Below are 57,671 nucleotides of genomic sequence, written 5' to 3'. Positions count from 1 at the left end.
TGTTCCAATCGACAAGGTACAGCAGCCGATCCGGCCCCACGGTTACGTCCTGCGGCAGGTAAAAGGCTGTGGAGAGCGGGTCCTTGCCATCGCCGTCGTATCCCGCCGTACCGTTGCCAGCCACGGTGTGAATCGTAGCCGGCGGACAAGCCGCTAAGGCGATGGCCACCGAACGCAAGATTTCATCGATGGTGACCGCGCCATCGAGGTTACGGTCGAACGAAGGGCATCGATCCAGGGCACTGGCCGATGGTTCCAAAGCTGCATTGACCCCGCGCAATACCTCGTCGACCGTCACTATGCCGTTCCCGTCGCAGTCTCCGGTACACGCACGACATTCCCCAGTAACGAACAACAGTCCGAAGATCACCGCCAGAAGAAACAACAGCGGAAGTGCTCTGTTCGCCACGATTCCCTCACCTCTCTCCACCGACATCACTCCCTACACCCTACCACACCGCCGCAGGAACGAAAACAGCGCAGAACCCACAATCGCTGTCCATGCTTCATTTCTGCGATGCGTTCTCCGCGCCTCCCCCCGACAAGCGCCACGGCGGGTCCACAGGCACCAAATCGGCAATGTCGGGAATATCTTCGAACGTCAGCCGCAGCCGCAACCGAGTCTCAACCGCCTGCCCCTGAGCGTCCTCCGCACGAACGAACAGGTCTGCCTCGGCACCCTCGAATTCAAAAAATGGCCCTGGGCCTTGAACAGGGAAGCCGAGCGCGTGCCGAACCGCAACTCCATCGTCATTAGGCTGCAGCCGCACGATAACGCGGGGAGCATGAAACAATTGCCGTTCTGCAGTCCGCATACTCACCGACAGCGAGAGCGGCTCGCTCACATCCAAGCACCGCACAGCCAGATTAAGCCGCACGGTTGCGCCAATCTGACCGAAATTGATCACTCGAAATTGATCGCAATTCTGCACCCGCCCGAAGCCTTCGTTGAGGTTCCGCCCGACCCAGATCCCAAGCCCTTGAGGGCACGGGAGACGAGCCAGCGGTACACGCACCGGTTCTACACTTCCCTCACAGCAAGGCGTGCCTAATTCCTTCAACGCAGCGGAACAGCCGACTAAAGGCTCGCAGCGAACCAGCTCGCACGACGTGGCTTCCCGCACGGTAAAGACTAAGTTCGTCAGCACGGACCGAAACGGAGGGCAGCGCTCCGCAGCTCGAATTCGGACAAATTGCGGCCCGACCTCGGCCGCCTGCGGTGTCCACAGTACCCGGGGCTGCGGCCCGTTCGGTGCGACAGCGATGCCCAACGGTCCCGTGAGAACCTCGTACGAAACTGCCCAGCCTGGGGCGTCGCTCGTCCCGACAGCGACCTGGATCGGATAACCCACGAACGCCTCATAAACCTGCAACGGCCTGAGCTCCGGAGTAGGACTTGCCGGGCCGAACGTTTGCGAGGGGGTCGAAGAAGGCTGCTGTAGCGATGGCGAGGGTGTGGCCGAGGACGAGTAGGTCACCGAAGGACTCGGTGCGTTGTGAGTGACCGAGGGCACAACCGTAGCCCAGGGTAGCGGCGTACGGATGACAGTCGGAGTTTGCGTTGGTGTGACGGCAGCCGGTATCGGAGTGAGGCTGACTTTTATCGGAGATACGGTTCGGAGCCAGGGCGATGGGTGCGCCACAGATGTGGGTGTCGGCAGAGGAGGCATATCCGTCTGCCGAGAACCCGTGCAACCGGCAACGCTCAGGGCAACGAGGCGCAGCACTCCACGCACCACACAGCCGCGAGCTCGTGCCGGCAGTAACCGCACCCGGAACAGCACATCTTACAGGTGCACCATGGCGCACCCCCTTTGCAACTGAGCACCATGAGCGTGGCGAGGTCCCCAGAGTGACCTGTCCCTGGGGACCTCGTTCCCTCGTCACTGACAAGCCAAGTGCACCGTGCCCACCGCGTCCATGGTCGGGAATCCTGGCAGGACAATTTCTGCGAACGGTAGGGCGAAGCCAAGCCGGCCGGTGTTCAGCACGTTGTTCTGGATGTTCGTACAGCCGAACGGCGTGTTGGTCGCCGAAGTGCTCAAGTTCGTCTGAGTCAGCGCCGTGCCGCTCGAGTTAACGGCGTCATACACCGTCGCGCTGACCGCGCCGGTGGTCACCAAGCCCGTCAGCGACAGGTCTCCAGCATTCGGATCGAATGGATCAGAGTCGGCGGGGCATGGAGCGCTGGTATCGGTCAAAATCCTCAGCAGGAGAGATTCGGTCAGTGTCATTCCACCTGCCGGGTAAGTGCCGCTCAGTGTCACCTGGATTGGCGAGATGCACGCTGGCGGGAACTGATCCGAGGGCTTTGCCTGGGAAACAAGCCCGCCGGGATTGACGAACACATTGTCGCACTCTGGGTCTTGCGGCAAGCCGCCGTTCGGCCCGGGTGGTTGCGACGTGTCGTGATCCTGCACAGCGACGGAATCGTAGTTCGGTTCACCGCCGTCGCAATCGAGTATTCCGGTACCATCTCCGCCAGGACGGACACAGACCTTCGCCAATCCCAACAAGTTAATCGGATTGTAGTGAGACCCAGCCGCTGGGATGGTGATCAGTCGAACACCGTTGGCGGGATTAAGATCTGAGAACTGCCACGTTTGGTAACCACTCAGCAGCAAGTTCAGGTTGATACCGGAGGTCGTTTGCAGCTTCACCACGGCACCATTGGTGGCGTTCGGTCGCAACGTGCACACACGGGTGAGCGGCGTCGGCGTCGGGGTGGCGGTATTCGTTGGGGTCTGAGTCACCGTCGGTGTGTGGGTTCGCGTGGGTGTTCGGGTTCGTGTTGGCGTACGCGTGAACGTATTCGTAGGTGTCGGCGTATTCGTCGGCGTGTACGTCGGCGCACCCGGCGGGAGCGTAAAGCTCGGAGTTGGAGTAACGGTTGGAGTTTCAGTCGGGGTCGCTGTGAACGTCGGCGTCTCCGTCGGTGTATCCGTTGCCGTGCGTGTGGGGGTCCCGGTGTTCGTCGGCGTCGGTGTAGGCGTTGCTTCTAACTGGCAACCACGGTTACACCCGTCCCCGTCAGCACGATTGCCATCATCGCACGTTTCCCACGGCTCCTGGATCCCATTTCCGCATGTACTGACGCGGCATTCGAATTTCACGGTGTCTGGCTCTGCCTTGCCAAAAGGATCGCGGGCGCGTAGCCGCACCGTGTACCGGCCTGGCCGCACACTCTTCACCGTGATGCCGTCGCTCAAGTAGGTCACTTTCAAAGGCACGACAATTGGGACAGGCGCGCTGCACTGGTTCAGTGTCGTGTAGGTCGAGCCCGGCGTTGGAGTCTTCGCACGGATGACCGAGAGCCCCCATCCGCCGCTACCAAACACCGCCTCTAGTGCGTTGAGGTTTGCCACATCGAGAGGCTTGATGCTTGTGGCACGCGGCTTGAGGACCTCGATGGAACTCAGGCCAAAGGTGGCAAAGCAGGCCGGGAAACGCGGATCGGTGTTATTGATGCAAACACGCGGGCTGATGGTGCAGCTACGGTTGTTGAGGTCGGGATCCGTATCGCACCGCGGATCACCTTCATAACACACAACCTTGTTCTTCGGCCGGCCTTTACGGTCCAGTACCGGTACCGGCTCAATGCGCCACTCAAGACCGCAGTCCGTCACCGAGCTACCACCACCAGCAATGCAAGGATTGACCGGCGCTTGCAATGCACACGGCAAGGTAGGTGTCGGCGTCGGACTCGGGGACGGAGTTGCCGTTCGGGTGCGAGTGGGCGTCCGCGTCGGAGTTGGGGTCCGCGTCGAGGTCGCCGTTGGTGTCAGCGACGGAAGCGGCGTCCACGTGCCCGTGGGAGTCGCCGTTGGGGTCAGGGTATAGCTCGGGGTTGGGGTCGACGTACACGGTGCTCCCACACAGCCTGACGCCGGATTGCAAGTCTGGCAGGCATCGCACACGAGCGGATCACCGCCTTGGCAGACGCCGCCGAAGCACGCGTCCCCGGTCGTACAGGCGTTTCCGTCGCTGCACGGAGTTTCATCCGGGGCAAAATTATCCTCGGGGCAATTCGCCGCCGTACCCGTGCAGTTCTCGGCAACGTCGCAGGTTCCAGTCGCGGGGCGACAAACCACCGTTGCCGGCTGGAAGGCATCAGTTGGGCAGTGGTCGCTTATGCCATCGCAGGTTTCCGCCACATCACACGGACCGGCAGCGGCCCGGCATACACCCGTTGATTTTGCATCTGCCGGGCAAGTGGCGCTCGTACCGCTGCAAGTTTCCGCCACGTCGCAGGCACCCGCCGCCGCGCGGCAGATTGTTCCGGGCGCAGCCAGGCCGTCAGACGGGCAAACGGCGCTGCTGCCCGTGCAGGTTTCAGCCGGGTCACACGGACCCGTAGAGGTACGGCAAATCGTTCCCACCGACTTGAAGGTGCAGTTTGCCGTGCAACACGATCCCGAGGTACCATTGGCACTGCCCTGATCGCAATCCTCGCCCACTTCCGGCTGGACAGCACCGTCACCGCAAAACGACGTAAAGGTCACGGTAACGAAGTGCCCATCGCTATTGATGTCCCGGCTGCCCACACCCGGGTAAGTTCCGGCCGTCTGGCCGCTAAACGTCAGCGCCATGCCCATACGCACCGCACATTCGTCCCCGCCGCCCGCACCGTTATCGCTTCCGCAACTTTGACTCCACACGAAGCGAATCGAATGAGGTTGCGGAACACCGTTGCTCAACCCACGAATCGTCGCTGTGCTGCTGTCGTTGAACGGCAAATTGCCGCTTCCAGTGAAACTCTCCAAAAAACCCGGGTCCGGCAAACTCAACGATCCATTGACGACAACACCTCCAGTTTGTGTCCCATTGATCGACGTGGCATCTGCGTGCGCAGCGCCACCCCCTTCATCCACGACCGTAAAGGCACCGACACGGCTCGTCGTAACATTCAGGTGATACGCCCCCGGCGCGGTAACTGTGAAATTCAACGTGTAATCCGAGTTCAGCGAAACCTGTCTCTGTGCTGTAGTTTCCGTATCGGTCCCCACGACTGCGGCGTAACGCGTACTAAACCCAGTGGCGGAACTCGTTAGGGTGCTTACTTGATGGCGTCGCTGCCGCGCGGTCGGCGGGTTCTCTAAGAGATCGGCCTCGCTATTATCGGTGATGGAGAGCCCAGAAATGCCTTGCCCGTAGGCACGGGGTTGCACCCCACCCACAAGCAGCAGACTAACGAGGACACTCTGAACAACTGCAACGAGCCACCGATTCTCGTGCTGCACCGCGATTCCCTCCCTGGATGCGCGCCACACAAGGCCTGGGCGAGCCTGCAAATCTGCTCCGAGCCGCTCTACGTTCCCTCACGTTTCGGCGTGCGACCATGCCCTCTCCCGCGGCACCCCTCTCGATGGCCCCGCTTCATAGCACGTCATGGACGTGCTTTGTCAACACATTATCTGCACATCGTGCGCCCAAGGACGAACGAGACTGCCCGATGCTCGCCCCGAAGCAAACGGGCTCCATTACTTGCGCGCGTACTTTTCCGACGCCGCTTGCATCGCTTTCAGAACATGCCCTGCATCGTGCTCGTCGTAAAAGAACTTGAATTGGGCACGTCCCGCTTCGATCGCGAGATCGAGCTCGCCGCTGGGAGAGAGGAAAAACGTACGCGGAATGTATGCCCCGTCTGGTTTATACTTGTCGCTCAAATCACGCCGTTTGTCCGCGTCTACACGGATCATCACTAACTTCTTGGCTTGCTCGACGATCCGATCGTCCTGAAACACCCGAGAATAGTTCGCACAGTGCGGACACCAGGTTGTGTAGAAGATCAAGCACACCGGCTTACCTTGGTTTTTTGCCTCCGCAAGTCCGTCTTCGTAGCTCCGCCATTGAATCTTCGCGTCGTTCCAGTCCTCCGCTCCGGCACTCACCGCGCGGGGCCCAAGGGCAATCGCCCACGCCAACACGGACAGACTCAGCAACAATCCCAACGCGTTCCGCACACGTTTCTCCTTTCGCATTCGAGTTTCTTTGTTTTACTCAGAACTCGCGGCGAGCGACGCCTGGATCTCCTCCGCCCGTTCGCGCTCGGGCACGTGATCACTATGGCAAATGTGCTTCCCTTGGACCACGGGCAGCGCGTGCTTGCGCAGGCGCAACAGCTCCTGTGCTTCCGCGCCCAGCCCCGGGCTCCGAGCGGCGCGCCGTGCCGGCTGGAACGCGGGGTCTTTCCCACTGGCAAACAACTCGATCTCCTTCGAGATGCGCATACTGCACCAGTCGTGCCCGCACATGGCGCAAAATTCCGTGTCCACAGCGAGGTCTTCGTCATGGAGGGCACGCGCTGTTTCCCCGTCGAACGCCAGCTCGAACTGCTTCGGCCAATTCAAGGCCGCACGCGCCTTGGATAGGTCGTCATCCCACTGGCGCACGCCCGGAATTCCCCGCGCGATGTCACCCGCATGCGCGGCGATTTTGTAGGCGATGCAGCCGTCCTTGACGTCGCGCTCCCGGGGAAGGCCGACATGTTCTTTCGGCGTGACGTAACAAAGCATCGCCGCCCCTGCACGAGCCGCTTCTGTCGCGCCAATCGCACTCGTGATGTGGTCGTACCCTGGGAACACATCCGTCACCAGCGGTCCCAGCACATAAAAGGGCGCATCATCACAGATCCGCTGCTGCAACTGCATATTGAACGCAATTTGATCAAGGGGAACATGGCCAGGACCTTCGACCATTGCCTGCACCCCGGCATCGCGCGCCCGGTGCACCAACTCACCAAGTGTGTGCAATTCTGCAAGCTGAGCCGGGTCCGATGCGTCAGCAGTGCATCCCGGACGAAGTCCGTCACCGAGCGAATACGTTACGTCATATTCGCGCATGATCGCGCTAATCTCGTCGAACATCTCATAAAGTGGGTTTTGTCGGTTGTGATAAAGCATCCACTTCGCCAGGATCGATCCGCCGCGTGAGACAATGCCAGTAATCCGCGAGCGCACCAAGCTCAGATGCTCCCGAAGCACGCCAGCATGAATGGTGAAGTAATCGACCCCTTGCTGGGCCTGCAGTTCGATTTCCCGAAGAATGATATCGTAGGTGAGCTCCTCGATGTTGCGCCCCACAATCATGCTGTAAATGGGCACCGTGCCAATGGGGACCGTAGAATTGTCGATAATCGCCTGCCGGCAAGCCCGGAGATCACCCCCGGTCGATAAATCCATCACCGTGTCCGCCCCGTATTTCTGCGCCCAGCGCAGCTTTTCCACCTCCTGCGCCAACGTGCTTTGAACCGGCGAAGCGCCGATATTGGCGTTAATTTTCGTTGTAATCATGCGCCCGATGCCGGTGGGATCGAGCCGCTTCGGAGCGCGCTCACCGCGCATGTAGTTAGGGTCCTGAATCCAGGCCCAACGTTGCGCCACAGTCTGGTTCACCCAGTAGCGAGCACCCTCGCGTGCCCCCGGATGCCCAACGGCCTCGGTGGGGTAAGTCCAACTCTTGTCACTCGCCGGTGAGGGCGGCATCCCAGCACTACCCGCGAGATGCCGCTTATTCGCCGGGATTACGAGGCGACCGCGTGCCACCTCCTGGCGAATAAATTCCGGAGTTACGTTTTCGCGGATAGCTACCCGCTGCATCTCTGGAGTCACGATCCCTTTGCGCGCCGCTTCTAACTGAGTCATTGCTCCTGCTCCTCTCGAAGCGCTCACGTCGCCGCACCCATCGCAACAAGCGTAAGCTCAATGCACTGTACGCGCGGCTTTGTTAAGGCGCAAGCGGCGCAGTCGGAACCAAGCTCGTCCCCAAAGCCAAAACGGCGGGAAGAGCAGGAGCAAGCCATGGCTTGCGTCGGCCCCTCCTGCTGGACTCGGAATCGCGCACCCGCCGGAACTGCTCGACGATCCCGCGGGTCGACGCGTCCGTGTTGGCAGCGGCGTCGGCGGCTCGGGCGGCGGTGGAGTGCCCGGACCCACGGTGGGAGTCGCCGTCGCAGGCGGGAGCGTTGCGCGAGTGATGTTGCGGAGCACGGTTACCGTATCTGCGTCGGTGTTGAGCGACACCACTTCCGCCAATCCACCGGTCGCATCAGAGACAACGTTCAAATGTGCAACACGTACGTCAGTGGGTCCGGCCCCGACCGCAAACGTTATCGGGGAAAAGTTTCCCTGGCCGTCGCCAGACCAAACAGTCACGCGACTCGCCAGCCGGCCGGCAGTGACCAGGTCCGCCGCCCCGTTTCCGTTGAGATCCGCAGCCGCCAACCCGCCACTATCCGAAGAGATCGACTGGGTAGAAACGAGCTGCCATCGTCCCAACCCGTTACCGGCGAAGAGATCGAGCCTTTGTGCCGTCGGGCTGAGCACGGCAATGTCCGGCTTTCCGTCCCCAACAAAGTCATCGATCGCTACGTAAGCCGGATCCCCGGGCAGATCGATGTGCTCTACCAATTGAAACTCAGCGCCGCCGATGCCGGCAAACACATCGATGCCGGGCGGATCACTAGTACCAACGACAAAGTCTGGGTTCGCGTCGCCAAACACTTCCCCCACGGTCGCGGTCGTTCCGATGCCGCCGAGATCAAACATACGGGTCTCAAAGGTAAACGCGCCGTTGCTCCGAAGCACCAGTGCGCGCTGTGTCCCCGACTCCAAGACGATCAGGTCGCCGCGGCCGTCACGGTCCAAGTCGCTGCCGACCAACGTGGAGATCCCTCCCTGCACAGGGACGATGCGGGGAAGTCCGAACCCGGATACGCTGTTCGGAAGGATTGTGATTCTACTCTCGTTTCTGCGTGCAACCGCGGCATCGACAAAGCCGTCGCCATCGAAGTCACCCGCCGCGAGCACAGTCGCCCCACTGAGTGCTGCAAAGTCCTTGCGGGGGTGGAAGCTTCCTCTTCCATTACCCCGTAGGAGAGACAAGGTGCCATCACTCCCATTCAGCGCGAGTGCATCCAAAAGACCGTCTCGATCGAAGTCCGCAAGCTGCAACGCGACAGGCTGCACACCTGTGGCAAAAGACAAAGCAGCCACGAACGATCCGCCGCCTTGACCACGAATCACACTTACCGTGTCCGCCCCAGCGTTCGCGGTTGCGAGATCGACAGCACCGGCCTCGTCCTCATCGAAGTTTCCTACTACAAGTCCGACAGGGTCGGCCCCCACCACCAGCCGCGAAGATGTCTCGAACCTACCGTCGCCAAGCCCAGTAAGCACGCCAATGTCGTTCGCACCTCGGTGCAAAATGACCATGTCCGCCCGGCCGTCTCCGTTGACCACCTGCCCCGGGCTGCGGTCGTCGAGCACCAACACCGCAGCCGGGTTTTGCCCGACCCCCATGGCAAATAATCGGGAAAAGCTGCGCCGAGCGTCGTTACGGAAAACGACGATCTCACCGTTTTGCCGTGCTGCGATGAGGTCGGCCGCACCATCACCATTCACGTCGCCCCAGCCTACCGCCGACACTCCCGAACCCACGGCGACCGTGGCAAAAGGCGAAAATGCACGCCCAGCGCCTTGCCGGAGGATACTCACGTCGCCAGAGCCGTGGTTGCCCACGGCTAGGTCGGTCAATCCGTTTGTGTCAAAGTCGCCCGCAGCGACGGCTGCCGGCTCTCTGCCAACGGGAAGGGAGCCGATGACGGACAAAACTGGGCCGAGCTCTACCTCCAACAAAATCACTTGGTTGTTGGCTGCATCAGCGACGGCGAGAAAGTGGTCTACGGCGGTCAGAGCCCGGAGGTCCCCACCGATCGAGGCCGCAATTTCCGGGGCAAAGCTTCCGTCGCCGCGTCCCAATGCCACAGCCACGGTGCTTGTTGCCGGATCGATCGTGGCCACGTCGACTACGTCATCTTCATCGAAGTCCGCTAGCACCGCGTGACTTGCGTTGGCGATAACCGCGGAGAAACCACGCACCAAGAAGGCGCCCGTGCCCCGGCCTTCCAGCCACCTCACGCCGCCTGCGCTCCCATCGGCCACGACTAGGTCCAAAAATTGGTTGCCACGGCGCACATCGACACTGCCAGCCGCAATTCCCGTCAATCTCTCCCCCACGCTCCCGATCTCGACGGCACTGCGAAACAGAACGGCGGCCCCGAAGGGATTTACCGTTGGCGTGGCACTCGGCGTCGGTGAGCCAAGAATCGTCGTGGCTCCGACTGTCGGCGTCTTGTTACTCACGGTGGGGGTTGCACTTTGCGTTTCGCGCGCCGCACCCGTTGGCGACGGTCTAGCCGGTGTTGCCGTAAACGTCGCTGCCACTGTGCCCCGGGGCGTTCGCGAAGGAGTCGGCGTGCGGGTTGGGCGCGGCGTTGCCGCATCCGCCGCCTCAGCAGCGAGCGCGCACAGTACAACCACGAACGCCGCACTTCCCAAACGGATTGGCTTGCCCCTCAAGCCTCGGGCTCGCAGCAAGAAGTGGCGGATTCTCGTGCAACGCACCCGAGTTGGCCTGCTTCAAATAACCGCGAATTGCAAGCCGAAAAGGACGGACCCGACTAAGCCTTTTCAGAAGCCACGGGCAGATCAGCAAACGCTTGCTCGAGGAGTGCCCGTAACTCCCCGCTGGCGTGCAGCTCGCGGATGATGTCACACCCGCCAATAAACTGCCCACCGATATAAATCTGCGGAATCGTGGGCCAGTCGGAGTACTGCTTGATGGCTTCGCGTTTCTCGGGATCCTCGAGAACATCCACGTGTGCGAAGGGGTAACCATACTGCTTGAGACACTCCACCGCGGCGGCCGAAAAGCCACACATCGGGAACGTTGGATTGCCCTTCATGTAGATGATCACCTTATTTTCTCGAATTTCCTGCTCGATTTCGGCAAACACGTCTCGCGCCATACTCTATACCTCCCTACGCAAGTTGGTAAACTTAACCGTTCGCGGACCCTGGCCCCTGAGTCCTCCGTTGCTCCAATTCCTCTGGAGTGTACGCCCCGATCGCCAACGCGTGGATACGGTCGCGCATGGCGTCGCCCAGCGCTCGGTACACCATCTGATGCCGTTGAACGAGGTTCTTTCCGGCAAAGTCGGCACACACAACCGTCGCCCGGAAGTGATTGCCGTCCCCCACTTCATCCACCACTTCGACCTGCGCATCAGGCAACGCGGCGCGAATGAGGCGCTCAATTTCTTGCGGACTCATGGCGCTTTTCCCTAGCAGGCTCGTGGCCGCGAACAACTACGGCTTCGCTTCTGGAAGCGGCGTCACAACGCTCCTTGCACAGCCGAGGGGCCGCAGTCCCCAGCGTCAAGCTGGGCAACGATCTGGGCCCTGGTTGCGGTCATCAGTTCGTCAACGCCTGGATGGTGGTGGCTGTCCACCTCGATCGCAGAACCAAAGCGAATCTCGATCGTTCTTCCCGGATTGAGCCGCCACCACGGCACCCGCGCCAACGCGGCATAACTCCCGCAAATGGCCGTTGGCAGAATCGGCAGCCTATGGTCGAGCGCGAAATGAAAGGCCCCCTTCTTGAAGGGCAGCAACTCTCCGGAGCGGCTGCGCGTGCCCTCCACAAAGAAGATCACCTGCCCGCGGATTTTCCGCGCGGCAGCTTCTGCAATGGCCCGAATTGCTTGGGCACGGTTTTGTCGATCAATCAGGATTTGCCCCGACGGCCGCAATGCCCAACCAATGATCGGCCACTTCTCCAACTCGCGTTTGGCGACGAAGCGAAACGGGATCGGAACCACCCGAACCAACGCCAGAATGTCGAAAATGCTGGCATGGTTGGCGCAAATCACGTGGGTTCGCTGCCAATCCACGGGCACTGCCTCGCGCACCCGCAGGCGGATTCCGGCAATGGCGAGCAAGACGCCCGTCCACAACCGTTGCGCCACCCAGCACGCAAGGTATGCGTTTTGCGCAACCACGCGATCGAACCGCTCGGGAAAGCCGAGGCTTGCCTGCAACCATCCCCATATGTAGCGGGCCCAAACAATGAGCAGCACAGGAGTGCCCAAAAGGGCCGTCCAAGCACTCGCCAAGGCCACACGAACCAAGTTCAGGAATACGTTCACCCCGTTTCCTCCGATCTCTCGTAACGCCATCCGGAATCCAGCATCCACAGCCGGTGTCGCGGTCCCGCGCGCTCCAAGTCGCCGTTCCCGTAAGCAACGTCCCCTTGATAAACGGTACAGGCACCGCCAGCAACAAAGTACAGCTCCGGCTCAAAACATTCGACTGCTCGTCCTGCGACTGAGGCCAGGAGCTCTGCCACGCTCGTGGGACGGCCCAACTGCGTAATCGTCACGAACGTGGGGGCCGGAAGCTCGATTTCGCCACGATGGTGGGCTTCGAGGGCCGCCGTTGGCGCAAGCCAGCGATGGTCAGAAATTTCTCCGCCATCCGTGCTCACGGCCTCGGGTGAAGCGGGCGCGAGGAAAAACCACGTGTCGAAACGTTTTGGCACGTTGACCGGCGTCACCCATCGGGAAAAGGTTCGAAGATCCGTCGGCCGGATCCGCACACCTGCCTCTTCCCAGGCTTCCCGTACCGCGGCGTGCTTTGCTGCTTCCAAGGGGTCCTCGCTCCGCGCTCGCTGGTAATCCACGGTATCCACTCGCCCGCCAGGGAACACCCACGCCCCGCCGTGGAAGTCCAGCCGAGCACTTCTCCGCACTAGGAGAATTTCGCATCCTTGAGGAGCGTCGCGAACGAGAATCACCGTGGCCGCTGGGCGCGCCGGAGCTACTTCCATGCTTGTTCCTTATGCCGATGCCGCCGCTGCAGCAAGCCGCCTCCAGACCTGGAGCCGCCGCTGCTTGGGCTAACTCCTTCGGGAGAGCAGAATATGAACATGGAGCCACACAAGATGGCTTCAACTTTTCGGCAAGCCGAGCATCCGGTGCGCCACAATGTTGAGCTGGATCTCCGAGGTTCCCCCGGAGATCGTTACCGACCGGCTGTAGAGATACGAACTTTGCCAGCGGCCTCCATCCACTGCTCTGGGCTCGTCCCCGTAAAGCTGAGCCCACGGCCCTTGGATCGCCATGGCAGTCTCGTACAACTGTTGAGACAACCGATTCCAAAATTCCTTCTTCAAGCTGGTTTCTGGCCCGGGAACTTCGCCCCGCTCTAAGCGAGCCATGGTGTCGTAATTGTGGAAGCGCAGGATTTCGACGCGAATGAAGGCGTCGGCTACCGCTTGCCGAAGCACCGGATGCACAGGCTGGCCACGCCGCTGCCGCTCGCGCAGGATCGCCAACAGCCGATTCACCGCAATGCGATGCTTTACCTGCTCTTTGAACAAGTACCCCGTGCCACGTTCGTGAGCCAAGGTGTGCATAGCGATGTGCCAACCGCCATTCTCAGGCCCGATCAAATTCTCTCGCGGCACATAGACGGCATCGAGAAACACTTCGTTGAACTCAGAACTACCCGTGATTTGCCGCAGGGGCCGAACCGTAATCCCGGGTGCTTGCATGTCCACGATGAAGTACGAGATCCCTTGATACTTTGGTGCCGAGGGATCCGTGCGTGCAAGGCAAATCGCCCAACGCGACACCTGAGCGTAACTAGTCCAGACCTTCTGCCCGCTGAGGCGATACCCGTCCCCGTCGCGTTCCGCCCGCGTGCGCAGGCTCGCAAGATCGGAGCCGGCTGCAGGTTCGCTGAAGAGCTGACACCAAATCTCGTCCGCAGAGAGAATTTTCGGCAGGTAACGGCGCTTTTGCTCCTCGGTGCCGTACCGTATGAGTGTTGGACCAACGTTGTGCACACCCACCTTGTTGATGAGCTCCGGGGCTTGAGCCCGTGCCATCTCCTCGTTGAAGATGATCTGCTCTACTGCCCCCAGCCCGGCCCCTCCGTACTCCTTGGGCCATAGAATGCCCGCATAGCCCGCAGCATGCAGCTTGGCTTGCCACTCACGCAGGAACGCCACTTCGTCCTCGAAACGTTCAAAGCTGGGTATGGCGCCGGAACTCCAGCCCGGTGGCAGGTTCTCCTGCAACCAAACACGCAAGCGGCGGCGAAATTCCTCGTGTTCAGGTTTGAAGCGGAGATCCATGGAGAAAACTCCCGCGCGCTCGTCTACCGTCGGGAGTGAAAGGCGGCAAGGGTGGTAGTGTCTTGCAGCGTCGCGGCCATGGGAGCAGAATCCGGCGGGTGGCAAAGCGAGGGAGGCGCGCATGAACTACGATCGAATTTACGTCAACGGACGCTGGCAAAGTGCGAGCAACGGGGTGTTCCCGGTGCTCAACCCCGCCACGGAAGAGGTCGTCGCCCACGCTCCGAATGCGAATGTCGCGGACATCGATGCGGCCATCCTCGCAGCGCGGGAGGCTTTTGACTCGGGGCCCTGGCGGCGCACCACCCCGCGCGAGCGGGCCAAGGTGCTGCGAGCGTTGGTCGACCGTCTAACAAAGCGCAAGGAGGAGATCCGCTCCTTGCTGGTCACCACCGGTGGGGCTGCCTGGATTACCCACCCGATTCAAGTCGACACACCGCTCGCACTGCTCGCCCAGTATGCTGATTGGGCGGAGAAGTTTTCTTTTGAGGAAATGCTGCCCCCGGTCGCGAGTGTTGGGCCAGCCGGGAACCAGCTAAACCACGCGATGGCGGTCTACCAACCAGTGGGCGTCTGCGGCCTCATTCCAACGTGGAACTTCCCCTTGTACGTTACGGTGCAAAAAATTGGGCCAGCAATTGCCGCCGGCTGCACCATGGTCGTCAAGCCCTCTCCTTACGCACCGCTGATTGACCTCGTCGTCGCCGAGGAGTTCGAACAGTGCGACATCCCGCCCGGCGTGTTCAACGTCGTCACCGGTGAGAGTCCAGCACTTGGTGCTCGCCTGGTGGAGAGCCCGTTGGTCGATAAGGTGAGCTATACGGGAAGCGCCGCTACCGGGAAGCGCATCATGGCCGCTGCGGCGACGACGCTCAAACGTGTCCACTTGGAGTTGGGTGGAAAATCTGCCGCAATTTTTCTTCCCGACGCCGACTTCGATGCGTACGCCATGTATGCCCTGACCCCAGCCTTCTTTCACGCTGGCCAGGGCTGCGCGATGTGCACGCGCGTGCTGGTACCCCGCAACCGGCAAGAGTCGCTGCTGGAGCGACTCCAAAATTTCCTGCAGGCCATGGTGCACATGGGAAATCCAGCAGACCCGAACGTGACCATGGGCCCGGTCATTCGCGCTGAGCGCCGCGCGCAGATTGAGGAATACATCGACTCGGCGCATCGAGAGGGGGCCAAACTAGTAACCGGAGGAAAACGTCCGGCCCATATCAACCGCGGTTACTTTGTCGAGCCCACGATCTTCGCGGATGTTCGCAACGACATGCGGATCGCGCGAGAGGAGATTTTTGGTCCGGTGCTATCCGTGATTCCCTATGACGAGGTGGACGATGCCATCCGTATCGCCAACGACTCTGAGTACGGACTTGGTGGCGCAATTTACTCGGCCGACGTGCCTGCAGCCGTCGAGCTGGCCAAGAAAATCCGCACTGGATCCTTGAACATCAATGGCGCGGTCAATTTGCTTCACACTCCGTTCGGTGGGTTTAAACAAAGCGGCATCGGGCGCGAAGGCAGCAGGTGGGGTTTGCTCGAATACTGCGAGGTGCAAGCCATTGCCTGGCGGTAGGAGCTGGAAGAACTGCCTCGCTGCTTCGCAACCGCCTTCGCGTCGGAACCCAGCCCCTGGCCGCGGTGGTGGGGCCGGTTCGAGAGGAGGAATCTGATGAGCTCTCAAAATGATTGCGTTTTCACAAGCTCGGAGAGAGCTGCTCTCGCACCGTACTTCACAAATCTCGACGCGCCGGTGTTCGCATTGCGAAATCTGCCCGAAGTCGTCAAAGGTGCGTTGTTCGCTCGCTACTCGCGGTCACCCAAATCCGTGCGAAGACTCTTTCTGGATGAGTTCCTCGACGAAGTAGAGGCCGGTGAGATCGGGGAGGTGGGTGTCGAGCGGGCGGAGCGACTCTACGAACGGGTCTTCGACGAGTACGGAGACGACTCGGTCGCACAACTTGGGGGAGTCCATCTGGCTTGTGAAGGGGTGTCCAATATCGTCACCAAGGTTTTGGAGTGGGGCCGCTTAATGGCCTACCTCGAGCAGTCGACGCGCTACATTGCGTACGACACGCAAGTCAACGGGCGTTGGCGCTACGTCATCCCCCCAGAACTCGAAGCTCATCCTTTGCGCAGCGAGTACGAACGCACCTTGGACATGCTGTTTGCCACGTATGGAGAGTGGCTCCCGAAAATCGAGGACCACTTTCGGCAGGTCATTCCGCCGGAGCCGGGCGAGGCAGAGCCGGTATACCGCCGCAGCATTCGAGCCAAGGCCCTCGATACGCTGCGGGGTCTACTGCCTGCCGCAACACAAGCGAACGTCGGTCTCTTCGGCAGCGGCCAAGCCTTCGAGGCGTTGCTGTTACGGATGCGCTCGCATCCTTTGGGGGAGGCACGGAAGGTCGCAGAGCTGATTCTCCAAGAACTCCGAAAGGTCATTCCCGCCTTTCTCCGCCGCGTGGACCGGAAAGATCGCGGAGAGATCTGGAGCGCCTATTTGCGAGCGACTCGGGAGGCGACGCGCGAGGTCACCCGTCGGCTTACCAGTTCCATTGCTCCTGAGCCCCGACCAGAGGTGACGCTAACAGAATTCGATCCGGACGGGGAAGTGAAAGTGGTGGCTGCAGCGATGTACCCCCACACAAACCTGCCGGACGACCAACTGCTCGCAATGGTCCGGCGCATGACCGCGGCTGACCGAGAGGCCGTCCTTCGCGCTTACGTGGGCGAGCGGCGCAATCGCCGTCATAAGCCAGGACGGGCCTTCGAGCGAACCTCCTACCGCTTCGATGTGCTTACCGATTACGGTGCATTCCGCGACCTGCAACGGCACCGGATGCTGACGATCGAGTGGCAACCCTTCAGCCCCGAACACGGTTACGGCACTCCGACCGCCATCATTGAGGCCGGGGCCCAGGACGCGTGGGAGAGAGCACTCGAACAGTCCCGTGCGCTTTATCACAAGCTGCAGCGCGCCGATCTTGAAGAGGTGGCTCCCTACGCTCTGTGCTTTGCCTATCGGATCCGCTTTTACCTCCATATGAACGCGCGGGAAGCCATGCACATCCTCGAGCTCCGCACGTCACCGCAGGGACATCCAGTTTACCGCCGCGTTTGCCAGGAAATGCACCGCCTGATTGCCGACCAGGCCGGCCACCGGGCTCTTGCGGCAACCATGCAGTTCGTAAGCCATGAAGACGTCAAGCTTGAGCGGCTGCAGGCCGAACGACGACGCGAAGAGCGAAGAAGGCAACACGATTCCTTCGCCCCATAAGCGGCCCCGGTTTGCTATAAGGCTCCGGCAATGACCTACCTCTCCGTGAACGTCAACAAGGTTGCTACGCTCCGCAATACACGAAACATCGGGATTCCCAGCGTGACGCGTCTGGCGCGCATCGCACTGGATGCCGGAGCGCATGGCATCACCATCCATCCCCGGCCTGACGAGCGTCACATCCGGCGGGGCGACGTCGTCGAACTGGCGGAACTCCTTGCAACTTATACCGATCGCGAGCTCAACATCGAAGGGAATCCCTTTCACGGGCTGGTTGAACACTGCAGAGCCGCGAAACCCCAACAAGCTACGCTAGTACCCGACGAGGTCTCCGCGGCAACCAGCGATCACGGCTGGCCGTTGGGGTCGATGACGCGGGCGCAAAAGATTGAGCTTGGTCGAGTCATCGAGTCGCTGCAGCAGGTTGATTGTCGCGTCAGCCTCTTCGTCGACCCCGACCCCGCAGTGATGCCGGAGGCCAAGGCTCTAGGGGCACAGCGAGTCGAACTGTACACAGAGCCCTACGCACGAGCCTTCGCGGCCGGCGAGGCAGACCAGGAGCTCGCGCGCTACCGCCGGGCGGCGGACGCCGCCTTGCGCGAGGGCTTGGAACTGAACGCCGGCCATGATTTGAATCTGCTCAATCTGGGGCCTTTTCTCGCCGTCATTCCTGAGGTCGTCGAAGTGTCCATCGGCCATGCGCTCGTCGCCGACGCTCTCGAATTCGGCATGGCGGAAACCGTTCGACGTTACCTCGCCATTTGCGCCGGAGTTCGTGCGGATTCGGGCGGCAAGGGCTCATCCACTGCTTGAAAGAGCAGGCCGCTCAACAGCTTGGGGTAAAAGTACGTCGACTTTTGCGGCATCACCTGGCCCGCCCGACACACAGCCAAAATGTCGGCCATCCGTGGTGGGCGCATGAAAAACACGGCCGCAGCCCCTTGGGATAACGCCGCCACGGCCTCACGATCGCTATGGGTGTACCAAAGCCTTCCGGCGCGTGCCTCCTCGTCGGGCACAATGCCCGCGAACCCCTGCAACACCACCCGATCGAGCAAGGTCACATCGAGCTCGCGGACGGCAGGAGCCAAGTCGCCCGCGTAGCGGCGCAGCACTTCTTCGTCGCGAAGAAACGCTAGCTCTAGGTTGCGGGAACCACCCCAGCCCAATCCCAAACAGTGTCGTCCGGCCCCTTGGTCCAACGCTTGGAAGAACTCCTCAGCGCGCTCAAGCGGATATTGGCGAACTTCAAAATGCTGCTCGATCCGTTGGTGTAGAGAAGCGGGATTGGCCACCGTCTGAAGCACACGGTGCGTGGGCAAAACCGCCAACCCAGGGTCCTCCATGCTCGTCAGGTACATGAGAACGAAGCGATGACCAGCGTCAGGCGAATCTTGTCCTTGGCGCACGACCTCTTCGCAGTAAGCAAGGGCGGTTTCGTACCGATGATGGCCGTCGGCAATGATGATTTCCTCCTCGGCAAGCTCCTTCCGAATGGCAGCATGCCACCGGGCCTCACGGATGAACCACAGTCGGTGCTCGGTTCCTAGAGTGTCGAGGACGCGCATCTCTGGCTTGCGCCTTTCACACCAAGCCCGCAACCTTTCGAGCAGGCCAGCGTGGTCTGGGTAAACCCCGAAAATCGGGCTCAGGTTTGCCCGGCACGCCCGCAGTAACCGCAACCGATCCTCCTTCGGCGCCGAAAACGTCCGCTCATGAGGCCGAATCTTTCCGCTACCGAAAGCCTCCAAACCCACCGCCGCATACACACCAGTTCGTTCCCGGACCTCCTTCCCCAACGAAAACCGCTCCACGGAAAACACGATGCAGGGCTCTGGCTCCTGCACGATGTAATGCTCCTGGCGCCACTGCTGCCACAACTTGGCGGCAGACTCGTAAGGGTCGTCTGCAGCGCTCAGGATCAGGCGTACGACATTAAGCGGATGCCGTTGGTGCAGGAGCTTTTGCTCCTCTGGACCAATGACGTCGTACGGGGGCGCGACCAAGGCCGCCAATTCAGGGAACAGCGCGGGATTGTATCGATAGGGGCAAAAGGGGCGTACAGTTGCCATTGAACGGAATCTCCTGCTGAAATCAGTTCAGTACGACTCAAGCAACCACTGGGACTCCAGCGACCGGCTCAATTGCCTCCGGTGCAATCGCACCGCGGCGGACAAGCACAACTTGATCAGCCTCCACCACCACAACTGTCGACACAGGTTCCCCCGGACAAGGCCCCCAATCGAGGTAGTAAGTAACCCCCTCCCCAAAATACTCGCGTGCTGCCGAAGCAGTCGTTGGTGGCCGCTCCCCGGCGGGATTGGCACTCGGAGTGGTGATTGGCTCGCCGAGGCGAGCCACAAGTTCGTGAGCCAGTGGATGCGGAGAGATACGGATGCCGATTGTTCCGCTGCCGCCCGTCAAAACCTCTGGAACGTGTTCCCGTGCCGGCAGCGCCAAAGTCAACGGACCAGGCCAAAAATGTTGCATCAGCCGCTCCGCTGCACGGGGGACATCGCGAACAAGCGCATCCAACATACCGCGATCGGCCACGAGAACACTAATCGGCTTGTTCGCTGCGCGCACCTTAAGCGCCACCAGGTATTGCAAAGCCTCTGGGTCCAACGCGCGCACACCCAAGGCGTAAACTGTTTCCGTTGGGTAAACGATCGCTCCTCCCCCTCGCAGCGCTTGCACGGCGAGTTCCAGGGCCCTGCGAAACCCCTCGCGACGCGACGCATCGGGCGCTTCATCACCTGCCATGTTCGAAGCGTCCCTCACCCCCGGTTCGTTTGATCGCCTGTCGGCCAATATCCCGACGAAATTGCATGCCGTCGAAGTGGATCCTGCTGACCGCGGCATAGGCGCGATCTACAGCATCAGCGACATCGCGACCCAATGCGGTCACCCCTAGGACCCGTCCACCGTTGGTCACGTAGTGATCTTGCCGCCGCGCTGTGCCCGCGTGGAAAACCATCACATCGGCGAGCTCACGTGCCTCGTCTAACCCGTAAATGACGCGTCCTTTCTCCACAGCCCCGGGATAACCAGCCGCCGCCAAAACCACACAAGCCGCAGCACGCTCGTCCCATAGCGGAGCAACGTCATGCAACCTACCCTCCACGCAGGCAGACAGCAAGTCGACGAGGTCGCTCTGTAACCGCATCATTAAGGGCTGGCATTCCGGGTCACCGAATCGGGCGTTGAACTCGAGCACTTTCGGGCCCCCCTCGGTGAGCATCAGACCTGCGTATAAAACACCGCAATACTCGATCTTGCTCGATCTCAGCCCGTGGATGGTGGGCAACACAATGTCCGCCATTACCCGTGCTTGCATTTCCGGGGTCAATGCTGGGGTGGGCGAGTACGCGCCCATTCCGCCAGTGTTGGGGCCCTGGTCCCCATCAAGCAGCCGTTTATGGTCTTGCGAGGATGGGAAAGGCAACACGGAAACTCCATCCGTGAGCAAAATAAACGAAACCTCTTCTCCTTCGAGGTATTCTTCAACCACCACCCGCGAGCCGGCGTCACCAAACAAGCGAGCCACCAAAATCTCATCGATTGCCTGCTCCGCTTCTTTCATCGTGTGGCAGACAATCACGCCCTTGCCAGCAGCAAGTCCATCTGCCTTCACCACAATGGGCACACCCACTTCGGCAACAAATCGCTTCGCTTCGTCCGGAGAGTCAAACACGCTGAAGTATCCGGTCGGCACATTCCACCGCCGCATGAATTCCTTCGCGAACGCCTTGCTGCTCTCCAGCCGCGCAGCGTCACGGGTCGGGCCAAACACTCGTAGCCCAGCCGCTGCGAATTCATCCGCAATCCCTAGGGTCAGAGGCAGCTCCGGGCCGACCACCGTGAGATCAATCCCGCGCTCCCGCGCAAAACGGAGCAATCCGGCCACATCATCTGCCGCAATGGGAACGAGCTCGGCCACCTGAGCAATGCCCGCATTTCCCGGGGCACAGTACACTTGCTCGACCAACGGCGACTGGCGGATCTTCCACGCCAACGCATGTTCACGCCCCCCGCCTCCTACCACTAACACCCGCATGGTCGCTTGCTTCACTCTCCAGCTCGAACGAATCTAATCTCGACTGCCATCAATGACGGAAGTGCCGAACCCCGGTAAACACCATCGCTAGACCTAAGCGGTCCGCCGCAGCAATGACCTCTTCATCTCGAACGCTGCCACCGGGCTGCACGACGGCGGTGATCCCAGCCCCCGCAGCGACCTCGACCCCGTCTGGAAACGGAAAGAAGGCATCGCTCGCGAGAACAGAGCCACGCAAATCCACGCCGACTCGCTCAGCCTTGGCACGGGCTGCGTAAACCGGGTCCACACGAGAGGTGGCTCCCCCGCCGATCGCCAAGGTCGCCTCTGGACTGCAGAAGACGATCGCGTTCGACTTCACGTGTTTGACCACCTTGAGGCCGAACGCCATCGCAGCGTATTCTGAGTCGGTAGGGGCTCGACACGTGACAACTCTCCCCCTGCGAGGATCCTCAATGGCGGTGTCACGGTCTTGCACCAACACCCCTCCAAAAACTCCTCGAACGTCGCGGCCCTCGCGAGGCATGGCAGCAACCCGCCAGCGCATGAGACGTCGGTTTTTCTTTTGCCGAAGGAACTCCAGAGCCTCGGCGGTAAAGTCGGGCGCGATGAGCACCTCGGTAAAAATTTCGTCTACCTCGCGAGCCAAAGCGAGGGACCACGGGCGATTACTGATCAGGATGCCACCAAACGGGGAGTCGGGATCTGTGGCAAAGGCACGCCGGTAAGCCTCTACATCGCTGTCTCCTAAACCAACCCCACACGGGGTATTGTGCTTGAGAATCGCCACACAGGCACGCGAATCGCCCACAAATTCGAGCATCAGCGCCAACGCGGAATCGATATCCACGATGTTGTTGTACGACAGCTCCTTGCCGTGCAACTGTTCCACATAGTCGAGAAACTGTCCATACAATGCCGCGTGTTGGTGGGGATTCTCCCCGTAACGCAGGTCTTGAGCCTTCGTTAAGGTCAGGTGAAAGGTCGACGAGAAGGGCTGCCGCTCGCCATCTTGCCAACTTCCTAAGAACGTCGCGATTGCTCCATCGTAGCGAGCGGTGAGCGCAAAGGCTTTGTGCGCCAGGCGGCGATTGGTCGCTTTGGACACCACTCCCGTAGTGCGCAGCTCTTCGAGCACCACCGCATAATCACTGGGATCAACGACCACGGTCACCGCGTCGTGGTTTTTCGCCGCCGAGCGGATCATCGATGGACCACCAATGTCGATGTTCTCGATGGCCTCTTCCCAAGTGCAGCTCGGTTCCGCCACCACCCGCTCGAATGGGTACAAGTTCACGACCACAAGGTCGATCCGTTCGATTCCCAGGGAGCGAAGTTCCTCCAAGTGTCGGGGGAGGTCGCGACGTGCCAAAATTCCACCGTGGATTTTAGGGTGCAGTGTTTTTACCCGGCCATCGAGGATCTCCGGTGAGCCCGTGTACGCACTCACTTCCCTCACGGGAATTCCAGCATTTTTAAGCTCCCGCGCAGTGCCGCCGGTCGAGAGAATCTCGATCCCCAGGGAAACGAGTCCCCGCGCAAATTCCACAACCCCAGTCTTATCGGTTACACTAATCAGCGCACGCTCAATCCTTGGCATGGTTCCCCTCGCCGAATTCGTTCAATGCTCCGAAGGCAATCCTGGGCCGAGCTCCCGTGTCGCACGCTCCGCAAGAAAACGCGGCACCCGATGCCCCAAGCGGGTAAGCACCTCGTAGCTAATTGTGCCAGCCCGTGCAGCCACCTCCTCCACCGCGAGGCGCAACCCGTCGCACTCGCCCCACAGCAGTGCGCGATCACCAAGTTGCACGCCAGGGACGTCGCTGATGTCGACCACCAGCGTATCCATGCAGATCCGCCCGATCACAGGCGCCACCTTACCATGCAAGCCCACAAGACCATTGTTCGAGAGCCTGCGGTCGTAACCGTCGGCATAACCGACACCGAGAACCGCCACCCGTGTCCGCCGCCGCGTGATGTACGTTTGGCCGTAGCTCACGGCCCGACCCGGCTCGAATTCCCTCACCTGCAATACCGGTGCGGTTACGGACATCACCGGACGAAAGTCGCCGACCGCAAGACCTTGGCCAGGGGGCACGCCGTACAGTAAGAGCCCCGGGCGCACCATATCGAAGTGGCTCTCCGGGAGGAACCACGTCGCCACACTGTTTGACAGGTGCGCACAACACTCAGGCCACCGCTCTTTAACCATCGCTACGGCCCGTCGAAATTGGGCCAACTGGGCGCGACAGAAGTCGTTGTCCACACGCTCAGCGTTCGCGAAATGAGAAAAAACACCGTCGACGATGACATTGCGCGCATGCCACAATTCCTCGAGCAACGGGCGCCCAGTTGTTCCACGTCCGTACCAAGCCGCCCCGTCCCGTTGTCGACCTTCACGTGAACCCGCAGGCGCCGTCGAACGGACATATGCTCGATCTCTCGTAAGTGATCGCGATCGAGCAGTGCGATGGCGAGATTTTCTTCCGCCGCCACTTTGAGGTCGCTCTCGTGCGCACCGGCGAGCACCAGCACCGGCTGCTGAATTCCCAAAGCACGTAGCTCGACGCCTTCCCAGACCGTGGCCACTCCGAATGCATCGACTCCCGCTTGAGCGAGCACAGGAGCGACGATCCTCGCTCCATGGCCGTAGCCATCCGCCTTCACCACCGCGAGCACGCGTGTTCGCAGCCGCAACCGGGACCGCAAACGCTGCACATTGTGGCAAAGAGCGGCAGCATCGATCACCGCAGAAGCGAGGCGCACTTCATGAGAACTCATCATCAAGCCTTCGGCGCCGGGTGCTACCAACGTCGTCCCAAGTTGTAAAGGTTGAACATGAGATCTATCGTGAGCAGCGTGCGTGTTCGGCTCAATGGCGAGTGGCACTCTCTGCGTGATGGTCTAACCGTGGCGGAGTTGGTCGCCGAACTTGACCTCCACAATCAACGAATTGCCATCGAGGTCAATCGCGCCATTGTTCCCCGGCATGAATACGCCAATGTGCGCCTGCGAGAAAACGACGAAATTGAAGTCGTGCATTTCGTAGGCGGAGGGTAATCTGCATGGAAGACCTGTTGCGCATCGCCGATAAGGAATTTCGCTCCCGCTTGATCGTGGGCACAGGCAAGTACCGCGACTTTGAGGAGACCCGCCGCGCCGTCGAGGCTTCTGGGGCTGAGATTGTCACTGTAGCCGTGCGGCGGGTTAACGTAACAGCGCGTGACCGCGAAAACCTGCTCGACTACCTGAACCCCCACCGACTCCTGATCCTACCGAACACCGCGGGCTGCTACACGGCCGAGGAGGCTGTGCGCACGGCTCGCCTGGCTCGAGAGGCGGGTGTTGGCAACTGGGTAAAACTAGAAGTCATCGGCGACGACAAGACCCTATTTCCAGATGTACCGGCAACCATCGAAGCAGCCCGCATTCTGGTACGCGAAGGCTTCGTCGTACTGCCCTATGTTAACGACGACCCGGTTGCGGCCAAAAAACTTGAGGAAATCGGCTGCGCGGCGGTCATGCCTCTTGCGGCTCCGATCGGTTCAGGGTTGGGGATCCGCAACCCGTACAATTTGATGATTATTCTCGAGCAAAGCCGCGTGCCGGTGATTGTCGATGCTGGGGTGGGAACCGCGTCCGACGCGGCCGTGGCCATGGAGCTCGGGTGCGACGCCGTACTGATGAACACCGCAATTGCGGGTGCTCAAAACCCCATCCTCATGGCTGAAGCCATGCGCCAGGCGGTAGAGGCCGGGCGCAAGGCATTTCTCGCTGGTCGCATTCCGCGCAAGTTGTACGCTACGGCCTCGAGCCCACTCGAAGGAGTCGTCGGGCGTTAACAACTGCGGACACGGCAAGCTCACGGCCTCGCCGATTCGGCAAAACGATGCCCGCTGTTCCTCAGCTCTACCTCGTCACCGATCGGCATCGAACAAACGGGCGAGCGCTACCCGAGGTTGTGGAGCAAGCACTGCGTGGCGGAGTGGATGCAGTGCAGCTGCGGGAGAAGGATCTGCCCGGGCGTTCATTCTGGGATCTCGCACGGGAGCTTCGGGCCCTCTGCGAGCGGTACGGCGCACTGCTCCTCGTGAATGATCGGCTGGACGTTGCCAAGGCCGTGGGCGCCGACGGCGTGCACCTTCCCGTGCAGTCGTTCACACCACGGGAGGCGCGAGCAATTCTTGGGCGCTCCGCGATCGTTGGCTGCTCGTGTCATAGCCTGGAGGAAGCTCTGCGGGCGACAGACCAGGGAGCAGATTTTCTTGTGTGCGGGCCGGTCTTTGACACTCCCTCGAAACGCGCCTTTGGGCCACCGCTTGGACTGGAGCAGCTCCGCGACATTTGCGCCCGGGTTTCCATTCCCGTGCTTGCCATCGGCGGAGTGACTGCGGAAACGATCCCGGTCGTTCGTAGTTCCGGCGCTTACGGTATCGCTGTCATTCGAGCGGTGTTGGAGGCGCCGTCACCTTTCGAGGCAGCGCGTCAACTGAAACACGCCTTAACCTCCTCCGGAACCCACAGCGAACATTGACGGCCAGTGGGCGCCACACACGCCGCGGTCGTTCGCTACCATACCCGGCCTTTCTTGACTCAACCTCGCCGCCTTCCGTACAACTGCTCGCAACCACTTTTGGGAGGTGCACGGTGCCGGGAATGCTGGATGGCCGAGTGGCTGTGGTCACAGGAGCGGGAAGAGGAATCGGGCGTGCCGTTGCGCTCGCTCTAGCCGAGGCTGGGGCCAAGGTGGTTGTTAACGACTACGGAGTCGACGTGCATGGGCAAGCGCCCACCACCGGGCCAGCCTTCGATGTAACGAAGGAAATCCAGGATCGAGGCGGAAGCGCGGTCGCGAATACCGACTCGGTGGCGACCTGGGAAGGGAGTGCGCGCATCATTCGCACGGCCGTAGACACCTTCGGACGAATCGACATCTTGGTGACGTGCGCTGGGATTTTGCGCGACCGCATGATCTTCAACATGACAGAAGAGGAGTTCGATGCGGTCATCGCTGTGCACTTGAAAGGGACGTTTTGCTGCATCCGCCACGCAGCGCCTCTCATGCGGGAACAGCGCTACGGACGAATTGTCACATTCACTTCGGGCGCCGGTCTGTTTGGCAACCCTGGGCAGTCCAATTATGGCGCAGCCAAATCGGGGATCGCCGGGCTCACCAAAGTCGTGGCGCGGGACTTAGGAAAGTATGGCGTCACTTGCAACGGAATTGCTCCGGTTGCCGCAACCCGCATGACGTTAACTGAGGAGTTTCTCCGCGCCCGGGAAATTCGCCGGCAGCAGGGCATCATTCGTGAGGAGCGTGCCTTGGCCAAGCTAGAAGAGTTGAAGCCGGAGGACGTGGCCCCCATGGTTGTCTTTCTCGCGAGCGATTACGCCGCCAATGTGAATGGGCAGTTTTTCCTGTGTGCCGGAGGATCGGTTTCGCTGCTTTCGCAGCCGCGGCCAATCAAAACGATCTTCAAGCCCGAAGGCAGGTGGACGCTGGATGAGTTAGACCGGATCGTTCCGTCCACGCTCGCCGAAGGGTTGGTAAACCCCGCTCCGCCGCGAGAACAAGCTACCACGAGCAGCAATTAAGCAACGCCAACGGCAAGTTTTAGGAGGCAGCCATGGGTCAGCGGTTACGAAACAAAGTGGCCATCGTCACTGGTGCTGGGCGCGGCATTGGTCGCGGGATCGCGCTGTTGTTGGCCGAGGAGGGGGCAGCGGTTGTCGTCAACGACGCTGGTGTGAATGTGGACGGTAGCGGCGGCGAAACCACGCCAGCCGAGCGGGTGGTGGAAGAAATTCGTGCACGTGGCGGCCAAGCCGTGGCGAACTACGATAATGTTGCCGATTTCCGTGCGGCAGAAAACATCATCGAAACGGCGGTACGTGAGTTCGGTCGAATCGACATCCTTGTGAACAACGCGGGCATCCTACGCGATCGCATGGTGTTCAATCTCAGCGAGGAAGACTGGGACGCTGTCATTGCCGTCCATCTGAAGGGAACATTCAACTGCACTCGGCACGCGGCGGTGCGCATGCGCCAGCAGAAGTCCGGGAGGATCATCAGCATGTCCTCGACCTCCGGTCTGTATGGCAATTCCGGTCAAGCAAACTATGGAGCGGCGAAGGACGGGATTGCGGGTTTGACGCGCGTTGTTGCACGCGAACTGGGGAAGTACGGGGTGACGGTGAACGCCATCGCTCCGGCAGCGCAAACCCGAATGATTGCCACGATTCCGCAAAAAGCCCGTGAAGCACGAGCCAAACGTGGCGTGGCCTTGCCTGGCCAGCAAACCAGCGAGCTTCCACCTCTGCCTGCCGATCCCGACGACGTCGCTCCGTTTGTCGTGTACCTGGCCACGGACGCAGCGGCGAATATCAACGGCCAGATTTTCTTCGTCCGTGGCGGCTTCGTGGCTTTGCTCAACGATCCGGCTCCGGTTCGAACCATCATCAAGGACGGCCGCTGGACGCCACTCGAAATTGCTCAAATTTTTCCGCATACGCTCGGTCTGGACTTGGTGAATCCCGCGCCCGCACAGCCACCTGCGGAGACAGCATCGAAGCCAGGTTGACGCATGTGACGGCTTCGCGGGTCAACCCATGCGGGCCCCGGCTTTGGATGGCCCGAAGCCCTCTTACGACCGGTTACCGTCTCACGCGGTGCGTGTATTTCATCCTCCCCGCCATTCGTCTGCACCGTGAGGACAAAATAGCCCCGTGCTCCTTCGGACAGGAAGAGGGAATCTCACAGCGGACAGCATGCACTCACGCTCAGCCTTTCTTCCCGGCCGCGGTAGTAGGAGTGGTAGGAACCGTGTTCTCTCGGGTCAGTACCCACCCGTGGTCTCGGCAATTGAAACTCGGCATCCAGGACCCAGCAAACAAACTCCTCCCGCGCACCCGGATGATGTGAAACCAACCACACGAGGGATCTCACGCGTTGCCTAGCGCTGAGAAGGCACCTGACGACCTGAAAATTGTTGTTGCGGACTCGGCGCAGCGCCGGGCACAGGCGGCGGCGATTCGTGTGGCCGTGTTCGTCGAGGAACAAGGGATTCCCTTGTCTGCTGAGTTCGATTTGGAGGATTTTGTTGCGGTCCACGTGCTGGCGTTGCGAAAGGACGAGCCCGTCGGGACGGCTCGGGCGCTGCTCCGTGGTGAGACGGCCCGCCTCGGACGGATCGCGGTTCTCCCGGTACATAGAGGTCGCGGAGTTGGTGCTGCGCTCGTAGACTTCCTCTGCAACCACTGCGTGGCACACTCTGTGCGCCGCGTGATTGTTCATGCCCAGCTCCGAGCACTACCGTTCTACCAACGACTGGGTTTCATGATCACAAGCAGCGTTTTCGCCGAAGATGGCATCGCTCATTGCCGGATGGAGCGCACCCTGTAGCGCTGCTGAGAAACTGTAGCTTCCGATCGTCCCTCAGTCGCAGAGGCAAAGTTCCAAGCCGCCTCTTACCGCACGCTCCCCCTCCCTTCCCGCGGGCGATGTCCCCAATCGGGCCAGGCATGCTTGACGAACGGACCAGCCTTGAGTACAAGGCCGCAACGTGTTGAAAATGAGTTTCAAAATCTGGGCAGAAGCAGATTGTTAGCCAAAGGTACGAGGAGAAAGGAGGGAACCGTGAAGAGACTGGCTGCGGGGATCGCGGCGCTGCTTTTCCTCAGTTTGCCCGCCCTGTCCAACGCGGAGCAGGGCCGCACCACACAGGACCGCTTGGAGGAACTGCAAAGGCAGCAACAAAAACTGCGAGACGAGGTCGAGCGCCTGAGGCGGCAACTTGAAGCGCCGCAAGCGGATCGCAAGCGCATCGATGAAGTTGAGCGCCGGCAAACGATTATGACGGATGAGCTGAGGCGTTTACGAGAGGCATTTGTTTTGCCGGAAACACGAGAATTAAAGAGCTTTTACGGGCTCGGCCCGGCAGCGTCGAAGGTCTACGGGCTGGAGCGCGGTCTTTCCATTGGAGGTTACGGGGAAGCGAACTTGCGGACCGTTGTCGGCAATAAAGGAAACGACAGCGACGTGTTCGATTTCCTGCGTCTCGTGCTTTACGTGGGCTACAAGTTCAACGACTGGATTGTGTTCAACTCCGAGACTGAGTTCGAGCACGCGAGCACCGGAAAGAGTGGCGAAGTCTCTGTGGAATTCGCCAACCTCGACTTTCTTCTACATCAGCACGCAAACGCCCGCTTCGGCCTGTTGCTTGTGCCCGTCGGCTTTATCAACGAGATCCACGAACCGCCGTTCTTCTTTGGCAACGTTCGTCCCCCAGTGGAAACTGTGATTCTTCCCACCACGTGGCGTGCGAATGGTTTCGGATTCTACGGCGAACTCCTTCCGGGCCTTACTTACCGCACGTATGGCATCACCAGCCTCGATGCCAGCGGTTTTCGCTCCAGTGGCATCCGGGGGGGCAGGCAAAGTGGCAGTCTGGAGCGGGCTGAGGACTTCTCGTGGGTCGGGCGCTTGGACTATGCATTCTTACCCAATTCCTTCATTGGGGCCGCGGCGTACGTTGGAGACCAAGGGCAAGGCCGAGCGTATGGCGGAGGGGCTCTCGGCCAGCGGCAAGTGGGTGCTTTCATGCAGCTTTACGAGGGCCACGTACAGCTCCGCTGGCAGCGACTCGAGTTTCGCGCCCTTGGCGCAGTGACGTTGTTGGACAATGCGACGCGGCTCAGCGTTGATCCCACGATCAATCAAACCATCGGTAACCGTATGCTCGGGTACTATGCCGAGATCGGCTACGATGTTTTGCCGTGGATCATGCCCGGTACAACTCAGTATCTCGCACCCTGGTTCCGCTATTCGCACACCGATACTCAGCAGGGCGTTCCTGCGGGACTCGCTTCCGATAACCGCCAGAACCGCGACTACTTCGAGGCGGGGCTCCAATACAAACCGATCCCGCAAGTGGTGCTCAAATTGGATTATCGCAATCTCGATGCAGAAACCGGCACGCTGCCCGACGAGGTCCGCATTGGTGCGGGGTTCGTGTTCTAAATCCGCTCTGGGGCACATCGTCGCCCTGATTTTCCTCGGGCTAAACGCATTTTTGCTCGTCGCGAGCGTGCATGCCGTGGTGCTGCACTCTCGCGACGAAGCTCTGTCCATGGCGTTTCCGAACGCAGACGAGGTTCGCCCCCTCGACTTCTACCTCACTCCGGAGCAACGGTCCGAAATCGAGCAGCATGCACGTGCCAAGCTCGAGTCGAACCTCCTAACGGTTTATGCCGGCTTTCAAAAAAGCGTGCCCGTGGGTTACGCGCTTTTGGACACGCACGTCGTACGCACACTGCCGGAAACGCTGCTGATTGTCCTGAGTGCCGAGGGTACGGTGAGTGCGGTCCACTTACTGGCCTTTTACGAACCGCCCGAATACGCGCCCCCCGAGGATTGGCTTAAGAAGTTCGTGGGGGCGAATGCCGAGCAGCTCGCTGGGCCCGGCGTAAAGGCCATTGATGCGATTGCGGGAAGCACATTGACTTCTCGCGCTGTCATGCAGGCGGTGGCGCGCGCAGTGGCCATTCACTCGGTGCTTCTGAAAGGAAGGCAGTAACCTGTGCGCTTTGTGATCACCGGAGAATGGACACGAAATCGGCTCCTCAAAGTGATCATCTGGTGCTTTCTTGTATACACACTGGTGCTTTGGCTTACCAACGCCGGGCTTTACTTCTATCGCATGAACCTCACGCCGAGCTCAGTCGTGGAGTACTACCGGGGAAGCGAGGAAAAGTTCTTGCAGCCCCGCTCGCTCCTAGGGTTACTGGAACAGCTGCATTTCCATACGTTTGCCATGGGGATCTTACTCCTCACGCTGACGCACCTTCTCTTGTTCGTACCAGTCTCCATGCGCGTCAAAGCGGCGGGCATCGCGGGAACGTTCTCTTCCGCGCTGGTTGGTGAGCTCTCTGGTTGGGGTGTTCGCTTCGTACACCCGGCCTTTGCCTACCTCAAAATCGCCGCCTTCGTCACGTTACAGGGCGCGGTTCTCTGGATCATGGTGTTGGTCGCTTGGGCCCTAGTCAGGGGCGCCCCAAGCGCCTACGGTCGCCCACCCACGCAACCTCGGTACCCGTTAGAATGATTCGGCACGCGCTCTGCACCTTGACCTTCCTCCTCTTCGTTCTCGGGCCCTCACAGGGCGCGGCGCACCCGGCCGTCGCCATCGAAGGACAGGTGGTCATGGGCACCGTGATCGAGGTCACGGTCGCAGCGGCGAGTCCGCAGGACGCCCAAGCCATAGCGCGCGAGGCCGTCACAATCGCTCGATATTGGGATGAGGTGTTGAGTCCCTTCTTGCCTTACTCCGAGCTGTCCCGCCTCCACCAGCACGCTACGCACCCGATTTACCCGAGTGAAGCGTTGCGTTGGGCTTTACGGAGGGCCGTGGATCTCTCGCTGGCCACCCGTGGTGCGTTCGATCCTGCATATCGTTCGACCTTTTCCGCTACCCATCCGTCGGAACCCGCGATGCCTCGTATCCTGGAGGTGATAGAGTGGCGCGAAGCTGGCGTGCGCCTCAGTCCCGGAGGGAGCATCGATCCCGGCGCGTTCGGCAAAGGCATCGCCTTGGATGCCATCGCCAGTTGGGCACGCGCACGCGGCGCGCAAGAGATCTTTGTGAACTTTGGTGGTTCGAGTTTCCTTCGCGAGGCGGAGCCGCGGTTCCGGGGTCAGCCCCGACGCGTCCTCCTACCCGATGCAACCAGCCAGCCCTTAGGCATCGCCGAACTCGACTCCGGATCCCTATCAGTCTCGACGAGCGGCCAACACGACGATGCCACACCCATTGTCGATCCCACCACAGGTAAAGCTGTCGGTCCGCGGCGGATGGCGGCGGCGTGGGCCACGGATGCCACCTCTGCGGATGCTTGGTCAACCGCCTTGATCGTATTGGGCTCGTCCGGGATTCCACTGGCCCAAGAACAAGGGGTTGAAGCGCTGGTCTGGGACGAAGGGGGTGTTGCCACAACAAAACATTTTCCGTGGAGGCGAGCGTCGCCTCATGATGCAACGAATCTTTCACGTCTGGAGGCTGGAAACCAATGATCGTGTGTCTTTGCACGGGGCTTACCGACCGGTGCGTGGCCCAGCGAGTCGCTGGTGGGCTGACCGACCCCGCCCGGCTCTTACGGGAAACGCGCGCAGGCCGCTGCAATGCCGCTTGCCGCGCGGAGTTAATTCGGCTTGTGCGCGAGTTCAACGGTGCACGTCCGGAAGCGCAAAGGCTTGCCTCGCCGCCCCATAACGGGCATGAGTCTGCAGGCGGGAGACGTGAGCCATGAAGGGAAATGCAAAGTTAATCGAAATGCTCAACGAAATTCTCACCGGGGAGCTAACGGGCATCAACCAGTACTTCGTCCATGCCAAGATGTGCGAGAACTGGGGATACAAGCACCTCTACGAGAAGATCCGCAACGAGTCGCTTGAGGAAATGAAACACGCGGACGAGATCATCGAGCGCATCCTCTTTCTGGAAGGCGTGCCCAACATGCAGCGCCTTGGAAAGGTGCGCGTGGGGGAAACCGTACCCGAGCAACTCAAGCTGGACCTTGCATTAGAAAAAGAGGCAGTCGAACGCCTCAACCGTGCGATTGCCCTCGCAGTGGAAGTTGGCGACAATGGGACGCGTGAACTTCTCGAGTCCATCCTCACCAGTGAAGAAGATCACATCGAATGGCTGGAAGCTCAGCTCACCCTGCTACGCCAGGTTGGGGAACAGAACTACCTCGCACAACAAATCCGCGATTGATGCTCTCGACCCCTCGGAATTGAGGGTAGCCCACGCGGGAGTTTCACAAAGGCACCACGGCGCTCACGCTGGGTCGCGCCCCAAGGCCAGTGGGGCGCGGGACTTCGCACCGTAACCAGCCAGCACCAGTAAGGTGAGAACGTAAGGCAGCACAAGCGCCGCCTGGTAGGGAATGGCAATACCCAGCGCCTGCACATGAAACTGGAGCGCGATGGCAAAGCCAAACAGGGTGGCAGCCGCCAACACTCCCCAAGGCGACCATCCTCCAAAAATGACAATCGCCAGGGCAATGAATCCCCGTCCTGCAGACATCCCCTCAACGAACGTTTTCGCATACGCGAGCACAAGGTACGCACCGGCAAGACCTGCCAAAGCGCCACAGGTCACCAACGCCACCACACGCGTTCGACCGACGCGGACACCCTGTGCTGCCGCTGCGTAGGGATCTTCTCCAGTCATCCGCCAGCGTAATCCGGGGAGCGTGCAATACAAAGCCCACCACAAAAGGGGCACGAACAACAGCGCGATATATCCGACGACCGGTTGGTTCCCCAACGCCGCTCCCACCCAGGGAACGGACGACAGCCCGGGGATCAGCAGATGATCGAATCCCTTTACCATGAGCGCCGAACCTGTCACGCCAAACGCCCCACGGTAGCCAACTCCCGTTGCTCCTAAGGCAAGCAGGTTCAGGGCGGTCCCACACACAACCTGGTTGCCTCCGAGAAGAACAACAGCCACGGCCAATAGCAACCCGAGAGCCGCGCCTGCAGCGGCCGCAGCCAGCAGCCCGAGCCATGGCCCCCCGGTGAAATAGGCGATGGACATCGCCGCAAACGCCCCCGCAAGGATCATCCCCTCCAAGCCAATATTTACGATTCCCGCCCGCTCGACGAGCAGCTCTCCAAGCGCCGCGAGCAACAGTGGCACCATCATGGCCACCGTGGCTTGCAACAGACTCGCGACGAGCGGTTGCTCCATGAATCCGATCGATATCGCTCCGTTGGCACTGGCTCCAGGGCCGTAAGCAGGACTCTTGCTTGGCACAGCCGATTGTTTCGAGTAGCAAGCCACGCGGGACCCTAAAATGACGACGATGCACTACCGGGCTAACGAAGAAAGCTCCGTTTGGAGTGCCGATCAAATTGCGGGCTGCACCATCTACATTCCTGCTCAGCCCGACTCGGTTCTCGATTTTGCTGCCCATGAGCTCAGCATGTACCTTCACCGCTTGACTGGCGCTTGTCTTGCCGTGCGTCGGTTGACTGACTTGCCAACCCACTGGTTGCTCCTAGCCGCACACCCACTCAACTTCCCAAGCCCCGCACGGCTTCCAGATCCTGGCAGCTTTGCACTCGACGCCAGTCGTGACGCAATTGTCGTGCGCGGGGGAAGCTCGACAGCAACGTTGCATGGCGTTTACAGCCTGTTGGAGCAGCTTGGTTGCGCCTGGTCCGTAAGCGGACGTCTGCATGAAATCGTCCCCACCCACCGGGTGGAGCACTTCCCCTTTCTACCCACGGACTTTTCACCCTGTTTCCAGTCGGTCGCTTACTGCAGCGACATCGTCACCTGGCATTACACGCAACCCGAATTACTGCGCGAGCGCGTCCACGAGGACCTGGAACTGGCCGATTGGATGGCAAAAACTGGTGCGACGCGCTTCTTCTTTATCCGCCACCCGTTCGACTCAGCCTCGACAATCCGCGAACTGCAAGAAGCGTTCGCCACCCGCGGCATTTCTGTCGAAGTTGGCGGACACATCCTCCCCCTCCTTCTCCGCCGGGATTGGTTCGTGCAGCACCCGGAATATTTTCCCGCGACGGGTCAGGGCGAGCGCACGAACTTAGGAAACATGTGCGCCAGCCAGCCCCGTGCGCGGGAATTGATCGCAAATGAAGCCTTAGAGTTCGTTGCGGAAACTGGCCCGGTCGCGGCTTTGCACCTGTGGGGCGCTGACGTTCTAGGCGCCGCTTGGTGCCGGTGCAAAGCATGCGAGCAGCTCACTCCACAGGAGCAAAGCTTGTTGGTCTGCAATGCAGTCGCGGAGCGGTTCGAGCGAGAAGGGCTACGCACACCCGTTTACTACCTGGCCTACCATGACACGATGGAGCCGCGCTTGCGATTCCAACCCCATCCTCAGGTTTGGTGCGAGTTCGCACCACGGGAGCGCTGCTATGGCCACTCCCTCGGCGATCCGCGGTGCGGGACCAACCGCTACTACTACGATGCCCTCTATGGGTATCGCGAGCGTTTCGCCGGACGCGTGCGCGCCTTCGAGTACTACGGGGATGCCATCTTATTCTTTGGCTGCCTCGTGGCTATCCCTCGCGTGATTGCACGCGATCTGGCTACGTACCACGCGGCGGGAGTGAAGGAGATATCGTTCCTCCAGTTTGGCCAATACAGCCGCTGGGCTTATGCTTGCAACTTCGCCGCGTTTGCAGCCGCCGCGCGCGGACGAAAGCCCGAGCGAGCGCTCCACGATTTGTGTAAGCAATGGCATGACAACCCGGAGGTGTTGGAGCAAGCGTTTCGTAGCCTCGAGGAGTTGAGCGAACTGCTCGTGCGCTACGGGGACGTGCGGCTCAAGCCAAAACGACGCGTGCAGCAACAAGAGCTGCGCGCTGCCTTGACCACAAGTCTACCCCGCTTCGCCACTGTTGCTGCTGAGATGGAATCGGTGCGTTCGCCTCGGTTGCTCGCACTCTCTCTTTTGATCCGATACACGCAAACGATTTTCGAAGGCGTAGCCCACGAGCTCGAAACTGGGAGTAACGCCGCAGCCATTTTCGCCCGTGCCCTAAAGATCCTCGAGCCCGTAGACCGCACCTTCAAAGGCGTCTGGGGAAACGCCGATCTGGCAGTGATTCATGACCTTTATGCTGCGGCGGCCCACCTCCCGGGCTGGGGCTAAGCTGATGGCGGAATGATCGATGGCGCGAATATTACGTCGACGTAAAATTCTCATGCTCTTGTTTTTGGCCCTCATGGCTGTAGGGCTATGGACCTACATTCGCCGCGGGCCCCACGTCAGCCCGGGCTCCGTCTTGCTCGTCACCCTGTCAGGATCCTATCCCGAGTCTCCTCCTGAGGGACTATGGGCCAAAGTCTTCGCTCCCCGCGAAACCACTCTACCGGAATTGGTGCTCACGCTCCGAAGAGCCACGGTAGATCCGCGAATCCGGGCGATTGTTGCCCGCTTCACTGAGCTCGATGTGGGCTGGGCGAAAGCGAACGAGATTCGTGACCTGTTGGCGGCGGCCCGCCGCAAGGGGAAAACCACAATCGCGCTGTTGGAAGCGGACCTGGGCAATGCCAACTTGCCTTACTACATCGCCACCGCATGTGAGCGTGTCTACGTTGCCCCTGGCGCCCACGTCGCACTGCGTGGACTTGTTGCCCGCTACTTCTTCCTAGGCGGCCTTTGGGAAAAACTTCACATCGAAATGGATGTGGAAAAGATCGCCGAATACAAAACCGCTGGCGACACGCTTGCGGGTAAGGAGATGTCCGCGGCGCACCGCGAGATGGCAAACTCGCTGCTCGATAGCGTGGAGGAATTGTACCTGGGCACCGTTGCCATGGCCCGTGGAGTTGGCGCCGAGGAGATCCGCGCTGTGATTCACGACGTTGGCCCTTCGGGTGCCGCGCAACTGTTGCAAGCAGGGCTGGTGGATGGTGCCAAGTACCTCGAGGACTTGTGGTCAGAGCTCGGGGTAGAACGGGATCTAATTGTCACCTCCGAAACGTACGCGCGGGTAGCGGCCCGGGCACTCGGATTAGAAACTGGGCCGAGAGTGGCAGTGATTCTTGTCTCCGGCACGATTGCTTCTGGCGAGAGCCAAGGCAGCGGGGCAGGAAGCATTGCTGGGGCGGATACAATTCGGGCTGCGCTGGACGAGGCGAGTCGCAACCGAGAGATTCGTGCCATTATCCTGCGTGTGGACAGCCCAGGGGGCTCCGCACTCGCCGCCGACATGATTTGGCGTGCCGTCCGCGAGGCACGACGCCGCAAGCCTGTCATTGCCGCTTTCTCAGACGTTGCCGCATCGGGCGGCTACTACATTGCCAGCGGCAGCACAAAAATTGTCGCTCAGCCTGGCACCCTGACCGGCTCGATTGGTGTCGTGTTCGCAAGGCCGATGATCCGCGGGCTGCTCGCCAACTGGGGGATCACCATTGAGACGCTTGCCCGAGGTCGGCTCGCCACCCTAGACGATGTTACCTCTCCCCTCGATGACGAGACCCGCGACCGCCTGCGAAAAGAGGTGCAAGCTACCTACGAGCTGTTCCTCCAACGGGTCAGCGAAGGCCGTGGGCTCGCAAAGGAGCAAGTTCACGACGTTGGAAGAGGCCGGGTGTGGACCGGGTCGCAAGCGAAAGAGCGAGGGCTGGTCGACACACTCGGCGGCTTTTACACCGCCGTAGAACTGGCCAAGCAAGAAGCAGGCATCCCTGCTGAAGAAGATCCGGAGCTCATCTTTTTGCCTCCTCCTCGGCCCTGGTGGGAGGCGTTGGCGGAGAGCGCAATGCCGATTCGGGTTAGGTCCGTGCCAGCCGTGCTGTATCGGCTCTTCGCTGCTGTGCCCGGGGCATTCGAGCCTGGCCCAGAAGCCATTATGGCCGAGCAAGTTTGGGTACGGTGAAGCCAGGAGAGCAACCAACTGCTGGGGGTCGCGAACACCCCGGGCGCTGCACGGGAGCTGGCCGCGCCACAGCCCCACGAGTGCGAGGCGATGCGGCAGCGGCCGACACTGACGCTGCCGCCCTCCTACGCCTGCCTCCCACCCGAGCGGTTTTACGGTTGGCGCTCCCGACGATGTCCGTGATGCTCACAGCAGCCCTCTCTAACGCGTTGTACGCATATTATGTGAGCCGCCTCGGAGCGGAGGCCCTGGCTGCTGTGTCACTCGTGTTTCCCATTACGCTGATTGGCATCACTGCTGTTGGTGGCGGCCTCGGGGCTGGCACGGCCTCGGCAATTGCGCGTGCCTTAGGGAAGAACGACTCCGCGTTGGCCAACCTTGTCGCGGGCGAGGGTCTGAAGCTTTCGATTGCATTCGGGATCGCTTTCGGGGTCACCGTGTATCTCGTGGCACCCGGATTGTTCGCGCTCATGGGCGGGCAGGGGCGGGTTTTGAACCAGGCTGTGACCTTCGCGCGCGCGTTGTTTGCGGGTTCGTTCGTCTCGTTTTCAGCGGCGATCCTCGACAACATTATGCGTGCGGCCGGCGACAGCCGCACCCCGGCACTGTGGGCAACTGCCTCTTTGGCTCTTCAAGTTCTGTTGACCCCGATCCTCATGTTTGTTCTCGGATGGGGCCTGATTGGCGCGGCGGTGGCCACGATCTTGGCACAACTCGCTACCGTGGTCCCACGGCTCCGGTTGCTGCGCACCGGACTCGGTGCGAGCCGGTTGCGCCTTCGCTTTGGCCCGGTGGCAGGCAACACAGCCTACGCGATTTTGCAAGTCGCAACGCCCTCAGCCTTGTCCACATTCTCCAATTACCTCGGGCTGCTCGTGCTCACCGGTGTCGTTGCCCGCTTTGGGAACGCCCACCTGGCAGCTTATGGGCTTGGAACCCGCTTGGACTTCGTGCTGCTCTCTTTAACTTACGGCTTTGCGGCCGCTGTCCTTACCTTGGTTGGCATGGCCGTGGGCGCCGGTCAGATCGACCGCGCATGGCGCTACGTTGTTCACGCGGCCGCCTGGGCTGGGGCGGCACTCGGTATGGCCGGCGCACTCCTTTGCGCTTTCCCCAACTTGTGGCTTGCCTCGTTTACCCACGAGCCTGAGGTGCTCCAGGTGGGCGCTGATTACTTGCGCTGGGTTGCTCCCTCATACCCCTTTGTCGGCCTCACCATGGTCTGCGCCTTTGCCTTCCAGGGCACAGGGAACGCACTGCGACCGTTGGTTTGGACCTTGCTGCGGGTCACAGCAGTTGTATCCGCCGCCATCCTGGCGGTACGATTTTTCCAACTACCACCCCGGGCAGTTTTTGCCTGTGTCGGCTGCGGGAACGTCGCTTCGGGGCTCGTGCTCGTATGGCTCTTGCGGCGACACCTACGAACACTCGAAAGAACGGGCGCGGCGTTTCCTCTCGCACACGGATGACGAGGCCCTCGTCAGCGCACACACCGAATATGGTCCCTCCACAGCGAGTGCAATGGGTGGCGTGCCCACTCCAGGTTCGTCAAGGAGTACATGAGATGAGTCCTGGCATAAGCGGACTCCCTGCCGACCGTGGCCACCTCAGGCACCCTGCGCATGCCAAGCTTCTCCAGCGTGCGAAATGAACGGCGGTTCTGCGGCGCACACCGTGCGTCCACTCGCCGCAGGAGCTCGACCCTAAACGCGTAGTAGAGTAACGCCACTCCAGCCTCTAGGTTGAACCCTTGTCCCCAATACGGCCGAGCCAAAACGTAACCAATTTCTCCGACACCATCAATTTGACTACGGATGCGCAGCTCGAACGTGCCGATCACGCGCCGGCCGTCAACCAGCTCGACTGCAAAGGTCGCCCCGCGCCGGCGCACTGCCTGCGTTTGCCTGATAAAGGCCACACTATCCTCCACCGAGCTGTGCGGCGACCACTCCACAAACCGCGTCACACACGGATCGCTCGCGTATGCGAAGACGTCCGGGGCGTCCGCGTCCACAAGAGCGCGCAAGCGCAAGCGTGGTGTGTGCAGCTCCCATTCTGGGCGCACAGGACGACCTAGAGGTATTTTTCGACCGCGAGGTACTCCGCCACCAACACTGCCCCTTTTGCAGCACCCATTTTTGTGTTGTGCGACAGGAGGATGTATTTCACCCCCCGGGGCAGCGCCGCATCGGGTCGCAAACGACCGACGTGCGTGGTCATGCCACCATCCGCATCCCGATCTAATCGCGGCTGCGGGCGAAACGGATCCTCGTGAACCGTAATCATCCGCCGCGGCGAGGATGGGAGCCCCAGCCGAACAAAGCTTCTCCCAAACTCGCGGAAGCACTCCGCAACATCGCCGATCGATGCCTCTCGCTCGAGGGAGACAAAGACAGCTTCGGTATGGCCCTCGAGCACGGCGGCGCGTGTACACGTGGCACTTACAGGAAATTGCGCCGGCGCGATCCCACCTTCAACGAGATTGCCGAGAATCTTCCCGGTTTCGCGAGCCACCTTTTCTTCCTCACCGACGATGTAGGGAATCACGTTGTCAACAATGTCCAACGCCAAAACTCCCGGGGATCGCCCAGCACCCGAAATTCCTTGCATGGAGGTGACCAAGGCGCGCTCGATGCCAAAGTGATCGAACAAGGGCTTCAACGTGATCACCAGGCCCGTTGTCGTGCAGTTGGGTAAGGGGGTAATGAACCCGCCCCACCCCCGGCGTTTCCGTTGGATTTCCAGCAGCCGCGCGTGTTCCAAATTGACGCCTGGGACGAGGATCGGCACGTCTTCCTCGTAACGAAATGCCGACGCGTTGCTGATGACAGGCGTCGTGCGAGCCCACTCGGGCTCAAGCTCCCGAGCCACATCGGACTCCACGCAACTAAACACGACGTCGACGCCACGGAGGTTCAGCGTTGCCGCATCGTAAACCGGCATGCGCAACACATGCTCCTGCGGTTCTTCCGAACACCACCAGCGGCGCGCACCTGTCTTCTCATCGCGGATGGCTTCGCCGTAAGTTTTGCCCGCGGAACGTTCCGAAGCCGCCAGCAGTGCGATTTCAAACCAGGGATGATCCTGCAGGGCCACCACTGCTTGCTGCCCGGCAATTCCCGTTGCTCCCACAATGGCCACGCGTTTTTTCATCAGACGATCCTCAGCCAGTCGTAATAAGCGAGCTCGCCAACAACGGTCAATTGCGACGCCGTCATGTTGTCGCCCCGCCTGCGCTTCACTAGCATCACACGCTCATGATTGAAGTCCACCAGCTCACCAAGCGTTTCGGCTACTTCACCGCCATTTCCGATGTGTCCTTCCGCGTGGACGCTGGCGAGATTGTAGGATTCCTCGGGCCGAACGGGGCGGGCAAAAGTACAACCATGCGCATTCTCGGCGGCGTGTTCCCGCCCACGAGTGGCTCCGCGCGCGTTGCCGGCCACGATGTCGTTCAAGACTCTCTGCGTGCTCGCCAAGCGATTGGCTACTTTCCCGAGCGAGTGGCGTTGTACACCGACATGACGGTTCGAGAATATCTTGGTTACGTGGCGGACATGAAACACGTCCCTGCCAAGGAACAACACATGGAGATCAACCGGGCGATGGATCGCTGCGGCGTTGCGCATATGGCGCATCGGCTCATCGGCACACTTTCTAAGGGTTACCGACAGCGAGTAGGCATTGCTCAGGCCCTGCTAGGTAAGCCCAAAGTACTCATTCTTGATGAGCCCACCGCGGGGCTCGACCCGGAGCAAGTCACCGAAGTTCGCAAGCTCATCCGCGAGCTGCGCGGACAAAGCACGGTGATTTTGTCTACGCACATTCTGTCGGAGGTTGAAGCCACGTGTGACCGCGTTCTCATTATCAACCGGGGCCGGCTGCTCGCGGTGGACACTCCGGGAAACTTAAATCGGCGATTACGTCAACTTTCGCAAATTCATCTAGAGGTCAAAGCGCCGCTGCATGCACTTCTCGAAACCATCCGCCAGATTCCCGGGGTTGTTCGGGTCGAGGCCACCCATCATGATGGCGAAACGGTCTCCGTCACTGTCGGCAGTGATCCAGCAAGGGATATCCGGTCAACCATTGCAGAGCGCGTCGTCCGAGAGGGATGGGCCTTGTTGGAGCTCCGCCCACTCCAACTCAGCCTAGAGGATATCTTCCTCGAACTTGTGCACGGCACGGACCAGAATTCCTCCGCGGCAAGGACCTAGCTGTGAAAGCGTTACGCACAATTTGCAAGCGCGAGCTTCGCTCTTACTTCGGCTCCTACGTTGCCTACGTCCTGACCGCGCTTTTCCTCCTGCTCACAGGCGGGTTTTTTTATAGCTGGTTGCGCTACTTTATTTTATTCGGTGGCTATGTGCTGCCGAGCGGTTTGTGGCAGCAGGTGTTCCTAGACATGCGGTACTGCGCAATGATTGTGCTGCCGCTCGTCACCATGCGCCTGTTTGCCGAGGAAAAGAAACTTGGCACCATTGAACTCCTGTGGACCTACCCGGTGCGCGACGTCGAGGTCGTGCTCGGGAAGTTTCTCGCGGCGTGGTTGTTTTACCTATTCATGCTCGTGCCCACCGTCGTGGGGCCGTTGATTTTCTATTCGTTCTACCGCTTCGATTTCGGCCCGTTTCTCACTGGCTATATTGGTGTCCTCCTCCTCGGCACTGCGTTTATCGCTTGCGGGATGTTCGTCTCGTCACTGACGGAAAACCAAGTCGTCAGTGCCATGGGCACCTACGGAATTCTCATTACCTTTTGGTACATCACCTGGAACGAGTCGGTCGCCAGCGTTGCTGTGATTGAGGCCCTCCTGAAAATTTCGCTTTTTGACCGGTTCTTAAACTTTGCCCGTGGTGTAATCGACACACAGGATATCGTCTTCTTCGTACTCTTCGTCCTGTTCTTCCTATTTCTCACGTTGGCCTCGTTGGACGCCCGAAAGTGGCGTGGGGTGGGAGCGCCCTCGTGACCTGGCGAGGCAACCAAAGTCTACTTCACGTGATCCACTTAATGGCCCAAATCGTGATCGTGGCCACCCTCTTCACCTTTGTTCTCCTCCTAGCCGAGCGCCATAATCACCGCTTCGACTTCAGTCCAACGCAGCAGTTTGTCCTGTCGGACGCGGCCAAAAAAGTCGCGCAAAGTCTGGACTCGGACGTGGAGATCATCGCTTTCTACACGCCCGACGAGCCTGGCCAGAGGCGGGCGCTGTTCGACACACTGGAGCTCTTTGCGAAGGCAAGCCCGCGAATTCGCTACCGGCTGGTCGACCTGAACCGCTCGCCCGCGACGGCGCAAAAATTCGGTGTGAACAACGCCGGGTCTGGGGTGGTGGTGCACGGGGACCGAGTGGAGCAAATTCAGTTCGTCGACGAAGAGGGGATCACCGCTGCGCTAATTCGCTTGACCCGGCAGGGGGAGCGCATTTGCTGCTTCGTTACGGGTCATGGGGAGCATTCGCCGTTCGATAACGACGAGCGTCAGGGCTACAGCGAGGTGGCAAAAGCCATGGAAAGGGAAGGCTTTACGCTCCGGGAGCTGAACCTCATCCCTCCTGGAGGCGTGCCCCAAGAGTGTCGTGTGGTGATCCTGGCTGGGCCCACGAAGGATTTTCTCCCTGGTGAGTCCGCAGCTCTTCTCGCGTACTTACGGCAAGGCGGGCAGGTGTTGCTGCTGATCGATCCTGGAGCACCGCCGAGTGTGGTTGCCTTCTTGGAAAGCTTAGGCGCGCGGGCTGGCAACGACGTTGTCCTCGACGAGCGCAATCGACTAATGGGCACCGACGCATCCATGCTCCACGTGCCGGCATTCAACAAGTCGCTGTTCCGCACCGAGCTCGAAACCGCGGTCTTCCCTGTGGCGCGTACGATCCTTCCCACAGAAGAGGCTGATCGGTCAGGGCGCGTCAAGGTGCTCGCGCTCAGTAGCCCGGATAGTTGGGCGTATGTCGAGGGAGGTAAGTTACCCGACAGGAACGTGCGTTTTCGCCGGGAGAAGGATCAACCCGGCCCGCTGCCGGTTGGCGTTTACATCGAGGTGCCCCGTGCGGAGGGCGGATCTACGGTAACCACCCCGGGCAGACTCATAGCCTTTGGGGATTCCGACTTCGCCACGAACCTTGCCCTCAACTGGCGGGGGAACAAAGACGTGTTCCTGAACAGCATTGCCTTGCTCGCTGAAGATCCAACGCTCATTGCGGTGCGCCGCAAAGGCCTGCCGCGCGGCTCAATTTCCCCAATTTACCTTACCGAGTCACAAGATTCCGTGGTGTTCTGGATTACTGTGGTCGTGGTCCCCGGAACGGTTGCCACCATCGGTATCGTTATTGCCACAATGCGCAGGCGCCGAGGGAGCCGATAGGATGGGCCCACGTTTTACCCTAGTCAGCGCCACTCTGCTGGCCCTCGTGATCTTGGTCTACTACCTCGATCGCACGCCGCCACCGCCTCCGAGGCGGGTGGGCTTACCCATCGCCTCCACGCCTCAGCCTCCGGCGCCCTCCGGAACCCCCTTGGTCATTCACCCAGCGGACGCGGTGCATCGCTTGGTGCTTTCACTGGACGGCAGCACACGCGCCACGGAGCGCACAGACCTTGGGTGGGCGGGAACCGACCGCTCCGAGCTCATCGAAGAGTTTGTCCGCGATCTGACACGGCTAGGTCCCCTGGAAACCATTCAGGTTACACCAGAGCGGCTTGCGGAGTTTGGCCTCGCACCCCCAAGAGGGCGGGTTGAGCTTTACATCGAAGGCCGCTCCACCCCTGTGGTGTTCGAAGTCGGTAACCTGAATCCTCCCGGCACCGCTGTCTACCTTCGCGTCCCAGGTGAGGACAGGGTGCTCCTCGTTGGGTCTTTGATCCATTGGGAATTGCAGCGGAATATCCGCATCCTTTCATCACTCGCCTCCCCGTCCCCTTCGCCCACCCCGACAACAGCACCTAGTGCCTAATTTCCTGCGGTCGTTGCTCGGCCGAAGGTTTGTTGCTCACTTGTCAGCAAGCCCTTGAATCGAGGACCTTGAACATCCATAATCTGCGCCTCGGAGTTGATGATGGCAGCGAGACGCAAGTTCGATCTTACCGCACTAAGAAAGGTTCACATTGAAGTCGGGGGTAAGCGAGTCGTCGCTTGGGAGCCTAAGGATCCTAGCTTTCGTAACCTCGGCAGGTGGACGGATCCGCAAGCCCTTTTACGGAGAATGTACGAACAAGAGCACCCGAGGGAATCTTTGGACGAGCTGGGGCCCGGGCGTCACTGGCAGGCGACGTGGAAGGGTCGCTTCAATCCGGCGGCCAAACAAAAGAAAAAGTCTGCCGCCTGAAACCTTCCAACCGTCAAGGGCTTGTGAGCTGCAGGGAGTGGTGCCGGGTCACCTCCCCTACCTGGGCCTTTCCATGCGGTTTCCACTAGAGTCCGCCTAAGCCCTTTGCGCCAACTGCTTGACCAATTCGCTCGCGACCTTCCCATCGAAGCGGCCCGCAAAGCGCTCCCGCAGCTTGGCCATGATGGGCCCAATCTGATAGCCACCGACTTCCTCCGCGATGGAGCGGATCGCCGCTTCCAGCTCGGCTGCAGAAAGCTGCGCAGGCAGATACGACTCGAGAATTTCTTTCTCCCGCAAGTTTTTCTCCACGAGGTCGGCTCGATTGGCTTGGCGCGCAAACTCCAAGGCCTCGGCACGTTTGTTCGCCTCTTTACGCAGCACCTGTACGATATCGGCTTCAGCGAGGGAGGAGGTCATCTTTTCCACCTTCAGGTTCTTGATCGCAGTCATGACATCGCGAAGGACCAAAAGCTTCACCTTATCCCCCGACTTCATCGCGGCTTGCATGTCAGTCTGGAGTTGCTCTTCCGTCACCATCGATTCATCCCCGCACTTGCTCACCGGAATACCCAGGCAACCTCGGCTGGCAAGTCTAGAGGGGTTATGACTCCGTCGCCGTCGGCGTCCGCACCGCGGCCTAACGGCTCGCCGCCCCCTCGGATGGCCACATCCTCGACCCGTATAAGTTCAAACCCTCCCACCTTACGCGTTAGCGCCACCAGGTCCGCAGCACTTACGCGCCCATCTTGGTTTGCCTCGCCACGACGAAATCCAGCTCCTGCCACGTTGCGCAACATCGTCGTCGTTGGCGCCGGCGAACTCGCGGCAGCAGCCGCGTCGTAACGACCATCGCCGTCGAAGTCACCCACGACCATGCTCACCGGACGCCGATTTGTCGGAAACGACCCAGCACTTTGGAAGGATCGCGCCGAGGTTGGGCTGCGTGTAAACACCCGCACTACGCTAGCGACCTCCCCAGAGGCCACAATATCTGGCAAACCGTCTCCGTTCACGTCGCGCGCCCAAACCGACGAAGGCACCTCGCCTCCGGTACCAAAGCTCAGCGGAGCGGTGCTCGTGGGGAAGCGCCCCGTCCCGTCTCCGAATAGCACTTGAACCGTGCCGGCCACTGGAAAAGCAACCGCAACGTCGTCGAAACCGTCGCGGTCAAAGTCTGCAACAGCAATCGCGCGAGGGGCTTGCCCCAGGCCCACCGAAGTGGCTGGACGGAACGTCCCATCGCCATTTCCGAGGGCCACACTAATATTGATGGAGCCGTTGTTGGCCGTCACGATGTCAGCCGCGCCGTCGCGATTAAAGTCGCCGGACGCCACACTAAGTGGCGAGTCGCCCACAGCGACAGTGGCACCTGCCTGAAGTAACGCCTGTCGGCTGCCCACGAACACCGAGACAGTTCCGCCGCCAGTTCCTTGCGCACTGACAACCACGTCGCCACGCCCGTCACGATTGAAATCGCCGACCGCCAAAGCCCGCGCGGTTCCCACTGCGCCCAGGTTAAGTTCCCCCGCGAATTCCAAGCTGCTTGAGCGTGGCCGATATACTTGCAACGTGCCCCGAGCGGGGCTGAGTACGATAATCTCTGGGCGCGTGTCACCGTCGGTGTCGCTCACCGCCACGGCGGTCGCGTCTCCGCTGAACACCACCGAAGGCCACGGAACAAACCCGGGCCCACCTGAGCTTGCAGCCACTCCGACACCAGCCTGTCCCGGCAGCGCTCCCGCAAGAGCCACAACCAGATCGAGCAAACCGTCGCCATCCAGGTCCCCTGCCGCAACGCCATTCGGGACCGTTTCCAACGGAATGTTCTCTGCACCAGCGAGTCGGTTTCCAGAAGAACTGAGAAGCACTGCAGCGGTCGGGGTCGCGCCCCCGCCGCGAGTCAGCGCAACAATGTCAGCCCGGTTATCCCGGTTCAAGTCGCCGACAACCACACCAACTGGCTCGGCATCTGCCACAAACAACCGCACGGGAGCCAACCCACCGGTGCCGTCCCCGAACAACACCCCGACATCGAAGGAGAAGTTGTTCGCCACAACAACGTCCACTCGGCCGTCGCCGTTTACGTCACCGAGCGCTAAGCCGCGTGGGGAGCTGGCTGGAGCACCAGTGCGGTATGCGCGGGGCGAGCTCCATTGCCCATTTGCTTGCGTGACCGCGACCGCAACCACGTCACTCGCACCGTTCAGCACCACGATGTCCGGTCTACCGTCGCGGTTCAGGTCGGCGGAGGACACCGCCGTGGGACCCTCGCCGCCACTGCTCAGCCGCTGCCCGGGGGAAAAACCACCTTGTCCGTCGCCCCGGTACTGTATCACTTCATTCGTCAGCTCGCTGGTGACGGCCAAGTCGAGGAGTTCGTCACTGTTGAAGTCAGCCGTGGCGACTGCTGACACGCCCGGCCCAAGGTCGATTGTCTCCGCGGCACGCACGAGGGTCGCGTCGCCGTTGCCGAAAAGAATCCGGCCGATTCCCGCTTGTTCTAGCGTCTCCCCTACAACGACTACGTCCAAGTGTCCGTCTCGATCGAAATCTCCAACGGCAATGCCACGCGGAAAGAATTCCAGGTCCACCGACTGCCCAACGCGCACGAAGGTCCCACCCGCCGCGCGGAAGACCGACAACTGGTTGGAGCTGTCGCCCACCACAAGCTCTGCGGTTGTGTCGCCATCAAGATCACCAGCAGCAATTACGGTGGGGATGCCGGTAAAGTCTGTGCTCGACGGCGGAGTTGCAAACGTCCCATCGCTGCGGCCAAACAGCACCGCAATCTGCTGGGACTGCAGGGCGGTAACTAAGTCGGGGACTCCGTCCGGAGAACCGCCGCCGACTGAGCCCACATCCAGCAACACCCCCAATCCGGTGGCATCGCTGGTCGTGCCGACCAACCCAAACAGCCTTGCCGACTCGAACACCGGAGACCCGCTCTGGGCGAGTAACGGCCTTTGCAGCAGCGTAGCTGCGACTCCCACAACAGCCAACCAACCGAACCGCTTGAAATTCTCCCTTGTCATCAGCCGGCTCCCACTCTCCACGCCGTCCGATCACCTCGTGACCAAACTAGCCTCGCCGCGCGACGATATTTGGGTGAGAGTTCCACAAGCCGCCGCGCAAGTAAACATACCAAAACGTCGTCCGCGCCCCCGACAAATGTATAACCCCTGCCTAAACAAAGCTGGCCACCTTCGATCCGAGCAATACCCCTTGTGCGCAAGCGCGCCGGAGCGACGACTCGCTGCAAGGGTGTTAGCCTCTCACCCGGTTTCCACCTTGAGCACAGCTAAAAATGCCTCCTGCGGGATTTCGACTCGCCCGAGCTGTTTCATACGCTTTTTTCCTTCCTTTTGTTTCTCGAGCAGCTTCCGCTTGCGCGTAATGTCGCCCCCGTAGCATTTCGCGGTAACGTTTTTCCGCAGCGGCTTGACCGTTTCCCTAGCAATCACGCGGCTGCCAATTGCTGCTTGGATTGCCACTTCGAACATCTGCCGCGGAATGAGCTCTCGCATCTTTTCCGTCAGTTCGCGGCCGCGCTGGTAGGCTCGGTCGCGATGGACAATCAGCGACAGCGCGTCGACAGGCTCGCCGTTGATGCGAATATCGAGCTTGACCAAGTCTGCTGGACGCATCTCCAGAAATTCATAGTCCAAGGATGCATAGCCCTTACTCACCGACTTCAAGCGGTCGTAAAAGTCAAGAACGATCTCATTGAGCGGCAGCTCGTAAACCACGAGGAAGCGCCCGCGCCCCAGGAATTTCAGTTCACGCTGTCGGCCGCGTTTCTCCTCACAGAGCGCGAGCACGGCCCCGAGGTAGGTCTCGGGGACGTGAATCGAAGCTAAAATCACCGGCTCCTCGATAGAGGCAATTTCCTGCTCCGGCGGCAGCTTGGACGGACTATCCACCGTGAGCACCTCGCCCTTTGTCGTCGTCACCCGATAGGCAACGGTTGGGGCGGTGGTAATGAGATCTAAGCCAAACTCACGCTCCAAACGCTCCCGAACGATATCCATGTGCAGGAGGCCCAGAAAGCCGCACCGAAAACCAAAACCGAGGGCCAAAGAATTTTCCGGTTCGAACGAGAACGATGAATCGTTTAACCGCAACTTCTCTACCGCATCGCGTAGGAGCTCGTACTGAGCGGAATCCGAAGGGTAGAGCCCGCTAAATACCATAGGCTTCACTGCCTTGAAGCCTGGCAAAGGGCTCGTTGCAGGGCGTGCCGCGTCGGTCACGGTATCGCCGATTTGTGTCTCGTGCACTTCTTTGATGCCCGCCATGACAATACCCACCTCCCCCACGCCCAAGCTTTCCACCTGTTGAGCCCGTGGAGTGAGCACCCCTACGCGCTGCACTTCGTACGTTCGACCGGTGGCCATCAGTTGAATCTTCTGCCCCCTGCGAATCGACCCATCGAATATTCGGACCATCATCACAACGCCGTGATACGGGTCGAACCAGCTATCAAAGATCAGCGCGCGCAGGGGAGCCTCCAACTCCCCTTTTGGTGGCGGGATCCGCTGCACTACAGCCTCCAAAACTTCTTTGGTCCCGGTCCCCAGCTTCGCGCTCGTCAGAATCGCCTCGGAGGCGTCCAACCCGATAATATCCTCGATTTCGGAGCGTACTCGGTCCGGATCAGCTCCGGGCAGGTCGATTTTGTTAATCACCGGGATGATCTCGAGGTTGTTGTCCAAAGCGAGGTAGGCGTTCGCTAGCGTTTGGGCTTCCACTCCTTGCACCGCGTCGACAACCAGCAAGGCTCCTTCGCAAGCCGCCAGGCTGCGCGATACCTCGTAACTAAAATCCACATGGCCCGGAGTATCGATCAGGTTCAGCGTGTACTCCGCCCCGTCGTCCGCCACGTACCGGAGTCGCACAGCGCTAGCCTTAATCGTGATCCCCCGTTCCCGTTCCAGGTCCATGCTGTCGAGAACCTGGTCGGTGCGCTCGCGCTCACTAATGGCACCAGTGTATTCGAGCAAACGGTCCGCGAGCGTGGACTTGCCGTGATCTATGTGCGCAACAATCGAGAAATTGCGAATGCGACGCGGATCCATCAGGCGAATAAGCTTCCGTATTGTCGAACTGACTTGAGTAGCCGCCCCAGACATCCACGTGCAAGCCAGTAGACCCTGCGCGGATGTGTCCCCTCGCGCTTCGACCCCGGCCGGCGCACAGTCAGCGCGAGTTTCCGCCCGAAGAACGTTCGAGCGCGGCGGCTATGCACCCGGATGCTGCAATCGACTGCGGAAGTACTCTACAGTCCGGCGAAGCCCGTCTTCGAGTGCGACTTCGGGACGCCAGCCCAACACTTGCGCGGCCAAAGTGCTATCGATGGAGCTCCGGCGCTGCTCGCCTGGCTTTGCCGGACCGTGCACTTCCGGGCGCTCCACACCACAGGCGCGGCAAAGGAGATGAAACAAGGTATTCACATCCGTTTCCCGCCCGGTACCCAAATTCAACGGGCCACAATAATCGCTTTGCAATGCCAGGATGTTTGCGCGGACCAGGTCACCAACGTAAACGTAATCGCGGGTTTGCTTCCCATCGCCATTGATGACCGGTTGCTCCCCGCGCAACAACTTTTCAGTGAAAATTGCCACCACCCCAGCTTCGCCGTGTGGATTTTGCCTCGGCCCGTATACATTGGCATACCGCAACGCGGTCCAGCGAATACCGTACGCTTCCGCATAGAAATGCAGGTACTTCTCGCTGGCCAACTTGGCCACACCGTAAGGACTTACCGGATTGGTCGGATGCGTCTCCGGACAGGGAAAAACCTGCTGTTCTCCATAAATTGCCCCCCCGGTCGAGGCGAACAGGACCCGCTTCAGTCCGTTTCGGCGACCCGCCTCCAACAAGTTGAGAAGCCCGAGAATATTCACGGAAGCGTCGAACTGCGGATCCGCCACTGACCGGCGCACGTCCATTTGCGCAGCATGGTGACACAGCACCTCGGGTTGTTCCCGGGCGATCAAGTCCGCCACTTGCTCGGAACGAATATCCATGACCTCGAGCCGTACCCCCTGTGGGAGATTGTCCGCTCGCCCGGAGGACAAATCGTCCACGACAATGACGCGGTGGCCTTCGCGCATAAACGCCTCGGCCACATGTGAGCCAATAAAGCCTGCTCCGCCGGTTACGAGGATTTTCATCTGGCCTCCAGACCCAAGAGCGCGCGGAAGTAATCAATCGTGTGCTGCAACCCTTCCTCCAAAGGCACGCGCGGCTCCCAGCCAAGCAACGACCGGGCACGGGAGATATCCGGCTGTCGGATGTGCGGATCGTCCTTTGTGCGCTCGTCCTTCGGTGTCACGAACACAATATCGGACCGACCACCGGTCAATCTTTGGACCACCTTCGCGAACTCCAACACCGTCATTTCCTGCGGGTTGCCCAGGTTGACCGGCTCCACCACGGGTGACTCCAATAGACGTACCATACCCTCGACCAGGTCGCTCACGTAGCAGAAGCTGCGCGTGCGCGAGCCGTCATCGTACACCGTCAGTGGCTCGCCGCGGAGACCTTGTGCGATGAAGTTCGTGACCACACGCCCGTCGTCCGCGCGCATTCGGGGACCATAGGTGTTGAAGATGCGCACGATGCGTGTGTCGATCCCGTGGTACCGGTGGTACGCCATGGTCATCGCTTCGGCGAATCGTTTCGACTCGTCGTACACGCCGCGCGGGCCGATTGGATTCACATTCCCCCAATATGTCTCCGGCTGCGGGTGCACTTGCGGGTCGCCGTAGACCTCCGAGGTCGAAGCGAGCAGAAACTTGGCCTTATGCTTGCGTGCCAATCCAAGCGCCTTGTGGGTACCGAGCGCGCCGACCTTGAGCGTTTTGATCGGCTCCCGCAAGTAATCTACCGGGCTCGGTAACGAAGCCAAGTGGAGGATGGCATCTAGGTGCCCATCAATGTAGATGTATTCGGTAACGTCGTGCTTGACAAAGCGAAATCGCTCGTGACCCAGAAGGTGCGCAATGTTGCGCGGGTGCGACGTGAAGAAATTGTCCATCGCGATCACTTCGTGCCCCTCGGCCAGCAAGCGATCGCACAAGTGCGAGCCAATGAAACCAGCGCCTCCAGTAATGAGGATCCTTGCCATTAGGGTTTCACGGGTCGTCGCCCGACCGAGTAATAAACGAAGCCCCGTTCCCGCATGTCGTCCGGATCATAAATATTGCGCCCATCGAAAATGACCGGGTGTTTCATCAAGGACTTCATGCGGTCAAAATCCGGCCGACGGAATTCATTCCATTCCGTTACGATCAGGAGCGCATCCGCTCCGCGCAAGGCTTCGTAGTTCACGCGGTGATAATGGATTCGGTCCCCAAAAATCTTCCGCGCCTCTGCGAGAGCTTCCGGGTCGTGAGCGTGCACCTCCGCATGCGATTTGAGCAGCGCCTCGATAATCGTGATCGAGGGAGCCTCCCGCATGTCATCCGTACGCGGCTTAAAGGCTAGCCCCCAAACCGCGAACCGCATCCCTCGCAAGTAGTCCCCAAAGTGCTCTTTCACCTTCTCCACGAGCAACCGCTTTTGCCGCTCGTTCACCTCTTCGGCTGCACGCAACATCCGAAAATCGAGACCGTGCTGCTCCGCCGTGCGGATGACAGCCTTCACATCCTTCGGAAAGCAGGATCCCCCGTACCCGACGCCCGGAAAGAGGAAATGCTGTCCAATGCGGCGGTCAAAGCCAACGCCTCGACGGACGTCGTCGATATTCGCCCCAACTTTTTCACACAAATTAGCGAACTCGTTCATCAAGGAGATTCTGGCTGCCAACATCGAGTTCGCGCAGTACTTGGTCATTTCGGCACTTGCCGCACTCATGAATAAGATCGGTTGTTCTGTACGGACGAAAGGCTCATACAGTTCCTGCAAAAGCTCGCGGGCGCGGGGGCTGTCCGTCCCAATGACCACCCGGTCGGGTTTCATAAAGTCCTCGATGGCGGCACCTTCCTTGAGAAACTCGGGATTGGAGACGACGTCGAAGGGATGCTTCGTGCGGGAGGCAATCACCTGCCGGACGCGCTCGGATGTCCCCACTGGCACGGTGCTTTTCGTCACGATCACACGATACCCGTCCATCGCTTCGCCAATTTCCGCGGCGACACGGATGACGGCACCGAGGTCGGCACTGCCATCATCGCTCTGCGGAGTTCCGACTGCGATGAAGCACAGCAGGGACTTGCGCACGGCGTCTGCCAACTCGGTCGTAAACGAAAGGCGACCTTCCGCGACGTTGCGGCGAATCAACTCTTCCAGGCCGGGTTCGTAAATCGGCACCTCGCCGCGCTTCAGCCGCTCGATTTTTGCGGCATCGACATCGACACAAATGACGTCGTTGCCACTTTCCGCAAAACACGTCCCCGCCACCAAACCCACATAGCCCGTGCCAATGACGCAGAGTTTCATGAAACCTCCTACGGAAGCTTTTGGAATGCTGAGCACGACGGGCGAATGGCAGTCAGCACAAGCACTGGGGCGCCACCGAAATTTAAAGTGGCGCTCCTGTAGCCCGCTTGCCTTAACAGGTCAACGCAAGTGTTGGCTCTGAGACGCGCGACGCGAACGGTAAATTGGTTTTCCTTGCGACTCATGGTATGTGCGCACCAACAACTCGCCTAACAAACCCATGCTGACGAATTGTATGCCCACCACCGTCAGCAAGATTCCCAACAGGACAAGCGGCCGGTTTGCCAAGGGCACCCCCAGAACCAGGCGCTGGAATCCAAGCGCACCAATAATCGCGATGCCAACCAATCCACATATGAGCCCGAGGGAGCCGAACACTTGGATGGGGCGCGTTGAATAACCGGTTAAAAACTTCACCGCCACTAAGTCGAGCAGCACTTTCCAAGTGCGCGAAAGACCATACTTCGATTTCCCAGCCTGCCGCGGGCGGTGCCGCACACGAATTTCCGCAATTCGAGCACCAACCTCGGCCGCCAAGGCTGGGATGAAGCGGTGCATTTCCCCATATAGCCGCAGCTCGGACACCACTTCTCTCCGCATCGCCTTTAACGTGCATCCATAGTCATGCAGCCGTACGCCCGTGATTCGGCCGATTAACCAATTGGCAAACATGGACGGAAGGCGCCGCGTCCAAAACGGATCCTGACGCGGCCAACGCCAACCCACCACCAGGTCAAAGCCACGGTCAATCTCTGCCAACAGCTTTCCGATCTCTCTCGGGTCGTTTTGACCATCCGCGTCCAGGGTGACCACCACATCGCCAGTTGCTTGGTCGAAGCCCGCTGCAAGGGCAGCGGTTTGTCCGTAATTCCGCGCAAGGTGAATCACTCGCACACGGTCATCAGAACTGAACTGATCGAGCAGCTCTGCGCTGCCATCCGTGCTGCCATCGTCGACGTAAACGATTTCAAAGGGCCTGCCCAAGCGTTCTAAAACCGCGATCAGCTCTCGGTGCAGCGGCTCGAGGTTCAGCGCTTCGTTGTAGACGGGCAGGACAGCAGAAATCTCCGCTTTCATGCCCCGTCAATGTTTGTCAAACTGACAAACTGCCGATAGCGGCGTTCGATTTGCTCCCAAGTCAATGTTTTCAATCGTGCCAGGCCGAAGTCCTCGACGACAAAGGAGGCAACCACACTCCCGTAAACAATCGCTTCGCGCAGGGCGCGCTCCGATCGACTCCTAGATCGTGCCAATGCGCCCATGAAGGCGCCGGCAAATGTATCCCCGGCACCGGTCGGATCGAACACCTGCTCTAACGGGAAAGCAGGCACAGCAAACACAGAGTCGGGGGAAAACTGAATCACTCCGTACTCGCCGCGTTTGATCAGTACGCGCTTCGGGCCCATTTGCAGCAAGCGGCGAGCCGCCTTGACCACATTCGCTTCCCCACTCAACTGTCTCGCCTCTTCGTCGTTGATGATCAACACGTCCACTCGGTCGAGGAGGCGTTCCAGTGCCGGACGGGCGTTAGCGATCCAGTGGTTCATCGTGTCGCAGCCGACCAAGCCGGGAGCGGTGAGTTGATCCAGAACCTCTCCTTGCAATTCGGGGTCGATGTTGGCCAAGAAGACATACTGCGCGTCGCGATAACTGTCGGGTAATTGGGGGCGAAAGTCCCCGAAGACGTTGAGCTGCAACTCCAAAGTGTCGCGCTTGTTCATATCCTCGTGGTAACGCCCACGCCAAAATCCGGTTTTCCCCGGCCGCGTTTCAAGCCCGCGCAGATCAATCCCCCGCCGATGCAGAAAGGCCCGTTCTTCCTCGGGAAAATCCTCTCCGACAGCAGCAACCATTTGAACCGGCGTAAAAAAGCTCGCGGCTATGGAAAAATATGTCGCCGATCCACCCACTGTGCGGTCCACCGAACCGTAGGGCGTCTCCAGGCTGTCCATGAACACGGAACCAACAACCAAAATGCTCACTCGTCTCCCCTCTGCCACTGCTTCGAGTACTTCGCCAACAACGGCCGCAAATCGTGCCACAGGTGCTCCGGAATGCGACTGCGATCGGTGATGACAGCATGCTCTAACGCGTTTGCACATACGCACCGGCGCGGTAACGGCAAACAGCTCGCTACGGCTGTAATCACCGCGCGAGCTAAGGAAACATTTTGTTGCAGGATTCGCAGCACATCCCCAATGGCCACATCGGCTTCCGACTCGTGCCAACAATCATAATCGGTCGCCAACGCCAGGGTGGCGAAACAAATTTCTGCTTCCCGAGCAAGCTTCGCTTCCTGTACATTGGTCATCCCGATTACGTGTGCACCCCACTGCCGGTAAAGGTGCGACTCCGCACGGGTGGAGAACTGCGGGCCTTCCATGCAGAGATACGTGCCACTGTCGTGGACAGTCCCTCCCGCACTGCGAGCGGCCTCCACCACCAACGCCGCCAGTTCCGGGCAGACCGGGTCTGCGAAACTCACGTGGGCAACGATCCCACTGCCAAAAAACGTGCTTGGGCGTCGCGAAGTACGATCAATAAACTGATTGGGCACAACCAAGTGCCCTGGCCGGATCTCCTCGCGCAAGCTACCCACAGCGCTCACCGCAACCAGCCATTCCACTCCAAGATGTTTCATCCCCCAGAGATTGGCGCGGTAGTTGATCTCTGAAGGCAGCAGCCGATGCCCGCGGCCGTGGCGCGGCAAGAAGACCAAACGAACGCCGCCCATAGTGCCTATGACAAAATCATCCGACGGGTGGCCAAACGGTGTCGAAAGTTGCACGTGTTGCACCGACTCGAGTCCGGCCATCTCGTAAAGGCCGCTTCCGCCAATAACCCCAAGGGTGGGCAACGTATCCGCCAACGGTGTTACTCCTGCACAATCGTTAATCGAGGGCCTGCTCGCAGGCGCAATTGCGATGCTGCTTCGAGAATGTCACCGTCGATCGTGTAATGGGTTGGCCACTCAAACTCAACCCGGACATCCTGCGCGATGTTGTCGTAAAGCTCCGGAATGTTCATTGGGCACCCAGCGCGCAGTCGGTGCAGGCGGGAGATAACATGGCTCGCACGCACTTGACCGGCGAGCAAGTGAAAATAGCCAGCTTTCCGGGTGGCCAAGTAGGTCGCGACAAAACCAAGGCCGATATCCGTGATCGTGCTCGCGTACAAAACGTTGTAGTTACGGTGTGGCACCCGCTCTCCATCGCATACGACGTCGGCGCGAAACCCTTGCAAAATGCGTCTTGCCAACTCGCCCCCCACCAGCCCCGAGCCAATTACCCGCGCTAGCCAAAGGGCTGCCGCTTGCGGTCCCCTCCTCTTTCCCCCGTAGTAGACCTGCAAGAAATTTACGATCACACCGCATCCAACCATGAACCCGTAATGGTCCTCGTGAATGCGAAGGAGCTGCCGTTCCGTTGTGCGCAGCGGCCGGCCGGAAGCGTAAGCCTCCACCACGTGGGCAAGCACCTTAGGCGGAGTTCCACGGCGCACCCCCACAGACCTCGCGATGGTATTCATGGATCCGCCGCGCAACGGCAAGAACAAGGGCAACTGTTGCGCACCGTAAACGCGGGCCAAAGCAGACAGGCCTCGGAAGAAACTTCCATCTCCCCCACAGATGGCCACGATGTCGACTTTTTCCTGGGCACAACGTATGGCTGCGTCCTGCAATGCTTCTAAAGTGTGGGGCACCAACACGAAGCCCTTGCCTTGCACGGCCTCATCCAAGCGCTCCGCCACTTCTCTCCACGCCTGGTTGCGACCGGCATGGGGATTGACAATCACACCGATTCCGGCCACGCGGCCCCCGATCCGACCGTGCTTACGAGCGCTGTGCGCCGTAGTCCATGTTGATCACGCTGGTCTGCTGGCCCTGGCTGCTCAAAGCCAATTGCCCGCAGGCTGCTTGCACTTCCAATCCCCGACTGCGCCGTACCGTGGTGTGGACACCTCGCGCCAGCAACACCTCTTGAAACTCGCGGACGACATCATCCGTGGGTCTAGCGTAAGGCGCCCCCGGAAAGGGGTTAAAAGGAATCAAATTGACCTTTGCACGAACACCGCGGAGAAGTTGCGCCAGCAGCTGCGCGTCCTGCGGGCGATCGTTGATGCCGGCCAAAAGGACATATTCAAAAGTGACTCGCCGACGCTGTGG

53 protein-coding genes (2 of these 53 cut by a window edge) are annotated in these 57,671 nt (G+C 60.3%); 22 read left to right on the top strand and 31 right to left on the bottom strand.

The window, feature by feature from the left end:
* The 11 genes from N3C12_09480 to N3C12_09430 all read right to left on the bottom strand — a co-directional run.
* Window positions 1–409: the 5' end (the start) of a hypothetical protein gene (locus tag N3C12_09480; GenBank protein MCX8072669.1), read on the bottom strand. The gene continues 2,048 nt to the left of window position 1, outside the view; only the first 409 of its 2,457 coding nucleotides appear in the window; its start codon is at window positions 407–409; its stop codon lies off the left edge, out of view.
* A gap of 97 nt (window positions 410–506) precedes the next feature.
* On the bottom strand, window positions 507–1,352 hold the full coding sequence (locus N3C12_09475) for a hypothetical protein (protein MCX8072668.1): 846 nt from the start codon (window positions 1,350–1,352) through the stop codon (window positions 507–509).
* Window positions 1,353–1,883: 531 nt separating this feature from the next.
* Window positions 1,884–5,240 carry a DUF4215 domain-containing protein gene (locus N3C12_09470; protein MCX8072667.1) on the bottom strand — a complete coding sequence of 1,119 codons (3,357 nt, stop codon included), beginning with the start codon at window positions 5,238–5,240 and terminating at the stop codon, window positions 1,884–1,886.
* A 240-nt stretch (window positions 5,241–5,480) separates the two neighbouring features.
* Window positions 5,481–5,963, bottom strand: a complete 483-nt coding sequence (locus N3C12_09465; protein MCX8072666.1) for a thioredoxin family protein — start codon at window positions 5,961–5,963, stop codon at window positions 5,481–5,483.
* Window positions 5,964–5,996: 33 nt separating this feature from the next.
* Window positions 5,997–7,643 (bottom strand): phosphomethylpyrimidine synthase ThiC, encoded by a 1,647-nt coding sequence (gene thiC / locus N3C12_09460; protein ID MCX8072665.1) that lies wholly within the window; start codon window positions 7,641–7,643, stop codon window positions 5,997–5,999.
* A gap of 57 nt (window positions 7,644–7,700) precedes the next feature.
* Window positions 7,701–10,358 (bottom strand): VCBS repeat-containing protein, encoded by a 2,658-nt coding sequence (locus N3C12_09455; protein MCX8072664.1) that lies wholly within the window; start codon window positions 10,356–10,358, stop codon window positions 7,701–7,703.
* Window positions 10,359–10,459: 101 nt separating this feature from the next.
* On the bottom strand, window positions 10,460–10,807 hold the full coding sequence (grxD, locus tag N3C12_09450; protein MCX8072663.1) for a Grx4 family monothiol glutaredoxin: 348 nt from the start codon (window positions 10,805–10,807) through the stop codon (window positions 10,460–10,462).
* A gap of 31 nt (window positions 10,808–10,838) precedes the next feature.
* Complete coding sequence (locus tag N3C12_09445) at window positions 10,839–11,111, bottom strand: BolA family transcriptional regulator (protein ID MCX8072662.1); 273 nt, start codon at window positions 11,109–11,111, stop codon at window positions 10,839–10,841.
* Window positions 11,112–11,173: 62 nt separating this feature from the next.
* Window positions 11,174–12,016 (bottom strand): 1-acyl-sn-glycerol-3-phosphate acyltransferase, encoded by an 843-nt coding sequence (locus tag N3C12_09440; protein ID MCX8072661.1) that lies wholly within the window; start codon window positions 12,014–12,016, stop codon window positions 11,174–11,176.
* Window positions 11,983–12,666 (bottom strand): NUDIX hydrolase, encoded by a 684-nt coding sequence (locus N3C12_09435; GenBank protein ID MCX8072660.1) that lies wholly within the window; start codon window positions 12,664–12,666, stop codon window positions 11,983–11,985. Before N3C12_09435 ends, N3C12_09440 begins: the two co-directional genes overlap by 34 nt.
* Window positions 12,667–12,786: 120 nt before the next feature.
* Complete coding sequence (locus N3C12_09430) at window positions 12,787–13,977, bottom strand: acyl-CoA dehydrogenase family protein (protein ID MCX8072659.1); 1,191 nt, start codon at window positions 13,975–13,977, stop codon at window positions 12,787–12,789.
* A gap of 121 nt (window positions 13,978–14,098) precedes the next feature.
* Between N3C12_09430 and N3C12_09425 the strand changes: the two genes are divergently transcribed.
* The 3 genes from N3C12_09425 to N3C12_09415 all read left to right on the top strand — a co-directional run bounded on the left by N3C12_09425 (window position 14,099) and on the right by N3C12_09415 (window position 18,073).
* The gene (locus N3C12_09425) at window positions 14,099–15,556 is read left to right on the top strand and encodes an aldehyde dehydrogenase family protein (GenBank protein MCX8072658.1); all 1,458 of its coding nucleotides are present in this window, start codon (window positions 14,099–14,101) and stop codon (window positions 15,554–15,556) included.
* 96 nt (window positions 15,557–15,652) lie between these two features.
* Window positions 15,653–17,260, top strand: coding sequence for an FAD-dependent thymidylate synthase (locus N3C12_09420; GenBank protein MCX8072657.1), 1,608 nt, complete (start codon window positions 15,653–15,655; stop codon window positions 17,258–17,260).
* A 30-nt stretch (window positions 17,261–17,290) separates the two neighbouring features.
* A complete protein-coding gene (locus tag N3C12_09415) occupies window positions 17,291–18,073 on the top strand; it encodes a pyridoxine 5'-phosphate synthase (GenBank protein MCX8072656.1) in 783 nt (260 codons plus the stop codon).
* Here the strand turns inward: N3C12_09415 and N3C12_09410 are convergent.
* The 6 genes from N3C12_09410 to N3C12_09385 are packed head-to-tail and all read right to left on the bottom strand — an operon-like array spanning window position 18,010 to window position 24,101.
* Window positions 18,010–19,332: a DUF1015 domain-containing protein gene (locus N3C12_09410; protein ID MCX8072655.1), complete on the bottom strand. Its 1,323-nt coding sequence runs from the start codon at window positions 19,330–19,332 to the stop codon at window positions 18,010–18,012. The two genes, N3C12_09415 and N3C12_09410, sit on opposite strands and share 64 nt — an antisense overlap.
* Before the next feature lie 37 nt (window positions 19,333–19,369).
* Window positions 19,370–20,023: an L-threonylcarbamoyladenylate synthase gene (locus N3C12_09405; GenBank protein ID MCX8072654.1), complete on the bottom strand. Its 654-nt coding sequence runs from the start codon at window positions 20,021–20,023 to the stop codon at window positions 19,370–19,372.
* Complete coding sequence (gene purD / locus N3C12_09400; GenBank protein ID MCX8072653.1) at window positions 20,013–21,317, bottom strand: phosphoribosylamine--glycine ligase; 1,305 nt, start codon at window positions 21,315–21,317, stop codon at window positions 20,013–20,015. The genes N3C12_09405 and purD overlap by 11 nt, the downstream gene beginning before the upstream one ends.
* Before the next feature lie 49 nt (window positions 21,318–21,366).
* Complete coding sequence (gene purH / locus N3C12_09395) at window positions 21,367–22,917, bottom strand: bifunctional phosphoribosylaminoimidazolecarboxamide formyltransferase/IMP cyclohydrolase (protein MCX8072652.1); 1,551 nt, start codon at window positions 22,915–22,917, stop codon at window positions 21,367–21,369.
* A 21-nt stretch (window positions 22,918–22,938) separates the two neighbouring features.
* Window positions 22,939–23,646, bottom strand: a complete 708-nt coding sequence (gene alr / locus N3C12_09390; GenBank protein MCX8072651.1) for an alanine racemase — start codon at window positions 23,644–23,646, stop codon at window positions 22,939–22,941.
* Entirely contained in the window at window positions 23,532–24,101 is a 570-nt protein-coding gene (locus tag N3C12_09385) for an alanine racemase (GenBank protein ID MCX8072650.1), read from the bottom strand. The genes alr and N3C12_09385 overlap by 115 nt, the downstream gene beginning before the upstream one ends.
* A gap of 54 nt (window positions 24,102–24,155) precedes the next feature.
* Here N3C12_09385 and thiS point away from each other — a divergent pair, with 54 nt between their 5' ends.
* The 11 genes from thiS (at window position 24,156) to bfr (ending at window position 33,088) form a co-directional block, all read left to right on the top strand.
* Entirely contained in the window at window positions 24,156–24,377 is a 222-nt protein-coding gene (gene thiS / locus N3C12_09380) for a sulfur carrier protein ThiS (GenBank protein ID MCX8072649.1), read from the top strand.
* Window positions 24,378–24,382: 5 nt separating this feature from the next.
* Entirely contained in the window at window positions 24,383–25,159 is a 777-nt protein-coding gene (locus N3C12_09375) for a thiazole synthase (protein MCX8072648.1), read from the top strand.
* A gap of 47 nt (window positions 25,160–25,206) precedes the next feature.
* Window positions 25,207–25,851 carry a thiamine phosphate synthase gene (thiE, locus tag N3C12_09370; GenBank protein ID MCX8072647.1) on the top strand — a complete coding sequence of 215 codons (645 nt, stop codon included), beginning with the start codon at window positions 25,207–25,209 and terminating at the stop codon, window positions 25,849–25,851.
* Window positions 25,852–25,973: 122 nt separating this feature from the next.
* A complete protein-coding gene (locus N3C12_09365; protein ID MCX8072646.1) occupies window positions 25,974–26,912 on the top strand; it encodes an SDR family oxidoreductase in 939 nt (312 codons plus the stop codon).
* A gap of 32 nt (window positions 26,913–26,944) precedes the next feature.
* Window positions 26,945–27,898, top strand: a complete 954-nt coding sequence (locus N3C12_09360) for an SDR family oxidoreductase (protein ID MCX8072645.1) — start codon at window positions 26,945–26,947, stop codon at window positions 27,896–27,898.
* 368 nt (window positions 27,899–28,266) lie between these two features.
* Window positions 28,267–28,719 carry a GNAT family N-acetyltransferase gene (locus N3C12_09355; GenBank protein ID MCX8072644.1) on the top strand — a complete coding sequence of 151 codons (453 nt, stop codon included), beginning with the start codon at window positions 28,267–28,269 and terminating at the stop codon, window positions 28,717–28,719.
* Window positions 28,720–28,953: 234 nt separating this feature from the next.
* Window positions 28,954–30,336 carry a hypothetical protein gene (locus tag N3C12_09350; GenBank protein ID MCX8072643.1) on the top strand — a complete coding sequence of 461 codons (1,383 nt, stop codon included), beginning with the start codon at window positions 28,954–28,956 and terminating at the stop codon, window positions 30,334–30,336.
* Window positions 30,317–30,892 (top strand): FMN-binding protein, encoded by a 576-nt coding sequence (locus N3C12_09345; GenBank protein MCX8072642.1) that lies wholly within the window; start codon window positions 30,317–30,319, stop codon window positions 30,890–30,892. Before N3C12_09350 ends, N3C12_09345 begins: the two co-directional genes overlap by 20 nt.
* Window positions 30,893–30,895: 3 nt before the next feature.
* On the top strand, window positions 30,896–31,420 hold the full coding sequence (locus tag N3C12_09340) for a hypothetical protein (protein MCX8072641.1): 525 nt from the start codon (window positions 30,896–30,898) through the stop codon (window positions 31,418–31,420).
* Window positions 31,417–32,385, top strand: a complete 969-nt coding sequence (locus N3C12_09335; protein ID MCX8072640.1) for an FAD:protein FMN transferase — start codon at window positions 31,417–31,419, stop codon at window positions 32,383–32,385. Before N3C12_09340 ends, N3C12_09335 begins: the two co-directional genes overlap by 4 nt.
* A gap of 232 nt (window positions 32,386–32,617) precedes the next feature.
* Window positions 32,618–33,088 (top strand): bacterioferritin, encoded by a 471-nt coding sequence (gene bfr / locus N3C12_09330; GenBank protein MCX8072639.1) that lies wholly within the window; start codon window positions 32,618–32,620, stop codon window positions 33,086–33,088.
* A 63-nt stretch (window positions 33,089–33,151) separates the two neighbouring features.
* Here the strand turns inward: bfr and N3C12_09325 are convergent, their stop codons facing one another.
* Window positions 33,152–34,069 (bottom strand): ABC transporter permease, encoded by a 918-nt coding sequence (locus tag N3C12_09325; protein MCX8072638.1) that lies wholly within the window; start codon window positions 34,067–34,069, stop codon window positions 33,152–33,154.
* Between the two features lie 106 nt (window positions 34,070–34,175).
* On the opposite strand from N3C12_09325, the gene N3C12_09320 reads away from it, so the two are divergent.
* The 3 genes from N3C12_09320 (at window position 34,176) to N3C12_09310 (ending at window position 39,206) form a co-directional block, all read left to right on the top strand.
* Window positions 34,176–36,005: a DUF4838 domain-containing protein gene (locus N3C12_09320; GenBank protein MCX8072637.1), complete on the top strand. Its 1,830-nt coding sequence runs from the start codon at window positions 34,176–34,178 to the stop codon at window positions 36,003–36,005.
* 19 nt (window positions 36,006–36,024) lie between these two features.
* Window positions 36,025–37,737 carry a signal peptide peptidase SppA gene (gene sppA, locus N3C12_09315; GenBank protein MCX8072636.1) on the top strand — a complete coding sequence of 571 codons (1,713 nt, stop codon included), beginning with the start codon at window positions 36,025–36,027 and terminating at the stop codon, window positions 37,735–37,737.
* A gap of 173 nt (window positions 37,738–37,910) precedes the next feature.
* Window positions 37,911–39,206: an MATE family efflux transporter gene (locus N3C12_09310; protein MCX8072635.1), complete on the top strand. Its 1,296-nt coding sequence runs from the start codon at window positions 37,911–37,913 to the stop codon at window positions 39,204–39,206.
* Window positions 39,207–39,217: 11 nt separating this feature from the next.
* Here N3C12_09310 and N3C12_09305 read toward each other — a convergent pair whose 3' ends face one another.
* Both N3C12_09305 and asd read right to left on the bottom strand, forming a co-directional pair.
* A complete protein-coding gene (locus tag N3C12_09305; protein ID MCX8072634.1) occupies window positions 39,218–39,802 on the bottom strand; it encodes a GNAT family N-acetyltransferase in 585 nt (194 codons plus the stop codon).
* Window positions 39,803–39,810: 8 nt separating this feature from the next.
* Window positions 39,811–40,890: an aspartate-semialdehyde dehydrogenase gene (gene asd / locus N3C12_09300; GenBank protein MCX8072633.1), complete on the bottom strand. Its 1,080-nt coding sequence runs from the start codon at window positions 40,888–40,890 to the stop codon at window positions 39,811–39,813.
* A 104-nt stretch (window positions 40,891–40,994) separates the two neighbouring features.
* Here asd and N3C12_09295 point away from each other — a divergent pair, with 104 nt between their 5' ends.
* From N3C12_09295 to N3C12_09275, 5 genes are all read left to right on the top strand, one after another.
* Complete coding sequence (locus tag N3C12_09295; protein MCX8072632.1) at window positions 40,995–41,954, top strand: ABC transporter ATP-binding protein; 960 nt, start codon at window positions 40,995–40,997, stop codon at window positions 41,952–41,954.
* A gap of 2 nt (window positions 41,955–41,956) precedes the next feature.
* On the top strand, window positions 41,957–42,709 hold the full coding sequence (locus N3C12_09290; protein MCX8072631.1) for an ABC transporter permease: 753 nt from the start codon (window positions 41,957–41,959) through the stop codon (window positions 42,707–42,709).
* Complete coding sequence (locus N3C12_09285; GenBank protein ID MCX8072630.1) at window positions 42,706–44,100, top strand: GldG family protein; 1,395 nt, start codon at window positions 42,706–42,708, stop codon at window positions 44,098–44,100. Before N3C12_09290 ends, N3C12_09285 begins: the two co-directional genes overlap by 4 nt.
* 1 nt (window position 44,101) lies before the next feature.
* Window positions 44,102–44,689 (top strand): DUF4340 domain-containing protein, encoded by a 588-nt coding sequence (locus tag N3C12_09280; GenBank protein MCX8072629.1) that lies wholly within the window; start codon window positions 44,102–44,104, stop codon window positions 44,687–44,689.
* A 102-nt stretch (window positions 44,690–44,791) separates the two neighbouring features.
* Entirely contained in the window at window positions 44,792–45,061 is a 270-nt protein-coding gene (locus N3C12_09275; GenBank protein MCX8072628.1) for a hypothetical protein, read from the top strand.
* A 96-nt stretch (window positions 45,062–45,157) separates the two neighbouring features.
* Here N3C12_09275 and N3C12_09270 read toward each other — a convergent pair whose 3' ends face one another.
* The 11 genes from N3C12_09270 to rlmN all read right to left on the bottom strand — a co-directional run.
* Complete coding sequence (locus N3C12_09270) at window positions 45,158–45,601, bottom strand: GatB/YqeY domain-containing protein (protein ID MCX8072627.1); 444 nt, start codon at window positions 45,599–45,601, stop codon at window positions 45,158–45,160.
* Window positions 45,602–45,621: 20 nt separating this feature from the next.
* Complete coding sequence (locus tag N3C12_09265) at window positions 45,622–48,096, bottom strand: VCBS repeat-containing protein (protein MCX8072626.1); 2,475 nt, start codon at window positions 48,094–48,096, stop codon at window positions 45,622–45,624.
* A gap of 240 nt (window positions 48,097–48,336) precedes the next feature.
* A complete protein-coding gene (lepA, locus tag N3C12_09260; protein MCX8072625.1) occupies window positions 48,337–50,139 on the bottom strand; it encodes a translation elongation factor 4 in 1,803 nt (600 codons plus the stop codon).
* 162 nt (window positions 50,140–50,301) lie between these two features.
* A complete protein-coding gene (locus N3C12_09255; GenBank protein ID MCX8072624.1) occupies window positions 50,302–51,237 on the bottom strand; it encodes a GDP-mannose 4,6-dehydratase in 936 nt (311 codons plus the stop codon).
* Entirely contained in the window at window positions 51,234–52,193 is a 960-nt protein-coding gene (locus N3C12_09250; GenBank protein MCX8072623.1) for an SDR family oxidoreductase, read from the bottom strand. The genes N3C12_09255 and N3C12_09250 overlap by 4 nt, the downstream gene beginning before the upstream one ends.
* Window positions 52,193–53,506, bottom strand: a complete 1,314-nt coding sequence (locus tag N3C12_09245; protein MCX8072622.1) for a UDP-glucose/GDP-mannose dehydrogenase family protein — start codon at window positions 53,504–53,506, stop codon at window positions 52,193–52,195. Before N3C12_09245 ends, N3C12_09250 begins: the two co-directional genes overlap by 1 nt.
* A gap of 120 nt (window positions 53,507–53,626) precedes the next feature.
* The gene (locus N3C12_09240) at window positions 53,627–54,583 is read right to left on the bottom strand and encodes a glycosyltransferase family 2 protein (protein MCX8072621.1); all 957 of its coding nucleotides are present in this window, start codon (window positions 54,581–54,583) and stop codon (window positions 53,627–53,629) included.
* A complete protein-coding gene (locus N3C12_09235; protein ID MCX8072620.1) occupies window positions 54,580–55,488 on the bottom strand; it encodes a PfkB family carbohydrate kinase in 909 nt (302 codons plus the stop codon). Before N3C12_09235 ends, N3C12_09240 begins: the two co-directional genes overlap by 4 nt.
* Window positions 55,485–56,375, bottom strand: a complete 891-nt coding sequence (gene mtnP, locus N3C12_09230) for an S-methyl-5'-thioadenosine phosphorylase (GenBank protein ID MCX8072619.1) — start codon at window positions 56,373–56,375, stop codon at window positions 55,485–55,487. The genes N3C12_09235 and mtnP overlap by 4 nt, the downstream gene beginning before the upstream one ends.
* 5 nt (window positions 56,376–56,380) lie before the next feature.
* Window positions 56,381–57,316 (bottom strand): diacylglycerol kinase family protein, encoded by a 936-nt coding sequence (locus N3C12_09225; GenBank protein ID MCX8072618.1) that lies wholly within the window; start codon window positions 57,314–57,316, stop codon window positions 56,381–56,383.
* Between the two features lie 22 nt (window positions 57,317–57,338).
* A protein-coding gene (gene rlmN / locus N3C12_09220; protein MCX8072617.1) for a 23S rRNA (adenine(2503)-C(2))-methyltransferase RlmN crosses the window boundary here: on the bottom strand, window positions 57,339–57,671 show its end. Its footprint extends 723 nt past the window's final position; only the last 333 of its 1,056 coding nucleotides appear in the window; its start codon lies beyond the right edge, outside the window; its stop codon occupies window positions 57,339–57,341.

The sequence above is a fragment of the Candidatus Binatia bacterium genome (genome assembly GCA_026415395.1).
Taxonomy (GTDB): Bacteria; Desulfobacterota; Binatia; order HRBIN30; family HRBIN30; genus HRBIN30.
The sequence above is the reverse complement of the archived record's forward strand: the minus strand, read 5'-3'. Positions and strand labels throughout refer to the sequence as shown.

Excerpts from the sequence above, each read along its gene's own strand:
- thiC (MCX8072665.1), bottom strand. The coding sequence starts at position 7,643 with ATGACTCAGTTAGAAGCGGCGCGCAAAGGGATCGTGACTCCAGAGATG.
- grxD (MCX8072663.1), bottom strand. The coding sequence starts at position 10,807 with ATGGCGCGAGACGTGTTTGCCGAAATCGAGCAGGAAATTCGAGAAAAT.
- N3C12_09445 (MCX8072662.1), bottom strand. The coding sequence starts at position 11,111 with ATGAGTCCGCAAGAAATTGAGCGCCTCATTCGCGCCGCGTTGCCTGAT.
- N3C12_09440 (MCX8072661.1), bottom strand. The coding sequence starts at position 12,016 with ATGGCGTTACGAGAGATCGGAGGAAACGGGGTGAACGTATTCCTGAAC.
- N3C12_09435 (MCX8072660.1), bottom strand. The coding sequence starts at position 12,666 with ATGGAAGTAGCTCCGGCGCGCCCAGCGGCCACGGTGATTCTCGTTCGC.
- N3C12_09430 (MCX8072659.1), bottom strand. The coding sequence starts at position 13,977 with ATGGATCTCCGCTTCAAACCTGAACACGAGGAATTTCGCCGCCGCTTG.
- N3C12_09425 (MCX8072658.1), top strand. The coding sequence starts at position 14,099 with ATGAACTACGATCGAATTTACGTCAACGGACGCTGGCAAAGTGCGAGC.
- N3C12_09420 (MCX8072657.1), top strand. The coding sequence starts at position 15,653 with ATGAGCTCTCAAAATGATTGCGTTTTCACAAGCTCGGAGAGAGCTGCT.
- N3C12_09415 (MCX8072656.1), top strand. The coding sequence starts at position 17,291 with ATGACCTACCTCTCCGTGAACGTCAACAAGGTTGCTACGCTCCGCAAT.
- N3C12_09410 (MCX8072655.1), bottom strand. The coding sequence starts at position 19,332 with ATGGCAACTGTACGCCCCTTTTGCCCCTATCGATACAATCCCGCGCTG.
- N3C12_09405 (MCX8072654.1), bottom strand. The coding sequence starts at position 20,023 with ATGGCAGGTGATGAAGCGCCCGATGCGTCGCGTCGCGAGGGGTTTCGC.
- purD (MCX8072653.1), bottom strand. The coding sequence starts at position 21,317 with ATGCGGGTGTTAGTGGTAGGAGGCGGGGGGCGTGAACATGCGTTGGCG.
- purH (MCX8072652.1), bottom strand. The coding sequence starts at position 22,917 with ATGCCAAGGATTGAGCGTGCGCTGATTAGTGTAACCGATAAGACTGGG.
- N3C12_09385 (MCX8072650.1), bottom strand. The coding sequence starts at position 24,101 with ATGATGAGTTCTCATGAAGTGCGCCTCGCTTCTGCGGTGATCGATGCT.
- thiS (MCX8072649.1), top strand. The coding sequence starts at position 24,156 with ATGAGATCTATCGTGAGCAGCGTGCGTGTTCGGCTCAATGGCGAGTGG.
- N3C12_09375 (MCX8072648.1), top strand. The coding sequence starts at position 24,383 with ATGGAAGACCTGTTGCGCATCGCCGATAAGGAATTTCGCTCCCGCTTG.
- thiE (MCX8072647.1), top strand. The coding sequence starts at position 25,207 with ATGCCCGCTGTTCCTCAGCTCTACCTCGTCACCGATCGGCATCGAACA.
- N3C12_09365 (MCX8072646.1), top strand. The coding sequence starts at position 25,974 with ATGCTGGATGGCCGAGTGGCTGTGGTCACAGGAGCGGGAAGAGGAATC.
- N3C12_09360 (MCX8072645.1), top strand. The coding sequence starts at position 26,945 with ATGGGTCAGCGGTTACGAAACAAAGTGGCCATCGTCACTGGTGCTGGG.
- N3C12_09335 (MCX8072640.1), top strand. The coding sequence starts at position 31,417 with ATGATTCGGCACGCGCTCTGCACCTTGACCTTCCTCCTCTTCGTTCTC.
- bfr (MCX8072639.1), top strand. The coding sequence starts at position 32,618 with ATGAAGGGAAATGCAAAGTTAATCGAAATGCTCAACGAAATTCTCACC.
- N3C12_09325 (MCX8072638.1), bottom strand. The coding sequence starts at position 34,069 with ATGGAGCAACCGCTCGTCGCGAGTCTGTTGCAAGCCACGGTGGCCATG.
- N3C12_09320 (MCX8072637.1), top strand. The coding sequence starts at position 34,176 with ATGACGACGATGCACTACCGGGCTAACGAAGAAAGCTCCGTTTGGAGT.
- sppA (MCX8072636.1), top strand. The coding sequence starts at position 36,025 with ATGGCGCGAATATTACGTCGACGTAAAATTCTCATGCTCTTGTTTTTG.
- N3C12_09310 (MCX8072635.1), top strand. The coding sequence starts at position 37,911 with ATGTCCGTGATGCTCACAGCAGCCCTCTCTAACGCGTTGTACGCATAT.
- asd (MCX8072633.1), bottom strand. The coding sequence starts at position 40,890 with ATGAAAAAACGCGTGGCCATTGTGGGAGCAACGGGAATTGCCGGGCAG.
- N3C12_09295 (MCX8072632.1), top strand. The coding sequence starts at position 40,995 with ATGATTGAAGTCCACCAGCTCACCAAGCGTTTCGGCTACTTCACCGCC.
- N3C12_09280 (MCX8072629.1), top strand. The coding sequence starts at position 44,102 with ATGGGCCCACGTTTTACCCTAGTCAGCGCCACTCTGCTGGCCCTCGTG.
- N3C12_09275 (MCX8072628.1), top strand. The coding sequence starts at position 44,792 with ATGGCAGCGAGACGCAAGTTCGATCTTACCGCACTAAGAAAGGTTCAC.
- N3C12_09270 (MCX8072627.1), bottom strand. The coding sequence starts at position 45,601 with ATGGTGACGGAAGAGCAACTCCAGACTGACATGCAAGCCGCGATGAAG.
- N3C12_09265 (MCX8072626.1), bottom strand. The coding sequence starts at position 48,096 with ATGACAAGGGAGAATTTCAAGCGGTTCGGTTGGTTGGCTGTTGTGGGA.
- lepA (MCX8072625.1), bottom strand. The coding sequence starts at position 50,139 with ATGGATCCGCGTCGCATTCGCAATTTCTCGATTGTTGCGCACATAGAT.
- N3C12_09255 (MCX8072624.1), bottom strand. The coding sequence starts at position 51,237 with ATGAAAATCCTCGTAACCGGCGGAGCAGGCTTTATTGGCTCACATGTG.
- N3C12_09250 (MCX8072623.1), bottom strand. The coding sequence starts at position 52,193 with ATGGCAAGGATCCTCATTACTGGAGGCGCTGGTTTCATTGGCTCGCAC.
- N3C12_09245 (MCX8072622.1), bottom strand. The coding sequence starts at position 53,506 with ATGAAACTCTGCGTCATTGGCACGGGCTATGTGGGTTTGGTGGCGGGG.
- N3C12_09240 (MCX8072621.1), bottom strand. The coding sequence starts at position 54,583 with ATGAAAGCGGAGATTTCTGCTGTCCTGCCCGTCTACAACGAAGCGCTG.